43 protein-coding genes are annotated in these 41890 nt (G+C 64.3%); 22 read left to right on the forward strand and 21 right to left on the reverse strand.

Features of this window, described 5'->3' with window-relative positions; translation table 11 throughout:
• Positions 1 to 59: 59 nt before the first annotated feature.
• From ACESY8_RS09150 to ACESY8_RS09160, 3 genes are all read right to left on the reverse strand, one after another.
• Positions 60 to 1019 (reverse strand): ribose-phosphate pyrophosphokinase, encoded by a 960-nt coding sequence (locus tag ACESY8_RS09150; RefSeq protein WP_055180321.1) that lies wholly within the window; start codon positions 1017 to 1019, stop codon positions 60 to 62.
• A gap of 59 nt (positions 1020 to 1078) precedes the next feature.
• Positions 1079 to 2272 carry a UDP-N-acetylglucosamine diphosphorylase gene (locus ACESY8_RS09155; protein ID WP_054339287.1) on the reverse strand — a complete coding sequence of 398 codons (1194 nt, stop codon included), beginning with the start codon at positions 2270 to 2272 and terminating at the stop codon, positions 1079 to 1081.
• A 214-nt stretch (positions 2273 to 2486) separates the two neighbouring features.
• The gene (locus tag ACESY8_RS09160; protein WP_054339288.1) at positions 2487 to 2966 is read right to left on the reverse strand and encodes an HD domain-containing protein; all 480 of its coding nucleotides are present in this window, start codon (positions 2964 to 2966) and stop codon (positions 2487 to 2489) included.
• Between the two features lie 203 nt (positions 2967 to 3169).
• On the opposite strand from ACESY8_RS09160, the gene ACESY8_RS09165 reads away from it, so the two are divergent.
• The 6 genes from ACESY8_RS09165 (at position 3170) to ACESY8_RS09190 (ending at position 9219) form a co-directional block, all read left to right on the forward strand.
• Positions 3170 to 3559, forward strand: coding sequence for a GntR family transcriptional regulator (locus tag ACESY8_RS09165; RefSeq protein WP_007495944.1), 390 nt, complete (start codon positions 3170 to 3172; stop codon positions 3557 to 3559).
• Positions 3552 to 4454, forward strand: a complete 903-nt coding sequence (locus ACESY8_RS09170; RefSeq protein WP_009260494.1) for an ABC transporter ATP-binding protein — start codon at positions 3552 to 3554, stop codon at positions 4452 to 4454. Before ACESY8_RS09165 ends, ACESY8_RS09170 begins: the two co-directional genes overlap by 8 nt.
• Positions 4429 to 6345 (forward strand): hypothetical protein, encoded by a 1917-nt coding sequence (locus ACESY8_RS09175; protein WP_243427685.1) that lies wholly within the window; start codon positions 4429 to 4431, stop codon positions 6343 to 6345. Before ACESY8_RS09170 ends, ACESY8_RS09175 begins: the two co-directional genes overlap by 26 nt.
• Positions 6346 to 6519: 174 nt before the next feature.
• Positions 6520 to 7779 (forward strand): acetyl-CoA C-acetyltransferase, encoded by a 1260-nt coding sequence (locus ACESY8_RS09180; RefSeq protein WP_007495947.1) that lies wholly within the window; start codon positions 6520 to 6522, stop codon positions 7777 to 7779.
• An 88-nt stretch (positions 7780 to 7867) separates the two neighbouring features.
• Positions 7868 to 8560, forward strand: coding sequence for a CoA transferase subunit A (locus ACESY8_RS09185; protein ID WP_007495948.1), 693 nt, complete (start codon positions 7868 to 7870; stop codon positions 8558 to 8560).
• Entirely contained in the window at positions 8560 to 9219 is a 660-nt protein-coding gene (locus ACESY8_RS09190; RefSeq protein WP_007495949.1) for a 3-oxoacid CoA-transferase subunit B, read from the forward strand. The genes ACESY8_RS09185 and ACESY8_RS09190 overlap by 1 nt, the downstream gene beginning before the upstream one ends.
• 73 nt (positions 9220 to 9292) lie before the next feature.
• On the opposite strand, the gene ACESY8_RS09195 is transcribed toward ACESY8_RS09190, so the two are convergent.
• The 4 genes from ACESY8_RS09195 to xdhA all read right to left on the reverse strand — a co-directional run bounded on the left by ACESY8_RS09195 (position 9293) and on the right by xdhA (position 13502).
• Entirely contained in the window at positions 9293 to 9499 is a 207-nt protein-coding gene (locus ACESY8_RS09195; RefSeq protein ID WP_007495950.1) for a helix-turn-helix domain-containing protein, read from the reverse strand.
• A 331-nt stretch (positions 9500 to 9830) separates the two neighbouring features.
• The gene (gene xdhC, locus ACESY8_RS09200; RefSeq protein WP_024723962.1) at positions 9831 to 10322 is read right to left on the reverse strand and encodes a xanthine dehydrogenase subunit XdhC; all 492 of its coding nucleotides are present in this window, start codon (positions 10320 to 10322) and stop codon (positions 9831 to 9833) included.
• Positions 10319 to 11200 (reverse strand): xanthine dehydrogenase subunit XdhB, encoded by an 882-nt coding sequence (gene xdhB / locus ACESY8_RS09205; RefSeq protein WP_054339290.1) that lies wholly within the window; start codon positions 11198 to 11200, stop codon positions 10319 to 10321. The genes xdhC and xdhB overlap by 4 nt, the downstream gene beginning before the upstream one ends.
• A gap of 1 nt (position 11201) precedes the next feature.
• Positions 11202 to 13502, reverse strand: coding sequence for a xanthine dehydrogenase subunit XdhA (gene xdhA, locus ACESY8_RS09210; protein WP_434307830.1), 2301 nt, complete (start codon positions 13500 to 13502; stop codon positions 11202 to 11204).
• 234 nt (positions 13503 to 13736) lie between these two features.
• Here xdhA and ACESY8_RS09215 point away from each other — a divergent pair, with 234 nt between their 5' ends.
• The 9 genes from ACESY8_RS09215 to ACESY8_RS09255 all read left to right on the forward strand — a co-directional run bounded on the left by ACESY8_RS09215 (position 13737) and on the right by ACESY8_RS09255 (position 21223).
• Positions 13737 to 14456, forward strand: coding sequence for a LytR/AlgR family response regulator transcription factor (locus tag ACESY8_RS09215; RefSeq protein WP_007495959.1), 720 nt, complete (start codon positions 13737 to 13739; stop codon positions 14454 to 14456).
• Positions 14453 to 15736 carry a sensor histidine kinase gene (locus ACESY8_RS09220; RefSeq protein WP_434307831.1) on the forward strand — a complete coding sequence of 428 codons (1284 nt, stop codon included), beginning with the start codon at positions 14453 to 14455 and terminating at the stop codon, positions 15734 to 15736. The genes ACESY8_RS09215 and ACESY8_RS09220 overlap by 4 nt, the downstream gene beginning before the upstream one ends.
• Before the next feature lie 83 nt (positions 15737 to 15819).
• Complete coding sequence (locus ACESY8_RS09225; RefSeq protein WP_007495963.1) at positions 15820 to 16305, forward strand: hypothetical protein; 486 nt, start codon at positions 15820 to 15822, stop codon at positions 16303 to 16305.
• A gap of 32 nt (positions 16306 to 16337) precedes the next feature.
• The gene (locus ACESY8_RS09230; protein WP_007495965.1) at positions 16338 to 16832 is read left to right on the forward strand and encodes a G protein-coupled receptor family protein; all 495 of its coding nucleotides are present in this window, start codon (positions 16338 to 16340) and stop codon (positions 16830 to 16832) included.
• 65 nt (positions 16833 to 16897) lie between these two features.
• A complete protein-coding gene (locus tag ACESY8_RS09235) occupies positions 16898 to 17326 on the forward strand; it encodes a DUF4854 domain-containing protein (RefSeq protein WP_024723958.1) in 429 nt (142 codons plus the stop codon).
• A 135-nt stretch (positions 17327 to 17461) separates the two neighbouring features.
• Positions 17462 to 18928, forward strand: coding sequence for a pyridoxal-phosphate dependent enzyme (locus ACESY8_RS09240; protein WP_154250302.1), 1467 nt, complete (start codon positions 17462 to 17464; stop codon positions 18926 to 18928).
• 112 nt (positions 18929 to 19040) lie between these two features.
• Entirely contained in the window at positions 19041 to 20279 is a 1239-nt protein-coding gene (locus ACESY8_RS09245) for a threonine synthase (protein WP_054339292.1), read from the forward strand.
• Positions 20280 to 20307: 28 nt separating this feature from the next.
• Positions 20308 to 20664 carry a hypothetical protein gene (locus ACESY8_RS09250; protein ID WP_054339293.1) on the forward strand — a complete coding sequence of 119 codons (357 nt, stop codon included), beginning with the start codon at positions 20308 to 20310 and terminating at the stop codon, positions 20662 to 20664.
• Positions 20657 to 21223 carry a nucleotidyltransferase family protein gene (locus ACESY8_RS09255; protein ID WP_243427667.1) on the forward strand — a complete coding sequence of 189 codons (567 nt, stop codon included), beginning with the start codon at positions 20657 to 20659 and terminating at the stop codon, positions 21221 to 21223. Before ACESY8_RS09250 ends, ACESY8_RS09255 begins: the two co-directional genes overlap by 8 nt.
• A gap of 64 nt (positions 21224 to 21287) precedes the next feature.
• Here the strand turns inward: ACESY8_RS09255 and ACESY8_RS09260 are convergent, their stop codons facing one another.
• From ACESY8_RS09260 to ACESY8_RS09300, 9 genes are all read right to left on the reverse strand, one after another.
• On the reverse strand, positions 21288 to 22673 hold the full coding sequence (locus ACESY8_RS09260) for a hypothetical protein (protein ID WP_498794714.1): 1386 nt from the start codon (positions 22671 to 22673) through the stop codon (positions 21288 to 21290).
• The gene (locus ACESY8_RS09265; RefSeq protein WP_054339294.1) at positions 22666 to 23160 is read right to left on the reverse strand and encodes a sigma-70 family RNA polymerase sigma factor; all 495 of its coding nucleotides are present in this window, start codon (positions 23158 to 23160) and stop codon (positions 22666 to 22668) included. Before ACESY8_RS09265 ends, ACESY8_RS09260 begins: the two co-directional genes overlap by 8 nt.
• Positions 23161 to 23288: 128 nt before the next feature.
• Complete coding sequence (locus tag ACESY8_RS09270; RefSeq protein WP_498794715.1) at positions 23289 to 24368, reverse strand: hypothetical protein; 1080 nt, start codon at positions 24366 to 24368, stop codon at positions 23289 to 23291.
• Between the two features lie 128 nt (positions 24369 to 24496).
• Positions 24497 to 24988: an RNA polymerase sigma factor gene (locus ACESY8_RS09275; protein ID WP_054339296.1), complete on the reverse strand. Its 492-nt coding sequence runs from the start codon at positions 24986 to 24988 to the stop codon at positions 24497 to 24499.
• 240 nt (positions 24989 to 25228) lie between these two features.
• Positions 25229 to 25504 carry a hypothetical protein gene (locus ACESY8_RS09280; RefSeq protein ID WP_007490457.1) on the reverse strand — a complete coding sequence of 92 codons (276 nt, stop codon included), beginning with the start codon at positions 25502 to 25504 and terminating at the stop codon, positions 25229 to 25231.
• Positions 25501 to 26256, reverse strand: coding sequence for an XdhC family protein (locus ACESY8_RS09285; RefSeq protein WP_204682106.1), 756 nt, complete (start codon positions 26254 to 26256; stop codon positions 25501 to 25503). The genes ACESY8_RS09280 and ACESY8_RS09285 overlap by 4 nt, the downstream gene beginning before the upstream one ends.
• On the reverse strand, positions 26244 to 27047 hold the full coding sequence (gene yqeB / locus ACESY8_RS09290; RefSeq protein WP_204682104.1) for a selenium-dependent molybdenum cofactor biosynthesis protein YqeB: 804 nt from the start codon (positions 27045 to 27047) through the stop codon (positions 26244 to 26246). The genes ACESY8_RS09285 and yqeB overlap by 13 nt, the downstream gene beginning before the upstream one ends.
• Positions 27035 to 27757, reverse strand: a complete 723-nt coding sequence (yqeC, locus tag ACESY8_RS09295; protein ID WP_009260514.1) for a selenium cofactor biosynthesis protein YqeC — start codon at positions 27755 to 27757, stop codon at positions 27035 to 27037. The genes yqeB and yqeC overlap by 13 nt, the downstream gene beginning before the upstream one ends.
• Positions 27758 to 27759: 2 nt before the next feature.
• Positions 27760 to 28329: a manganese efflux pump MntP gene (locus tag ACESY8_RS09300; RefSeq protein WP_044939312.1), complete on the reverse strand. Its 570-nt coding sequence runs from the start codon at positions 28327 to 28329 to the stop codon at positions 27760 to 27762.
• Between the two features lie 106 nt (positions 28330 to 28435).
• Here ACESY8_RS09300 and ACESY8_RS09305 point away from each other — a divergent pair, with 106 nt between their 5' ends.
• Positions 28436 to 28879 (forward strand): nucleoside deaminase, encoded by a 444-nt coding sequence (locus tag ACESY8_RS09305; RefSeq protein WP_009260516.1) that lies wholly within the window; start codon positions 28436 to 28438, stop codon positions 28877 to 28879.
• Between the two features lie 467 nt (positions 28880 to 29346).
• Here ACESY8_RS09305 and ACESY8_RS09310 read toward each other — a convergent pair whose 3' ends face one another.
• The 5 genes from ACESY8_RS09310 to ACESY8_RS09330 form a co-directional block, all read right to left on the reverse strand.
• Positions 29347 to 30330, reverse strand: coding sequence for an ABC transporter permease (locus tag ACESY8_RS09310; protein WP_007493019.1), 984 nt, complete (start codon positions 30328 to 30330; stop codon positions 29347 to 29349).
• A complete protein-coding gene (locus ACESY8_RS09315; RefSeq protein ID WP_434307832.1) occupies positions 30327 to 31433 on the reverse strand; it encodes an ABC transporter permease in 1107 nt (368 codons plus the stop codon). Before ACESY8_RS09315 ends, ACESY8_RS09310 begins: the two co-directional genes overlap by 4 nt.
• Positions 31426 to 33009 carry an ABC transporter ATP-binding protein gene (locus ACESY8_RS09320; RefSeq protein ID WP_054339323.1) on the reverse strand — a complete coding sequence of 528 codons (1584 nt, stop codon included), beginning with the start codon at positions 33007 to 33009 and terminating at the stop codon, positions 31426 to 31428. Before ACESY8_RS09320 ends, ACESY8_RS09315 begins: the two co-directional genes overlap by 8 nt.
• A 158-nt stretch (positions 33010 to 33167) precedes the next feature.
• Positions 33168 to 34412, reverse strand: a complete 1245-nt coding sequence (locus tag ACESY8_RS09325; protein WP_007493026.1) for a BMP family ABC transporter substrate-binding protein — start codon at positions 34410 to 34412, stop codon at positions 33168 to 33170.
• Positions 34413 to 34749: 337 nt separating this feature from the next.
• Positions 34750 to 35322 (reverse strand): xanthine phosphoribosyltransferase, encoded by a 573-nt coding sequence (locus ACESY8_RS09330; protein WP_007493028.1) that lies wholly within the window; start codon positions 35320 to 35322, stop codon positions 34750 to 34752.
• Between the two features lie 221 nt (positions 35323 to 35543).
• Here ACESY8_RS09330 and ACESY8_RS09335 point away from each other — a divergent pair, with 221 nt between their 5' ends.
• The 6 genes from ACESY8_RS09335 to ACESY8_RS09360 all read left to right on the forward strand — a co-directional run bounded on the left by ACESY8_RS09335 (position 35544) and on the right by ACESY8_RS09360 (position 41631).
• The gene (locus ACESY8_RS09335) at positions 35544 to 37205 is read left to right on the forward strand and encodes an S-layer homology domain-containing protein (protein WP_055180282.1); all 1662 of its coding nucleotides are present in this window, start codon (positions 35544 to 35546) and stop codon (positions 37203 to 37205) included.
• Between the two features lie 32 nt (positions 37206 to 37237).
• Positions 37238 to 38092, forward strand: a complete 855-nt coding sequence (locus tag ACESY8_RS09340; RefSeq protein ID WP_007493034.1) for a YitT family protein — start codon at positions 37238 to 37240, stop codon at positions 38090 to 38092.
• A gap of 304 nt (positions 38093 to 38396) precedes the next feature.
• Entirely contained in the window at positions 38397 to 39200 is an 804-nt protein-coding gene (locus tag ACESY8_RS09345) for a ParB/RepB/Spo0J family partition protein (protein ID WP_055180280.1), read from the forward strand.
• A gap of 185 nt (positions 39201 to 39385) precedes the next feature.
• On the forward strand, positions 39386 to 40171 hold the full coding sequence (locus ACESY8_RS09350) for a ParA family protein (protein WP_009260523.1): 786 nt from the start codon (positions 39386 to 39388) through the stop codon (positions 40169 to 40171).
• A 3-nt stretch (positions 40172 to 40174) separates the two neighbouring features.
• Positions 40175 to 41071, forward strand: coding sequence for a ParB/RepB/Spo0J family partition protein (locus ACESY8_RS09355; protein ID WP_021632587.1), 897 nt, complete (start codon positions 40175 to 40177; stop codon positions 41069 to 41071).
• Entirely contained in the window at positions 41068 to 41631 is a 564-nt protein-coding gene (locus ACESY8_RS09360; RefSeq protein ID WP_054339322.1) for a hypothetical protein, read from the forward strand. Before ACESY8_RS09355 ends, ACESY8_RS09360 begins: the two co-directional genes overlap by 4 nt.
• Positions 41632 to 41890 lie beyond the last annotated feature (259 nt).

A 41890-nucleotide genomic window follows, 5' to 3' on the forward strand; every position in this document is an offset into this window, starting at 1 on the left:
CCCCCCCCCCCCCCCCCCCCCCCCCCCCCCCCCGCCATATTTGTACTATCCTGTCCGTCTTATACAAAGAGTTTCGAGACAGACACTTCCTCGTAGATGCGCTCGATGGCCTCGGCAAACATGTGGGCCACGGAGAGATACTTGATCTTGTCGCAGGCGACGCCATCCTTGGGGGGCACGGTATCCAGGAAGTAGACCTCCTTGAGGACACTCTTCTCAATGCGCTCCACGGCGGGGCCGGAGAGCACGCCGTGGCTGGCGCAGGCGATGACGTCCACCGCGCCGCCCAGCTCCACAAGGGCCTGGGCCGCGCCGCAGAGGGAGCCGGCGGTGTCCACCATATCGTCGAAGAGGATGACCTTCTTGCCCCGGACGTCGCCGATGATGTTCATGACCTCGGAGGAGTTGGCCTTCTGGCGGCGCTTGTCCACGATGGCCAGGCCCATGCCCAGCTTCTGGGCGAAGGCGCGGGCGCGGGCCACGCTGCCCACGTCGGGGGAGACGACGATCACCTCGTCCTCCCTGCCGTTAAAGCGGTCGTGGAGATAGTTGGTGAAAATGGGGTTGCCCAGCAGATTGTCCACGGGGATGTCAAAGAAGCCCTGAATCTGGTTGGCGTGGAGATCCATGGTGAGGACCCGGTCGGCGCCGGCGCGGGTGATCAGGTTGGCCACCAGCTTGGCGGAGATGGGGTCGCGGGGCTTGGTCTTGCGGTCCTGGCGGGCGTAGCCGAAGTAGGGCATCACGGCGGTGATGCGGCCGGCGGAGGCCCGCTTGAGGGCATCGATCATGATGAGCAGCTCCATGAGGTTGTCGTTGACCGGGGAGCTGGTGGACTGGACCACGAACACGTCGGAGCCGCGGACGGTCTCATAGATGGAGACAAAGTTCTCCCCATCAGAGAAGGCGCCCACCTCGGCGTTGCCCAGCTCCGTGCCCACCTCCTTGCAGATGGCCTCGGCCAGGGGGCGGTTGGAAGTGCCGGAAAAGATCTTGATGTCCTTACCGTGTGCGATCATTCTTGTAACATCCTCTCACATTTTTTCTCTATCCTGTATCCCGCGGCTGCGGGAAAGAGCTACTTTCTGCGGTTGCGCCGCTTGGCGGCCCACTGCTTCTTGACGGTCTGGCGGGTGCGGGCGATGGCCAGGGAATCGGCGGGCACCTCGTCGGTGATGGTGCTGCCCGCAGCGGTGTACGCCCCCTCCCCCACCCGCACGGGGGCCACCAGGTTGGTATTGCAGCCGATGAACGCATGGTCGCCGATGACCGTGCGGAACTTGCTGGTGCCGTCATAGTTCACCGTGACGGTGCCGCAGCCGAAATTGACGTGGCCGCCCACGTCGGAGTCGCCCACGTACGTCAGGTGGGAGATCTTGGTACCCTCGCCGATGGTGGAGTTTTTCAGCTCCACAAAGTCGCCCACCTTGACGCCGGGCCCCACGTGGCAGTTGGGGCGGATGTACGCGAAGGGGCCGATCTTCACCCCGTCGCCGATGGTGCTCTCATTGAGCTGGGAGGCGTTAATGGTAACGCCGTCCCCCACGGTGCAGTCCCGCACCATGGCGTTGGGACCCACCTCGCAGTCCCGGCCGATGACGGTCTCCCCCCGCAGGATCGCGCCGGGCAGCAGGACGGTGCCCTCCCCCACCTTCACCCGGGGACCCACATAGCAATGGCTGGGGTCCATAATGCGGACCCCGGCCTCCAGCAGGCGGCGCACACCGTGCTGCCGGGCCACCATCTCAGCCTCCATGCGGCCGTTCCAGCCGGAGCGGATGGGATAGGCGCCCTGGAACCAGACGCCGCGGCTGTTGAAGCGGTCGCCCTTCTCCTTCAGGGCCTCCTCCAGGCCAACGCCCTCAGCCAGAGTCTGGGACAGCAGGCCGCCGTCGATGCGGTACACGCCGGTGTCCTTGCTGTCGAGTACGCCGCCGTTCTCCAGGCCGGCCAGCGTCCGGGCATCCCCCCAGTCCAGCAGCACCGGCTTGGTGATCACGATCACCTTGCCCTCCAGGGCGTTGAGAAAAGCCGACAGCTGCTCCACCGCGTCGCCGCTGCCGCCGGTGACAAACTCGGTGCCGGCGGGGAAGCAGGCCGCCGCCCGGGCCTGGTCGTCGGTGTGGCAGACCACGAAAAACCGCTCCACTCCGGCGGCCCTGAGCGACTCCGCCAGCCACAGGGCCGCGGGATCGAAGAGGAGCTCCTCCAGCATCAGGGACGGGCCGTTGCCCTCCCGTGGCAGGAATACGACCGCTCCAGTCGCGTTCATGTTGAAATCACCTCAAAAACATGGATTTCTTGCAATCAGATTATAGCAAAGCAGGACTGAAAATGCATCGGAAATTTCAAAAAAAGCGGGTAATTTTTCGCTCTTGGGAGGCTTGCACAATTTCCCGCCCTTTTTTCCGTTCCTTTCTTTGCAAAACGGCCCCTCGCCGTCCCCATTTAAAAAACAAAAGCAAGCCTGTCAGAGACAGGCTTGCTCACGCGCCGCTCAAAACCGCCCGGCGCAGGCCCAGGTTCCGCCAGATCTGCATGATTTCAGCCGTGGCGCACAGCTTGTCGGCCAGGCAGACCGCGGCCGCCTCGCGGCTGCGGGGCGCCCGGCGGGACAGGGGCCACATGTGGGCCAAAATGCAGTTTTTCTCCCGGGCGGTCAGGCCGCCGCACAGCGCGGCCGCATTCTCCGCGGCGGCCACCGGATGGGCAAAGCACTGCCGGTAGGAGGGTAGGGTGCTGGGGTCGTAGAGATACAGGTCGTGGAGCAGCCCCGCCCGCGCAGCGGTGCGCGCGTCGGCCCCCCACCGGTCCGCCAGATACCAGGCCACATAGGACACAAAGACACTGTGCTCATAGCAGGACACGCCGGGGTGGTGCCGGATGGACTTCATATGCTGCACCTGAAACGAAAACAGCAGCTCCTCCACACAGGCACGGTACTCCATCCAGGCCCTCTGGTTCATGGGTGTCACCCGCTTTCCCTTGATAAGGTGGTTCTATTATACGCCTATCCCGCCCTGTTGTCACTGGAAATTTGGCGGATTCTGCCCCGGGACTGCGGGCTGTTTTAAAAAACGTCAGAAATAATTAAAAACTTTCCCTCCGGCGGCGTGTATACTAAGTGTACTATTTCATGTAATACAGTTTCCGGAAGGGAGACGACGGTATGATCCAACTCAATTACCGGGATGCGCGGCCCATCTACGAGCAGGTCAGGGACGGCCTGCGCCATCTGGTGGTGACCGGGGCGCTCCAGGCGGGGGACAAACTGCCCTCCGTGCGGGCGCTGGCCTCCTCGCTGGCCATCAACCCCAACACCATCCAGCGGGCCTATGAGTCCCTGGAGCAGGAGGGCTATCTCTACACGGTGGCGGGCAAGGGCTCCTTCGCCGCCCCCCAGGCCGACGTGAATGCAGCCAGAAGGGACCGCCTGCTCCGGGAATTTGACGCCTCGGCGGCGGAGCTTCTGTTCCTGGGCATGACCGCGGGGGAGCTGGCCGGGCGGCTGGAGGCGGCGGCCCGGCAGACTGTGAGAGAGGAGCGCAGCTATGATTGAAGCAAAAAATGTGGTTAAGAGCTTTGACGGGTTTCGGGCCCTGGACGGACTGACCATGACGGTGCCCCACGGGTCCATCTACGGGCTTGTGGGCCCCAACGGCGCAGGCAAGTCCACCCTGCTGCGCCACGTCACCGGCGTCTACCGGCAGGACAGCGGCTCAGTGCTCATCGAGGGCAACCCGGTGTACGAAAACCCGGCGGCCAAGTCCCGCATCGCCTCCATCCCCGACGAGCTTTACTATTTCCTCTCCGCCTCCACCCGGGACATGATGCGCTTTTACCGGGGCTTCTATCCCCGGTTCGACGTCAAGCGCTACGAGGCGCTGAAGGACGTGTTTACCACCATTCCGGAAAAACAGCCCATCCGGCGGCTCTCCAAGGGCATGCAGAAGCAGTCCGCCTTCTGGCTGGCCCTGTGCTGCCGGCCGGACATCCTGGTGCTGGACGAGCCGGTGGACGGCCTGGACCCGGTGATGCGGCGGCAGGTGTGGTCCCTGCTGATGGGAGACGTGGCCGACCACGGCACCACAGTGCTGGTATCCTCCCACAACCTGCGGGAGCTGGAGGACGTGTGCGACCATGTGGGCATTCTCTCCAGGGGGAAGGTGCTCATTGAGCGGAGCCTGAGCGCCCTGCAGGAGAACGTGGTCAAGATGCAGGTGGTGTTCCAGGAGAAGGAATTGCCCCAGCTTCCCGGGGACCTCCAGGTGCTCCACGTCTCCCAGGTGGGGCGCATCCACACCCTCATCATCCGGGGCAACGCCACCGAGATCACCAACCGTCTGGCCGCCTTCGCCCCCATTCTGATGGAGGCGCTGCCCCTGACCCTGGAGGAGATCTTTATCTATGAGCTGGGAGGTGAGGACTATGCGGTCCGCGACATCGTACTTTAATTTTACCCTGCTGCGCAAGAATTTCGCCCGCTTCTGGCCCATCTGGTCGCTGTACGGCCTGTTCTGGCTGGCGGTGCTGCCCCTCAATATTCTGTCCAACCGGATACATTGGGACGGGGGAATGGCCCGCAGCCTGCCCCTGAACTACCTGGACGGCGGCCCGAGCGCCGCCGTTACGCTGACCGCTCTGTTCGGCCTGCTGTGCGCCATGGCGGTGTTCTCCTACCTCTATGCCAGCCGCTCGGTGGGCATGCTTCACGCCCTGCCCCTGCGGCGGGAGGGCCTGTTCCTCACCAACTACCTGTCGGGGCTTCTGTTCCTGCTGCTGCCCAATCTGGCGGTGTTCCTGCTGGCCCTGGCGGCGGAGGTCTTTGCCGGCACAGTGGTGTTCAGCAGCCTGTTCACCTGGCTGGTGGTGGTGAGCCTGTTCGGGCTCTTCTTCTACTCCTTTGCCGTGTTCTGCGCCATGTTCACCGGCCACGTGCTGGCCCTGCCCGCCTTCTATGTGGTTCTCAATGGCCTGGCCGCCGGGCTGTGCTGGGTCTTCAGCCGTATGGCCGAGGAATTTCTCTTCGGCTTCACCAGCGCTGCCTGGCTGGAGAAGCTGGGCGTCTGGCTCACCCCGGTGCTGCTGCTCTCCGAGGCCTGTCACGTCCAGTATGATACCATAACGGACGCCGCCGGAAACAGCATGCTGGGCGATCCCTACTTTGCCGGTCTGGGCTATGCCTCCCTGTACGCCCTCATCGGGCTGGTGCTGGCAGGGCTGGCCCTGGCGGCCTACCGCCGCCGGCATTTGGAGAGCGCCGGCGACGTGGTCAGCGTCCGCTGGGTGCGCCCGGTGTTCAAATACGGTGTGGCCTTCTGCACCGCTGTGACACTGAGCACTGTCTTTTACTACGTTTTGGACCCTCTGCTGCCCCGCGGGCCGTGGACGCTCCTGGTTCTCATGGTGGTGTGGGGCGCGGCGGGCTGCTTTGTGGCCGAGATGCTGCTGTGCAAGAGCTTCTGGGTATTCCGGGGCGCGTGGAAGGGCTGCGTGGTCTTTCTGTGCTGCCTGACGGCCGCCATGTGCGCGATGGAGTTCGATATAACCGGCTTTGAGGGCCGGGTGCCCGACGCCGCTGAGGTACAGAGCGCCCACCTGTCCGGCATGGAGTCCGCCCCCTATGACGACCTGGGCTACGCCACCCTCACCCTGGACACCCCGGAGGAGCTGGAAGCCCTTACCGGCCTGCACCAGTCCATTGTAGCGCACAAGGAGGAGCTGGAGGAAGCGGACTGGGAGAGCACCTGGTCAGAGGACGGCAGCGGCCTGAGCATCCAGTCCGACGGCTGGACCTATGTGGACATTTCCTATACCCTCATGGACGGCTCCTATCTGACCCGGAAATACCGGGTTCCCCTCAGCCAGTCCGAGCTGGACACGCCGGGCACCCCCGCCGCCCGGCTGGACGCCCTGCTCAACGCCCCCGGCCTGGCTGGTGAATCTTACTTCCACGCGCAGCAGGAGGGAGACCGGCTGGTGGACGCCTGGCTCACCAACCCCGATACGGACAGTGCGATTGTCCCCGCCTCCGCCCTGACCGGACTGGAGGAGGCTGTCCGCGCCGATCTGGCCGAGGGTACCCTGGGCCGCCGCTATCTGCTGGAGAACCGGGACCGGCTGGAAAACTGCTACTACAACGACCTCTACCTGGAGTTCCGGCCCGCCGGACGCACCGGCGGCGAGGAGGAGGACGGCTACACGGTCTGCATCACCCTCCAGTCCGGGGCCCGGCACACCCTGGCCGTACTCCAGGCCTGCGGTCTGGACGGCACGCTGGTCACCCAGGCCCAGATTCAGAAGGAGGACGCCGTCTACGCCCAATCCACAACGGGGCGCGGCTGAGAAAGGCCGGGCGGTTCGGCAAAACCCGAACCGCCCGGTTTTGCTTTTTTAAAAAACCTGCCCTTACCAATTTACCAGTGGTTGATTTTTTAAAAACGGAGGGGTATAATCAAACCCGAAGGGTATTTTTCGGTATGGGGAGAAAATGAAATTACGATCTGGAGGTTTACTGCAATGAAAGAAGTGTATGTGGTCAACTGCTGCCGGACGGCAGTGGGCTCCTTCGGGGGCAGCCTGAAGGACACCCCCGCAACGGAGCTGGGCGCCGTGGTGGTGAAGGAGGCGCTGAACCGCGCCGGAGTGAAGCCGGAGCAGGTGGACGAGCTGATGTTCGGCTGCGTGCTCACCGCCGCTCTGGGCCAGAACCCCGCCCGCCAGGTGGGCGTGAAGGCGGGCCTGCCCTACTCCGTGCCCGCCTACACCGTGGGCATGGTTTGCGGCTCCGGCATGAAGAGCGTCATCGAGGGCGCCCGCGCCATTCTGTGCGGCGATGCCGACATCATCGTGGCCGGCGGCACCGAGAACATGTCCGCCGCCCCCTACGCCCTCCCCGCCGAGCGCTGGGGCGCCCGCATGGGCGACAAGAAGGTCGTGGACACCATGATCAAGGACGGCCTGTGGGACGCCTACAACAACTACCACATGGGCACCACTGCGGAGAACATCTGCGATGTGTGGGGCATCACCCGCGAGGAGCTGGATGCCTTCGGCGCCGCCTCCCAGCAGAAGACCGAGGCGGCCCAGAAGGCCGGACGGTTTGACGACGAGATCGTGCCCGTCATGGTCAAGAAGAAGAAGGAAATGGTGGAGTTCAAGGTGGACGAGTTCCCCCGCGCCGGCACCACTGTGGAGAGCCTGGGCAAGCTGAAGGGCGCCTTCCCCGTGGGTCCGGAGGGCGTGGAGGACGAGATTGTCCACACCTTTGAGCCCACCCAGGTTCACGCGGATGACGCCCACAAGCATGTGCAGCGGGTGACTGCGGGCCAGGCCAGCGGCATCAACGACGGCGCGGCCGCCATTGTTCTGGCCTCCAAGGAGGCCGTGGAGAAGTACGGCCTCAAGCCCATGGCCAAGCTGGTGAGCTGGGGCCACGGCGGCGTGGATCCCAAGATCATGGGTGTCGGCCCCGTGCCCGCCAGCCGTCAGGCCATGAGCAAGGCGGGCCTTAAGATCGAGGACATTGATCTGGTGGAGGCCAACGAGGCCTTTGCCGCCCAGTCCATCGCCGTGGCCCGCGAGCTGGGCTTCGACATGGAGAAGGTCAACGTCAACGGCGGCGCCATCGCCATCGGCCACCCTGTCGGCTGCTCCGGCGCCCGCATCATCGTCACCCTGCTCCATGAGATGGCCAAACGGCCCGATGCCAAGAAGGGCCTGGCCACCCTGTGCATCGGCGGCGGCATGGGTGTTGCCACCATCTTCGAAAAGTGCTAAACTAAGCGGGAGGAAGGGCGGCGGACCGTCCTTCCTCCCAACTATAACGCGAACACCCCACTCTAATTTGAACTAGGAGGGTAACACTGTGCGCAATAAGATTATTTCTGTTGCGGAGGCTGTGGACATGATCCCCGACGGGGCGACCATCATGTACGGCGGCTTCCTGGGCTGCGGCAGCGCCCATCACATCATCGAAGCTCTGGCTCAGAAGGGCACCAAGGACCTGACCATCATCGGCAACGACTGCGGCATGGCCACCGGCCCCAACGGCGAGGAATTCTACGGCGTGGCCAAGCTGGTGCACAACCATCAGGTCAAGCACGTCATCGCCACCCACGTGGGCATGACCCCCGATGTGGGCACTCAGGGCATGGTGGACAAGACCCTGACCGTGGATCTGATTCCCCAGGGCACTCTGGCGGAGATGATCCGCGCCGGCGGCGCCGGCCTGGGCGGCGTGCTCACCCCCACCGGCGTGGGCACCATCGTGGAGGATTCCCCCTTCTGCCTGGGCAAGCAGACCATTGACGGCAGAGACTATCTGCTCATGAAGCCCATCCGTGCCGATTTCGCCCTCATCAACGGCTATCTTGTGGACAAGTTCGGCAACATCTGGTACAAGGGCACGACCCGCAACTTCAACATCGTCATGGCCACCGCCGCCGACGTGGTGATCGCCGAGGCGGACAATGTGGTGGAGATCGGCGACATCCAGCCTGAGAACGTCGTGACCTCCGGCGCCTTTGTCAACTACATCGTGGATGGAGGGAATGCGTAATGGAAAAGTCTGAGATCAAGGGCTTTATTGCCAAGCGCGTCGCCCAGGAGCTGAAGGACGGCGACGTGGTCAACCTGGGCATCGGCCTGCCCACCCTGGTACCCGCCTACCTGCCTGAGGGGGTGCATGTGATTCTCCAGTCTGAGAACGGCATCATCGGCACCGGAGCCAAGCCCACGCCCGAGGAGGCCGACCCCCGCTATAAGACCGACGCCGGCGGACAGCCCGCCCAGGCCGCTCCCTTCGGCTGCTACATCGACTCCGCCACCTCCTTCGGCTTTATCCGCGGCGGCCATGTAAACGCCACCATTCTGGGCGGCCTGGAGGTAGACGAGGAGGGCTCCTTGTCCAACTGGATTATCCCCGGCAAGAAGATGCCCGGTATGGGCGGCGCCATGGATCTGCTGGTGGGCGCCAAGGAAGTCATCGTCGCCATGGAGCACACCGCCAAGGGCAACCCCAAGATCCTGAAGAAGTGCAGGCTGCCCTACACCGCCGTCCACTGCATCACCAAGATCATCACCGAGATGTGCGTCATCAACGTGACCGACAAGGGCCTGGAGCTGGTGGAGATCAACCCCGAGTTCACTGTGGAACAGGTACAGGCCGCCACCGAGGCCACCCTGATCGTCTCCCCCGACCTGAAGCCCATGTGCTGATTGTCAAAAAGACCTGCGGCATTTGCCGCAGGTCTTTTTTTCGTCCGGGCGGGGCGATGCGGGTACCGCCCCCCTACCGCCTGTGATCCAGCCCCAGCAGATAATCCACACTTACCCCATAATACCGGGCCAGAGCAATCAGCGTCTGGCTGGGAATATCCAAACGCCCGGTCTCATACCGGGAATAGGTGGCCTGACTGACCCTCAATATCTTTGCCATTTCCGCCTGGGACAGATCATGATCCTCCCGCAGTTCCGCCAATCGCGGGTACATAAGCATCACCGGTAATCAGCATATATCATGCAAAAACTGCATATTGCATTTTATGCATTTTTTGCATAAAATAGTCTTAAGTGATAAGGATGTATAAATATGAAATTGTAGACGGACAGGTATGCGGGACTTGCGTCCACTACCGGCAGCACTATATTTACCGGGATGGCAGCTATTTCCCCCTTTGGTACGGGCACTGTCATTGTCCACGGCGCAAGATCCGAACCCCGGACCAGGTATGCACGTATTGGGAGCCAATTCCGCACGGCCCATAGGGGCCGATGCCCTCATCGGCCCACAAAACGGGAGACGCCCGACAGGCGTCTCCCGTTTGTCTTTATTCCCCTTTTCCCACAAACCTGTGGGCCTCGTTTACCGCCCGCTCCACGGCGTTTAGAATGTTTTGATAGCCGGTGCAGCGGCACAGGTGGCCGGAGATGAGCTTGCGCAATTCCTCCCGGGTGTACTGCTTGCCGGAGCCCACGATCTCCACGGCGGACATGATGATGCCGGGGGTGCAGAAGCCGCACTGGACGGCGGCCTCCTCCACAAAGGCCCGCTGGATGGGGGACAGGCCCCCATCTGCGTCCTGGAGGCCCTCCACGGTGAGGATACTCTTACCCTGGGCCCACACGCCCAGGTAGATGCAGGAGTCGATGGCCGTGCCGTCCACCAGGACGGTGCAGGCCCCGCACTCCCCCACCTCACAGCCCTTCTTCACGCTGGTGAGGCCCAGCCGCTCCCGCAGCACGTCGGCCAGGGACTCCCGGGGGTCGATACCCACCTCCACAGGCTTGTTGTTCACGGTACAGCGCAGCACTTCGATCATACGTCGGCCCCTCCCTTCCGGGCCGCCTCCCGCAGGGCGCGGGCGGACAGCTCCTTGACCAGCTGGATGCGGAACTCCTTGGACGCCCGCCAGCTGGTGCGGGGGTTCACGTCGGCCAGGGCGGCCTCGCCGATGGCGGCGATGGCCTCCCCGATGGGCAGGCCCCGCACCGCCGCCTCGGCGGCCGGAGAGCGCATGGGCACCGGCCCGGCCACGCCAAAGGCCAGGGCCGCGTCGTCCACCATTTTTTTGTCGCTGGTGAGCTTCACCAGGCAGCTCACCCCCAGGGTGGCGATGTCCATGGCGTTGCGCTGGGCATATTTGATGTAGTGGCCGGTATAGCCGGCGTAGTTGTCGTAGGGGATCACGATCTTCACCAGCAGCTCATAGGGGGCCAGGGCCACCCTGCCCACCCCCTGGTACCACTGGGAGATGGGCACCTCCCGCTCGCCCTTGGGGCCGCGCACCCGCAGCACCGCGTCCAGGGCCACCAGGGTGGAGGCCGTGTCGGCGGAGGTAATGCCGTTGCACACGTTGCCGCCGATGGTGCCCGCGGCCCGGAGCTGGGGCCCGCCTGCCATGTCGGCCGCCTCCCCCAGCACGGGGATTGTGCGGCGGATCACGTCGGAAAAGGTGACGCCGCGGAAGGTGGTCAGGGGGCCGATCTCCACGTCGCCGTTGTCAGCCAGCGTCACGCCGGAGAGCTCCTCCCCCAGCTCGTGGATGGACACCAGGGAGCAGCCCGCCAGCTTCCCCTCCCGGATCTTGATGAGCACGTCGGTGCCGCCGGCGATCACCACGGCGGCGGGATCGGCCTGGAGGGCGCGGATGGCGTCGTCCACCGACCTGGCCGAATAAATGGATGCAATGTCATACATGTCAGATCAGCCCTCCTCTCGTAAATTCCTCCACCAGCTTCTGGGGCGACAGGGGCAGGGTGTTCACCGCCACGCCGGTGGCCTGGAGCACCGCGTTGCGGATGGCCGGGGCCACGGGGATGGTGGGCGGCTCGCCCAGAGCCTTGTTTCCAAAGGGGCCGGAGGGGTCGTCGGTCTCCACGAACAGGGCGGTGAGCTCCGGGTGGTCCATAGAGGTGGGCATCTTGTAGTCCAGCAGGTTGCCGTTGAGCAGCCGGCCGGTCTTGGGGTCGAACTTCATCTCCTCGGTGAGGGCGTAGCCGATGCCCATGCTCATGCCGCCGTGGACCTGGGCCTCCGCTAGGGCGGGGTTGATGAGCTTCCCCGAGTCGTGGACGTTGACGAGGCGCAGCACCCTCACCTTGCCCACGGGTATGTCCACCTCCACCTCGGCAAAGCAGCAGCCGAAGGCGAAGGTGTTCTCCTTGCAGTGGTTGGTGTCCTCGGCGGTGATGTGGACGCTGTGCTCCAGGGAGTAGAAGGCGTTCATGGCCAGGTCGGCCAGGGAGATGAGGGCCTCCCCCGCCCCGTCCACAACCTGCCGCTCCCGGATGTCCAGTCCCGATGCGTCGGGGAACAGCTCGGCGGCGTAGGCGAGGAGCTTTTCTCGGAACTCCTCCCCCACCTTTTTGATGGCCTTGCCGGTGACGTAGGTCTGCCGGGAGGCGTAGGCCCCAGTATCAAAGGGGGCTGTGTCGGTGTCCTGGAAGGAGACAATATGTACGTCCTCGGTGGGAATGCCGATGGCCTGGGCGGCCATCTGGGAGAACACGGTGTCGCCCCCCTGGCCGATCTCGGTGGCCCCCAGGTGGAGCTGCACCGTGCCGTCCTGGTTGAGCACCAGCCGGGCGGAGGCGGTCTCCAGGGAGATGGGGTACACGCCGGTCTTGTAGGAGAAACAGGCCATGCCCACGCCCCGGCGCACCGGGCCGCTCTGCTCCTTGTACTTCTCCCGCAGCTCCACCCAGCCGATGAAGTCCGCGCCCTTCTCGATGCACTCGGCCAGGCCGGTGGAGTGGCAGGTGATGCCGTTGAAGGGGTCGACGTAGCCCAGGGGCATGAGGTTCGCCAGCCGGAAGGCCTTGGGGTCCCAGCCCCTTTCCCGGGCAATGTCGTCCATCATGCACTCCACGGCGAAATTGCACTGGGGGATGCCGTAGCCCCGCATCGCGCCGGGGGCGGGCCGGTTGGTGTAGACGGTGTAGGCCGTGGAGTGGTGGCCGATCCGGTCCAGATAGAGCTGCCGGAAGCCGGTGACGGCGTTGGCCACGATGGAGTGGCCGTGGGAGGCGTAGCCCCCCTGGTTGGAGACGGCGGTGCAGGAGCGGGCCATCAGGCGCATGTCGCCGTCCACCGCCGCCGCCACGTCGAAGGAGATGGGGTGGCGGGAGCGGGTGTTCTGGAAGGTCTCCTCCCGGGACACGTCCAGCCGGACGCACCGGCCCCCCACCTGGGTGGTGAGCCAGGCGTTGAGGGGCTCGTAGAGCACCTCCTGCTTGTTGCCGAAGCCGCCGCCGATGTAGGGCTTGATCACCCGGATGGAGCCCCAGCCGATGCCCATGGCCTGGCCGATCACCCGGCGGACGATGTGGGGGATCTGGGTGGAGGTGACCACCACGATGCGCCCCCCCTCCATCCAGGCGTAGGAGATGGGGTTCTCGATGTGGCAGTGCTGCACCTGCTGGGTGTCGTAGCGCCCCCGGAACTGGTAATAGGCGGGGCAGGCCAGCACGTCCTCCACGCTGTGGAAGTCCGACTCCGGCATGGGCGTGCGGAGATCCATTTTGGCCAGGACGTTGTCCGGGTGCTCCTCGTGGAGCACCGGCGCGCCCTCCGCCATGGCCTGCTCCGCCTCCAGCACCACGGGGTACTCCTCGTACTCCACCCGGATGAGCTCCAGGGCCCGCCGGGCGGTGATCTCGTCCTCCGCCACCACGGCGGCGATGTCGTCGCCGTAGATGCGCACGCGGCGGTTGAGCAGCTTGCGGTCGGACACGTCCTGGTGGGCCTTCTCCACGCTCCAGGGGTGGCCGGGGGTGGGGTACTGGATGTCCGGCACGTCAAAGCAGGTCAGCACCTTCACCACCCCGGGCAGGGCCTGGGCGGCGGAGATGTCCATGGACTTGACCCAGCCGTTGGCAATGGTGCTGTGGAGAATCTTCGCCTCCAGCACCGGACGGGGGCAGAGATCGTCGGTATATTTGGCGCGGCCGGTCACCTTGTCGGCGGCGTCCACGCGGGGGATGCTCCTCCCGACTTCCATAAAACGCACCTCCTTCTGTTTATGCCTCCAGTATACCGCACCGGGCAGGAAAAGGAAAGCCCGATCTTTCCCCGCGCCGCATTCCACTAAATCAGGCCCCATACCCTTATTTTTTGCGGCACCCAGCCGAATTAAGAGTAGGGTTATTTTCCTGTTTCTCAATAGTTATGTGTTGCTGCCTGGCACAGGAGTCCAAGGCGTTTCCCCGATCAACAAGGAAAAGAGTGATATGGCTTGTATAGGATTGCAGTTTGTGACGACAACCCGGAAATTCTTACCCAGGTCTGTACCACGCTGAGCGGTTCCCCCCTGGGAAAGGAACTGGAGCTGACCCCCTTCCATTCCGGTGCGGCGCTGGCTGCCGCCCTGCGGAGTGGAGCCCGGTTTGCGCTGCTTATCCTGGACATCGAACTGGATACCGTGGACGGCGTTGCCATTGGGCGCCTGCTGCGGGAAGAGCTGCGGGATTCTGTGACACAGCTTTTGTATATCTCCGGCCAGCAGCAGTACGCTATGGCTCTGTTTGATACCCGGCCGCTCAATTTTTTGCTCAAGCCCCTAGACGAGGCAAAGCTGCTGGATTGTATGGTTCAGGCCATCCGCCTGTCCCGTCCCGAAGAGGCCGTGCTTACCGTTTTAGTGGAGCGGACGCCCCGCGCCCTGCCGACCCAGGCCATACGCTATATTGAAAGCTACCATAAGCGGATCACCGTTCATTCCGTCCAGCATGAACTGGTATGCCGTGACAAGCTGGACACTGTGGCCCGCCAGCTCCCGGAGCAGTTTTTTCTGCGTATTCACCAGTCCTTCCTGGTCAACACCCTGTATGTCCGCCGCATCCAATATGATCGGCTCACTCTGGACGACGGAACAGAGCTGCCCATCAGCCAGTCCTACCGGCGGGTGGTGCGGGGACGCCTGCTGAGATGGACTCCCGGGGGGATGGTGCTATGACCGACCTGCAAACCGCCTCCTACCTGCTCATTAACGGGTTTCACTGGTACCTCTACCGCCGCCTGCTGACCCTCTTTTTGGGCCAGCGCAGGGTGGGATGCCCGGCAGAGGCGGAAGGCTACCTGTGTGCCTATGTACTCAACAGCCTGTGCTTTCTGTTGGTCGGCGTCCCCCTGTTGAACCTGGCCTCCTCCCTGCTCCCCCTGCTGCTGCTCTCCCTGCTCTACCGTGCTCCGCATTGGCAAAGGCTGTGGTCTGCGCTGGTCATCTACGCCGCCAGCTTCCTGCTGGATACATTGGTCTTTCTGCTAATGCCTGTCCATACCTCCCCGCTCGGAAACCTGGTATCCGCCCTGCTCCTGTTTATTATGGCCCTGGTGTTGGAAAAGCGTTGTCCCTCTTCCGAAAAAGAGCTTCAGCCGGACGGCCCCTTCTACTGGTTCGCCGTACTTCTGATTCCCTCTACCTCCATTGCCATAGTCATACTTTTGTTTTACTTTGCCCACTGCCCTGCCTGGCTGTCTCTGTTTGTGGATGGGATGCTCATTCTTCTCAACCTCCTGGTATTCCATCTCTACCGGCAGGTGGGACGCAGCTATTACGCGCAGTACCGCGCCCGTATACTGGAGCAGCAGAATCAGGCCTATGCCAACGAGGTAGCCCTTTACCAATGCGGGGAACGGGAGCTCCGCACCCTGCGGCACGATATGCGCAACCACTTGGCCGCCCTACAACTGTTGGCCGGCCAGCAGGACACCGGAGCACTGCAGGGTTACCTGGAACAGTTTTCGAAATGTTTAGAGCCCTCGGCCCTCTGGGCCAGCAGCGGCAATCCCGAACTGGACAGCCTGATCAACTTCAAGTTAGCCGAGGCCCGGCGGGCAGGGGCGCAGGTGCGGGCAGAGCTCCGCCTCCCCGCAGGACTTTCCCTTCCCCTCTTTACCGTCAACACTATCTTGGGTAATCTCCTGGATAACGCGGTGGAGGGACTGGCCCGTTGCCCCCAAAAGGAGCTGTCCCTCGCCCTGTGGGCGGACAGGGGCCTGTGCCGCCTCCGTGTGGAGAACACCTTTGACGGCACGCTTTTGCAGGATCACGAGGGCAACTTTAAAACGAGAAAGGCAGGAACCTCCCTGCATGGTATGGGGCTGGACAGTGTACGCCGGGCCCTGTCCTCTCTGGACGGCTTTTTACAGGTACGGATTGAGGGCCGCCGCTTCATTGCCGAGGCCATCTGGTATCTGCCCGAGCACCCCCAAACGACGGATATTACCTCTTAAACGACGGAATCGGCAAACTGGGTAGACGGTACCCTATGTCTACGCTATAATAGCACCACTGTTTGCAGAAAGGTGTTATTACCATGAAAACCTACCATATCACTTTACAAGGCCAGGACTACACCATCTGTTTACGATCCTACTCCGTGGAAATCAACGGAACGCGCTACAAAATCCGCTCTCTTCCGGCGCGGAAGCTGCTGTTTCTGACCATGGAGGTGGATCTCCCAATTTCCGGCGCCCATGTGATGCTGGTGTCCGGCCTGTGGTCCATGGAGCTGGTGGTGGACGGCGTGATGCTGCGCACCGGCAAGCCCTACACCCCCATCGGCAAAATCCCGGTGTGGGCTTATGTGGTGTCTGCCCTTAACCTGGCGCAGATTATGAACGGCGCTGTTGGCGGAGTGCTGGCCGTGCTCGGCATTTTCCTGACCCTTCGGCTGTCCACCTCCGAGAATCTGGCCCCCGCGCTCCGGGTCCTGTTGAGTATTGCCTATCTGGTGGTCTCCTGGGCCGCAGTCTTTGCCCTTGCCTTTCTTCTGGTGAGCAGTGGAACAATTTACTATTAATACAAAGCAGAAACAGAAAGGAGTTTGTTTTGATGCACGAGCATCCTAATTCTCTTTTAAAAGTAGGCTGCCTTCTGTTTATTGTGGGCGGCCTTGCCTCCGCCCTTGTCACGCTGGCCGGACTCCTTCTCTCAGTGGGGAGCATGATGGATTCCGAACTGTATCCCTATGTCGATCAAATGGCCCGGGCACAGAGCGACGGCCTGATCGGCGGCGACGAGATAATGGCTGTTTTCTCCGGATTTGTTTTTGTAATGGGCGCGATTGCCGTAATCATGCTGATCATTGATCTGACGGTTGGTATTCTGGGGCTCTCCCGGAGCCGGCGGCCAGAAAAATACCGCTTTTTCCTGGGTTGGGGAATCCCACTGCTGGTCATCGGCGGTATTGGCACCCTGCTGACCGGGGTGGTTACCCCCAACGGTGTTGCTTCCCTGGTCTGCGGCGTTGCAGCCCCCATTCTGTTTATCGTTGGGGGCATTCAGCAGAACAAAGCCTATAACGAAGCACACACACCCACGCCCTGACGGGATCTATGTATACCATACATATCCATAAAATCCGTACCAAATAACTGAGAGGAGCTTATAACATGAACACCGCAAAGAAACGCATTCTTTCCCTGACCCTGACCATCTGCCTGGCCCTGTCCATGATGCTCACCCTGTCCGCCTGCGGCAAAAAGAACCTGGAGGAGTATTTCAACACCGACACCATGCAGAAGCTTGTCACCTCTTCCGTTGAGCAGTACGAATCCCAGGGGATGGAGCTCAAAATGTACGCCGAGGGCGATGAGCTGCACTACGACCTCACCCTGACCACCATCGAGACCACCGATGACGACCGCTCCGTGTATGCCGAGGCTCTGGAGGCAGGACTGGCCGAAACCGCCCAGACCTTCGTGGACGCCGCCAAGGACGTGCAGAAGTCCGTTTCCAATGAGACCGTCCTGGTGGTCGTCACCTATTTTGACGCCGCCGGCGTGGAGCTGGCCTCCCAGTCCTTCTCCTCCGCGGACTGATCCCTGGTATAGCTCGGGGGGCGCTGCACAGATGCAGCCCCCCTCTTCTCTTATGCCCGGCGCGAATTGCGCTTGATTTCTGCCCGCCTTGTGCTATCATGGGAGTATGGCAATTCGGAGTAAGGAGGCTTTTGCATGATCGACCTGACCATCCACCGCCAAGCACTGGACCGCAACATCCAAAAGGCCCGGGAGAGCGGCGTCGTCATCCCCACCTTCGAGAACATGAAGCACCCGGAGACGGTACCGGAGCCCATCCGGGCCCGCCTGAGGGGCGTGGGCCTGTGGGATGTGGACCCCCTGAATCTCTTCCGCATCACCTGGAAGAACGAGCCCATGGAATCCGGTGGACTGTACCGCGCCGTACCCAACTACATCGAGCTGCCCCCAGCCCTCACCGGCGTGCCCGCCCGCATCATCGCCCTGGTGGGCAAGTGGTTCCCCACCGGCTGCCACAAGGTGGGGGCCTCCTTCGGCTGTCTGGCTCCCCGGCTGGTCACCGGACAGTTCGACGCCGGGTATCACCGGGCGGTGTGGCCCTCCACCGGCAACTACTGCCGGGGCGGCGCGTTCAACTCCAAGCTGCTGGGGGTCCGGTCGGTGGCCATCCTCCCGGCGGGCATGAGCCGGGAGCGGTTCGAGTGGCTCTCCCAGATCGCCGGAGAGGTGATCGCCACCCCCGGCTGCGAGTCCAACGTCAAGGAGATCTTCGACAAGACCCACGAGCTGCGGCAGGAGCCCGACTGCATGATCTTCAACCAGTTTGAGGAGATGGGCAACCACCTGTGGCACTATCAGGTCACCGGCTCCGCCATCGCCGAGGTCTTTGAGGCGGTCAAGCGCCCCGGCGACCGGCTCTCCGGGGCCTGCTTCACCTCAGGCAGCGCGGGCACCATCGGCTGCGGCGACTACCTCAAGGAGGTCTACCCCGGCCTGAAGCTGGCGGTGGGCGAGGCCCTTCAGTGCCCCACCATTCTGGAAAACGGCTTTGGCGACCACCGCATCGAGGGCATCGGCGACAAACACATCCCCTGGATCCACAATGTGAAGAACACCGACATGGTCATCGACATCGATGACGAGGACTCCCAGCGGCTGTTGCGGCTGTTTAACGACCCGGCGGGCCATGACTACCTGCGGGAGGCCGGGGTGCCGGAGGAGACTCTGTCGCAGCTCTCCCTGCTGGGTATCTCCGGCATCGCCAACGTGCTGTGCTGCGTGAAGCTGTCCAAGTACTACGAGCTGACGGAGCACGACGTGGTAGCCACCGTCCTTACCGACTCGGCGGACATGTACCGCTCCCGTATCCAGGAGCTGGCCGACCAGTATGGCCCCTATGACGGGCGGGCCGCCGCGGTGGACCACGCCCTCCATCTGCTGGGCCTGCGCACCGACGCCATGGCGGAGCTGAACTACTACGACCGCAAGCGGGTGCACAATCTGAAATACTACACTTGGGTGGAGCAGCAGGGCCGCGACATGCACGAGCTCAACGACCTTTGGTACGGCAGTACCTGGGACGACGTGCACCGGCAGGCCGCCGCCCTGGATGAGCTGATCACCGCCTTCAACGAGGAGACCGGGGTGCTCAAGCGCCTGTAAACCGGGGCAGGCGGGGCGATGAGGGCATCGCCCCCTACAGCCGTTACCCTCATAATGTGTAGGGGCTGATGCCCTCATCGCCCCGCCGTCCCACATCCGAAAGGGGGATTTTATGAAATATGTCCTGGGCGCCAAGTGCGTCAAATGCGGGCGGGAGTATCCCGCCGCGCCCGGTCTGACTACCTGTGCCTGTGGGGGCATCCTGGACATCGTATACGACTACGCCGCCATCCGGCGGCACTTCTCCCCCAAATCTCTGGCGGACTGCCGCGACTACAGCATGTGGCGGTACCGGCCCCTTCTGCCGGTGGAGGAGGCGTCCGCCCCCCCGCCCCTGCGGGTGGGCTGGTCCCCTCTCTATAAGGCCGACCGGCTGGCCCGGGCCCTGGGGCTGGATACCCTCTACCTCAAGGACGACGGCCAGAATCCCACATCCTCCCTCAAGGACCGGGCCTCCGCCCTGGCGGTGGTCAAGGCCCGGGAGACGGGGGCGGATACCATTGCCTGCTCCTCCACCGGCAACGCCGCCTCCTCCCTGGCGGGCAACGCGGCGGCGGCCGGGCTGTCCACCTACATCTTTGTGCCCAGCCGCGCCCCCAGGGGCAAGGTGGCCCAGCTGCGGATCTTCGGCGCCACGGTCATCAGCGTGGAGGGCTCCTATGAGGACACCTTTGAGCTGTCCAGGGCCGCCATCGACCGCTGGGGCTGGTACAACCGCAACGCCGCCATCAACCCCTACCTCTCCGAGGGCAAAAAGACCGTCACCCTGGAGATTCTGGAGCAGCTCGGCTGGTGCGTACCCGACTACATCGCCCTGTCGGTAGGGGACGGCTGCACCATCGCCGGGGCGTGGAAGGGGCTCAAGGACCTGTACGCGGCCGGGTTCATTGACCGGCTGCCCCGGCTCATCTCCGTGCAGGCGGAGGGCTGCTGCCCCCTGAACCGGGCCATCGAGACGGGAAAGCCTTGGGAACCCATGGCGGAGAACACCCTGGCCGACTCCATCGCCGTGGGGGTGCCCCGCAACCCGGACAAGGCCCTCCGGGCCATCCGGGAGTCGGACGGCGTGGCCGTCAACGTGTCCGACGGGGAGATCCTGGAGGCCATGCGCCTGCTGGGCCGCACCCAGGGGGTGTTCGGCGAGCCCGCGGGGGCGGCCGGCACCGCCGGGGTGAAGAAGGCCGTGGAGCTGGGCCTCATTCCCGCCGGGAGCACGGTGGTGAGCATCGTCACCGGCAACGGCCTGAAGGACGTGCAGAGCGGTATTCAGGCCGCCGGGGAGCCCATGCGGGTCTCTCCTGACATGGATGCCCTGCTTGCCGCCTTCGCCGCCCAGGACATCCGGCCCTGAAAACCAACAGAGAAAGGAAACCACACTCATGAACGACCGCTCCGCCAAAATAGGCGTCTGGGCCTATCTGCTCTTTACGCTTGCCAGCTTTGCGCTGGCTCTCTATCTTTTGCTGGCTGAGGGGGGATACCGCTACAACGTCTCCCTGGTCGCCCTGCCCGTCTGGATGGGCTATACCGCCTTTAACACCATTAAGAGCGTGTCCGATCTCATCGGCGCTCAGAACCGAACCGTCAACTTCACCCGTATGCTGGCCCGCTGGGAGGATACCTTTGAGAACCGCGGCAAAGCCCTGGCCCTGTTCACCTTTATGACCCTGGTGGTGGGCCTGATCAAGCTGGCTGTCCCCATCCTCCTGCTCCAGTTGGGGCAGGCCTTTGCCTGAGCGGCTGGGCGCTGTCCTCATGGCCTCCGGCTTTGGACGGCGCTTTGGCTCCAACAAACTGCTGGCAGAGGTGGACGGCGTCCCGCTCTACCACCGGGCCATGGCGGCTCTGGCCCCTGCCGAATTTGACCGGGCAGCGGTGTGTTCCCCCTATCCGCAAATTCTGGCTGCTGGTGAACGATTCGGATTTCTTCCGCTCTATAACGGCGGTGCGGCGGAGGGGATCTCCGCCTCCATTCGCTTGGGCCTGGCCCGGATGTCGGACCTGGACGGGGTGCTCTTTGCCGTCTGCGACCAGCCCTGGTTGACTACAAAAAGTATCATCCGCCTCAAAAATTCCTTTTTGGAATCGCCAGACGCCATTTGGGCTCTCTCCTGGCAAGGAGGGAGAGGCAATCCAGTGGTGTTTCCCGCCGACCTGTTTGGAGAGCTGGCCGCGCTTACCGGGGACACCGGCGGCGGCGCGGTCATCCGCCGCCACCCGGAGCGGCTCCGGCTGGTGGAGGCGTTTTCCCCAAACGAGCTTTTGGATGTGGATAACCCGGAGGCACTCCCCTAAAAACAAACGGATATCCCACCGGCAAATGAGCCGGTGGGATATCCGTTTTGACATATTTCCGCTGCTACGACACCGGAATGTGCTCCCCCAGAAGGAGCAAATGGTCGATCTCCGCCACCTCCACCGGGCGCTCCAGCTCCCAGGTGTTGTAGGCGTCCCATACCTCCGCGCCGGCGCCCTCTCCCACGTTGGCGTAGCGGCCCGCGCCGCTGGCGGCGGGCACCTCGGTTCCATCCTTTAGAACCACCGTGAGCTCCGCCGTGCTGAAGCCGCCGGTGTCGTCGCTGTCCATAGTAACGGTAAGGGGGGAGACGGTGACGTGATCCACCCGCCGCCCCGCCAGGGTGCCCGTCCACTCCAGCACCGTCGAGGGGTAGTGCTCCAGCGGGAAGTCGATGCTCCACGGCCCGGCGATGTCCACACCGGGGCGCTCATAGCCGCCGTAGAAGTACACCTCCCCCAGCTCGGCCTCCTCCCCCGCTTTGATCAGGGGGAAGAGCGCGTCCAGGCCCCCTTCCACCTGGGTGATCACCGTGGCGCGCCAGTATTTCTCCTCCGCCGTCCGGCGCTCGTCCCTGGGGTAGACGCGGGCGAGGAAATAGCCCATGTCCAAATCCTCGTGGCCGATGCCAGGGGCGTAGGCCCCCCGGACGTGGAACCGCCCGTCGCTGGCAAAGCCCATGGAGGAGATAGTCACGTCGCCGGTGCCCTCCAGTGGCATGGGTGTCTGGCCGGGGGCCAGCACCACCCGCTCGCCGGGCAGAATGGAGGCGGGATAGCCGCTCTCCTCCACCCCCATCACCACCCGGTCCCCCTCCCCCAGGGGCAGGCTGTCCAGAAGGGCCGCCGTCACCCCGGCGCAGGAGGCGCCGGCGTCCAACTCGCCCTGCCGGGTGGTCAGGCGCTCCACCGCTAGATGGAGCGACTCCGGGACGGCGTTGCCGGTCGTGCCGAGGCCCACCGCGCCCTCCGTCTGGGGCCGGTAATAGGACAGGCCGGCCGCAAACAGGGCGGTGCGGCTCTCCGGATCGTACTCCACCAGTCGGCCGGCCAGATCGCTGTCCGCCCCGCAGCGCAGGGTGAGCTGGCTGTCCAGCCGGTCCCCCTCTACGTCGCGGACCGTGAAGTAGACCTCTCCCCGCACGTCGTCGGCCAGGGCGCTGAGCACCTGTATCTCAATCCCTCCGCTGGTGCACACCGCCCCCTCCACGGTCTGGGCCAGCCCGGCAAAGGGGCCCTGGCGGGCCTGAATATACTGCCACAGGGACGGCCCCGCCGCCACGGCGGTGACGCACAGGGCGGCGCAGACCAGCGCAACCGCTGCACCACGGCGGAGCGCAGAACCGCCCCGTTTCGCCGTAAAGGCCTTTTCCCTGACAGCATTTTTTCGGTTCTCGTCGAATACCAGACCGGCCACCGGCCGCTCCAGCGCCTTGCGCAGCTCAGTCATAATACCACTCCTCCAGCATGGGCCGCAGCTTCCGCTTGGCCCGGGTCAGCCGGGCGGACACGGTGCCCGGCGCAATCCCAAGGGTGTCTGCAATCTCCTCCAGGGTAAACTCCTCATAGTAGCGCAGCAGCACGACCTCCCGGTACTTCCGGGGCAGGGAGAGCACGGCCCGCAGGGGGGTATCGTCCCACGGCGCGTCCTCCGCCGACGGCTCGGCCAGGGCGGACAGCTCCATCCGGCGGGTGTGCCACGGGGAGCGGAGCAGATCCCGGCACACGTTGAGGGCAATCGCTGTAATCCAGGTGCGCTCTGCCGCCTCCCCCCGGAAGGTGCCGTACCTCCGCCACGCCCTGAGCAGGGTCTCCTGGGCCGCGTCCTCCGCCAGGGCGGCGTCCCCCAGCTGGAGGGCGCACAGCCGCAGAAGCCCTGTGCCGTACTCCTCCATCAACCGCTCCAGATCGGCGGCGCTGCCCGCCTGATGTGCCATCTCGCTCTCCTCCTCTGTCCCATTCTATTCCATTGGACGCGCCAGCGGGGGATTTTCATGCAAAAGGGACGGATTTCTTTCAAAGAAATCCGTCCCTGAGTGATTTGTTCCCGGCCGTGTCCTCCTCTTTATTCCAGGGGGAAGGTCTCTCCCAGAAGGGTGACCGAGGCCAGCTCGTCCAGCGCCGCGGGCGTCTCGAAGCTCCACAGCCCGAGGTTCAACCCGTCCTCCGCGCCCGCGCTCATCATGCCCATGGGCACTCCGGTCCGGACGCCGTTCTTATCGGTGGCCCACACCACGAACCAACTCTTGTCCCCGCCCCGGTAGTAGACGGCAATATTCATGCCCGACACCTCGATGCGCTCCACATAGAAGCCGTCCTCCAGGGTGCGGCCCACCAGGATCACCCTCTGCTCCGCCGGCTCCAGCTCCACAGGGAGGCTCCACTCCCCCTCGATGGCCGCCTCGGGGCCGCGGTAGGCCCCGTAGACCCGGATGGAGGCCATGTCCGCCACGTCGTCCGGCGCAACGCCGCCGATGACGTAGTCCATGCCGCCGTCCACCGCTGTACGCTCCAGCGTGGAGCCCATCTGCTCCCCCGCCGCGTCATAGGGCACTGCCAGCAGCCAGCCCGCGTCAAAGCCCTCGGCCATGGCCAGGCGGATGTGGAAGCGCCCCTGGCCGTCAAAGCCCATGGAGCTGATGGTGAAATCCGCGGTGTCGGGGCTGGTCTGGGGGGTCTGACCGGGGGAGAGCACCACGGCCCCCTCCCCCGTGGTGTCGGTGTCCAGCGCGCGGGCCTCGGCCGGAGGCTGGAAGCGGGCGTCCTGGATATAGCGCTCGCCGGGGTCGACGCCGGTGAGCTCCAGCGTCACGGCCTGGCTGGTGTCCAGGCCCTTCGCGCTGGCCTCCAGCAGCAGGGTGCGGCTCCCGGCGTCGTAAGAGACCACCTGGCTGCCGCCGCTTCCGGTAAGGCCCTCGCCGTCCACCTCTAACCGTCCAGAAACGTGGGTGTGACCGTTGAGCCGGTCGCCCGTCTCGTCGGTGAGGGTGTAGTACACTCGGGCGGTATAGCCGTCGCTGACCGCCTTCACCAGCTCCAGCCGGAGGCCCTGGCCGGACGTCTCCCCCTCCACCTCTGAGGCAAAGGGGGCGTAGGGCCCCAGCCGGGCCTCCAGCGCGTCCCACAGGGTGGGGCCCGCCGCCACGGCGGTGACGCAGAGGGCAGCGCACAGAGCCAGGGCCGCGGGGCCGCCGGGTCGGCGCTCCCTTCTCCAGCAGTCGGTTGAGCCGCTCCACCGCCGCCGGACTGGGCCTCAGCCCGTCCATCTCCCGCCTATAGTCGTTCTGAAACATCGCCGTCCTCCTTCAAATACCGCCGCAGCAGCGCCCTGGCCCGGAACAGCCGGGACTTGACCGCCCCCTCGCTTTTGCCCAGGACGGCGGCGATCTCCGCCACACTCAGCTCCTCATAGTAGTACAGATGCACCGCCGTCCGGTACTTAGCGGGCAGGGCCAGTACCGCCTCCACCACGCCGCCCTCCCCGGGCGGCTCCGGCGCGGGCAGCCCATCGTCCAGCGGCCCCTCCCTCCGCCGCCACGGGGCGCGGAGCACATCGGCGGCGCAGCACGCGCCCACCCGCAGCAGCCAGGCCTTGGCGTGCTCCTCGTCCCGGAACTCCGGCCTGGCCCGGAGCAGGCGGACAAAGACCTCCTGCATCACGTCCTCCGCGTCCGCCCGGGAGCCGGTGCGGGCGTAGGCCAGCCGGTAGAGCATCCCGGCGTACCGCTCCGCCAGAGCCGCCGGTTCCCGCCAGCGTTCCTCCATGGGCCTCCCTCCTTTCTGCCTTTAACACGGCGCGGACGGCCGTTTGGTTTCGCATCCGCGCAAAAAAAGACGGATTTCCCCCATGGGAAATCCGTCTGCCCATATGCAGGCCTCTCCTTACCGTTTTTCCTCCGCCGGGGCGGGCGGCCACAAGGGCCGCCCCTACATTGCTGCTGCCCGCTCCACCGGCGCGGCGCACATACTGCCAGTACGGAAAAAGCGTGGGTCTGTCCCCGCCCGTCACACCCCCGCGGGCTCCCCGGCGGCGGCGCGGAACACCGCCTCCACGTCGGCCCGCTCGGCGTGGCCCTCGTGAACCTTCACGCCGTCCACATAGTAGCAGGGGACATAGTAGTAGTCAAAGGTATCGGCATAGGCGGGCTCGGCCGCCTCGTCCACCATTCGGAGGGGGATGTCCCGCCACGCGGGATGCTCCTCCAGCAGCTCCTCCTGGAGCCGGAGGGCCAGCTTGCAGTGGGGACAGTTGTTCAGAAGAAACAGGGTGATCTCTTTCATTTGCGCACCTCAAATTCCACGTCGATGTCGCCCCCGCACACCATGCCCAGCTCGGCCGCGCCGGGGGTCAGATCATAGTGTCTCCGCACCGGGCCGCCCCCATGCGCCCACAGGGCCTTTGCCTCCTGGACGGCCAGGTGCTCCACCGCGCCGCCGCCGATGGTGCCCAGCACCGAGCCGTCGGGCCGCACCAGCATCCAGGTGCCCACGTTTCTCGGGGCGGAACCCCGCTTGGCGGTGATGGTGCACAGCACGCCCGGCTCCCCCGCCGCCGGGGGCGCGGCCGCCGGCCCCCGGCGGGCCCGCTCCTGCACCAGCTCGGCGGCGATGGACACGGCGATCTCCGCCGGGGTCTGGGCCCCGATGGACAGGCCGATGGGGCTGTGCACCCCGTCCAGGATTTCCCGGGCAATGCCCGCCGCCTCCAGGGCGGCCTTCACCGCCGCCACCTTGGTTCTGCTGCCGATCATGCCCGCATAGGCGTACTTCCCCCGGAGCACGTGCTCCAGGCAGTCCCGGTCGTGGGCGTGGCCCCGGGTGAGAATCACGTAGTAGTCGCTCTCCCGGCTGCCCAGGGCGTCCAGCGCCTCCAAAAAGGGGGCGCACACCACCTGGCCGGCCATGGAAAACCGCTCCCGGCTGGCAAACTCCGGCCGGTCGTCGATGACCACCAGCTCAAACTCCAGCCGCCGGGCGATGTGGGCCACCTCCAGGGACACGTGGCCGCCGCCGCAGAGGATCAGACGCTCCATAGACCCGCCCTCCTTCCAAAGTATAAAAGCCCCTCCAGCACGCCGCCGCCGATGGCACGGGCCTTGTCGGAGACGGTGAAGCAGTGCTCCGCCCGGCACCGGGGGTCGATGTCCCCCGCCTTCATGCCCGCCGTGACGGCCAGCCCGGCGGGGAGCATCCCCCGCACCACGCCGGTGAGCTGGGCGCAGGCCGTCCGGCCCGCCACCCGGGCCACCGGCTGGCCCTCCTCCACCCGCTGGCCGATGGCGGCCAGCGGCTCGAACGCCCCGTCCGCCGGGGCGCGGATGATGCGCTGGGTGGTGTAGCCCCCCACGTCGCCGGGGACGCCGGTGTTGGGGGCGGCGCTCCCCTGGGTGAGCAGGCGGCCCAGATTGTGCCCCCGCATGGTCTCCACCACGCCGTGGCAATCCACCCCGGCGGTGAAGCCGGGTCCCAGGGCCAGCACCACCGGCGCGTCGGTGATGGCCGTGCCCAGGTTGCGCTTGGCCAGGATGGCGTCCACCACCCCGTCAAAGGACAGCTCCCTCAAAATGGCCGCCTCCGGATCGCAGAGCACGGGAACCTCCCCCCGCTCCAGCGCCCGGCGGGCCGCCCCGGCGTCCTCCGCCCGGCGGGCGGAGATCCCCTCCACCTGGGCCGCGCCGTCGTACATGCACTGGGAGAAGGCCACCGTCCGCCGCACCGCCGTGGGCTGGGCCACCTCCGTCATGACCACCTTTATGCCCGCCCGGTACAGCCGCACCGCCGTGCCGGTGGCCAGATCTCCCGCTCCCTTGATCAGAACCAGCATAATCCGCCCCGCTCCTCCTCCCGATAGTAGGTAATGGCGCTGTGAATGCCCCGCTCCGCCAGCCGTCCGGCCACCGCCTGGGCGTGGGCCGCCCGCTCGGGGGTGTCCGCCTTGTTGAGCACACAGCGGAAGGCCATGGCCTCCCCCATACCCTTCCGCCCCCCCTGGGGGCTGGCCAGCAGAAGGGCTACGTCCTCGGGGGTGAGCACGTGCTCCGCCCCCGCGCCCAGCAGGGCGCACACCCGCTCAGGCCGGTGGCAGACCGCCCCCACGGCCTGTCCCACCGCGTCCATGCCCGCCACGGCGGCCACGGCGTCGGCGCAGGGGGGGATCACGGGCTCGTACTCCGCCGGGGCCTTGAGGGGCAGGCGCTTGGCCCCGTCGGCCTCCACCAGTACCACATCGGCTGCCCGGCGCAGCTCCTCCGGAGTTCCCGCGCCGGAGAGCTTGTCCCCCCGGAAGACCGTCCCCACGGTGACCACCCCGTGCTCTTCCAGGGCGGCCCGCAGGCGCTCCGGCGTCGGCTCCTCCACCAGGGGCAGGCCGGGGTGGCGCAGAATGTGGGTGGTGGTGGTGACCACCACCGTCCGCCCGCTGTCCGCCGCCTGCCGGGCCAGGGCATACAGGGTGGAGGTCTTGCCCCCCGCCCCCACCAGGGCCACCATCCGGTGGCGGGCCATGTCCAGGCCCAACTGCTCCCAGATGCCCATGCTCAGCCCCCCGACAGGTGCTCGATGAGGATCTTCACACCAATGGCAATGAGCACCAGCCCCCCCGTCAGCTCGGCCCGCCGCTGGAACAGGCAGCCCAGGCGGCGGCCCACCAGGCCGCCGGTCACCGACAGGGCAAAGGCCACCACGCCGATGACCGCCGCAGAGGCCAGAATATGGACGCTCATAAAGGCCATGGACACCCCAACGGCCAGGGCGTCGATGCTGGTGGCAATGGCCAGCACGCACAGCCGCCGGGCGGACAGGTCGGGGGGCGCCTCGTCCTCCTCCCCGCAGCCCCGGCGCAGGGACTCCCACGCCATCTTGCCGCCGATGACGGCCAGCAGGCCGAAGGCTACCCAGTGGTCCACCGCCTCGATGTACTGGCTGACGCTGCTGCCCAGCAGCCAGCCCAGAAGGGGCATAAGAAATTGAAACGTGCCGAACCACAAACCCATCTTAACGGCCTGCCGGGGACCGAAGCCGGGGATGGAGATGCCGCTGGACACGGACACCGCGAAGGCGTCCAGCGCCAGGCTCACGGCAATCAGGAAAATCTCAACCAAACCAATCACCTGTCTGCAAAATATTGTTAGGAGAGTGAAATTTATTATAGCATACCTTCCATGGATATGCTATAACAATTAGAGATATGAAGGCACAACATGGGAGGGCTTTATGGAACACGAGGAGTACATGCGCCAGGCGCTGGAGCTGGCCAGGCTGGCCATGGCGGAGGGAGAGGTGCCGGTGGGCTGCGTCATTGTGAGGGACGGCGCGGTGGTAGGGCGGGGCCGCAACCGGCGGGAGACCGCCCAGACCGCACTGGGCCACGCGGAGCTCGAGGCCATTGCCCAGGCCTGCCGCACCCTGGGGGGGTGGCGGCTGGCCGGATGCGCCCTCTACGTCACCCTGGAGCCCTGCCCCATGTGCGCCGGGGCCATCGTCAACGCCCGCATCCCTGCCGTATACTACGGGGCGAAGGATGACAAGGCGGGCTGCTGCGGGTCGGTGCTCAACCTCTTTGAGGAGCGCTTCAACCACCACCCCCGCATCTACGGCCGGGTGCTGGAGGCGGAGTGCGCCGCTCTGCTCCAGGAATTTTTTCAATCTTTGCGCTGATTTAACGCTTTTTTAACAAGGCGTGCTCGATTTTGTAACAACCCCCTGGTAGTATAACACTTGCAAGAGACAGAGCTTCTTTTCATTCTATCCTCCAATCATGTGACGGGCAGCGGGTGAGCACCGCTCCCCGCCTCATTTTACCGGCGCTTTACATAAAAAGCGAATTATTTAAAGGTTCTGTAACACATTCCGATTTATTCGTTAACATCTTTCGGGTATTATAATACTCGCAAGAGACAGTTTCTTTTCATTTCATTGTATCCTCTTTCCTTCGATAAGGCCGGACGTCAGGAGCAGACGTCCGGCCCTTGTCGTTATTTGCGCATAAAGCAGCGGCCCCCTGCGGCCGGGGGAACTGAATTCCCCGGCCGGCGCGCCTCCGGCGCGTCCCGCCTCCGGCGCGTCCCGCCTGCGGCGGGTCCCTCCGCGCCAAGCAGCCGGGAAAGCGGGTAAACATCCGTGGCTTACCGCTCCTCCCGGAAATACGCCAGGCCCAAACTGGCCGGCGGCTGCTTGTCGCGGTTGTTGCGCATGGAGGTAAAGACCAGCACGATCACGGTGACCACATAGGGCAGGATCTTGTAGATCTGGTCGGGAATGAGGTCGATGGGCATGCGCAGGTAGAGAATGAGCAGGCCGCCGAAGAGGATGGAACCCCAGATGGCCCGGTAGGGGCTCCACAGGCAGAAGATCACCAGGGCGACGGCCAGCCAGCCCACGCCGGAGAGGCCCTCGTGGTTCCAAACGCCGCCCACCACGGTCATGATATACACCATGCCGCCGATGGCCGAGATGCCGCCGCCGATGACGGTGGCCAGATACTTGCAGCGGGTGACGCTGATGCCGGCGGCATCGGCGGTGGCGGGGGACTCGCCCACCGCGCGCAGGTAGAGGCCGGAGCGGCTGCGGTGGAGGTACAGGCCCATGGCCACTGCCATGGCGATGCCCAGATAGGTGAAGATGCTGTGGCTGAAGAGCAGCCTGCCCACCACCGGCAGCTCCTGGAGGAAGACCGGGAAGGGCGAGCCGTTGAAGGCCCCCTTCAGGGTGTTGCTGACGGCCACGTAGGTGCCCTCCCGCACCCGCATAAATTCACCGATGTACTGGCCCACGCCGGTGCCGAAGATGGTGAGGGCCAGGCCGGTGACGTTCTGGTTGGCCCGGAGGGTGATGGTGAGGAAGCTGAAGAGCAGGGCAGCCAGCGCGCCGGCCAGGAAGGAGGCGGCGATGGCGATGACCACCGCCAGGGGGGCGGACACCGCCGCGCCCGCCAGCTTCTCATAGTAGAACGCCGCGCCCAGGCCCAGGGCGCCGCCCATGAACATCATGCCCTCGACGCCCAGGTTCAGGTTGCCCGACTTCTCGGTGAGGATTTCGCCGCTGGTGCCGTAGAGCAGGGGCGTGCCGTAGAGGACGGCGGCCGTGATCAGGTTGAGCAGAAAGGTCATTTCGCCGCCTCCTTCCTCTTGTGGCGCTCCTCCGCGCCGCGGAAGACCAGCTTATAGTTGATGAAGAACTCGCACCCCAGCATGAAGAAGAGGAGCACGCCGGTGATGACGTCGGAGAGGGACGTGGGGATACCCATCTGGGTGTTGAGGGTGTCCGCGCCCTTCTGGAGGATGGCCAGCAGGGCGGATATGCCCACCATGGCGAAGGGGTTGAGCTGGGCCAGCCAGGCCACGGTGATGGCGGTGAAGCCCGCCCCGGCGGCCACGCCGGAGTACAGAGTGTTGTTGGCGCCGGAGACCAGCAGGAAGCCCACCACGCCTGCGATGGCGCCGGAGAGGAACATGGTGCGCATGATGACCCAGCCCACGTTCATGCCCGCGTACCGGGCGGTGTTCTCGCTCTCGCCGATGACGGCGATCTCATAGCCGTGCTTGGTGTATTTCATGTAGAGGAACATGAACACCGTCAGGGCCAGCACCACGACCCAGCCGCAGTACACGCCGGCCACCCGGGGCAGGCAGGCGTTGGAGGCGAACTGCTCAATCTGCTGGCTGCCCCGGGGGATCTTCTCCCATGGGCCGCCCTGGAGCCACTTTACCACGCCGATGATGATGTAGTTCATCATCAGGGTGAACAGAGTCTCGTTGGTCCCCCAGCGGGCCTTGAAGAAGGCGGGCACCAGCGCCCACAGGCCGCCGCCGATGGCGCCGGCGGCGCACATGAGGAGCAGCAGGGGCACCTGGGGGATGGAGCCGGCCCAGAAGAGGGCGAAATAGGTGGCGCACATGGCGCCGGCGGTGATCTGTCCCTCGGCGCCGATGTTCCAGAAGCGCATCTTGAAGCAGGGGGCAATGGCCAGGGCGGTCCCCAGCAGGGGGATGAAGTTCTTCACGGTCTGCCGGATGCCGGAGGTCTTGCCCAGGGCGCCCTCCACGATGATGGCGTAGCCCTGGATGGGGTTGTTGCCCGAGAGCAGGATCACCAGGCCGCCCACCACCAGGGCCAGCAGGATGGCCGCGATGCGGATGCCCCACTGGCCCGCGCCGGCCATGCCGTCCCGCTTGGCCAGGCGGATCAGGGGTGTTTTGCCGCTGCTATGCACGCTCGCCCGCCTCCTTTCCGCCGCCCACGTGGGTCATGTAGAGGCCCACCTCTTCCTTTGTGGTATTCCGGCCGTCCACGATGCCGGAGACCTTGCCGCCGCAGAGCACCAGGATCCGGTCGCACAGCTCCAGCAGCACGTCCAGATCCTCCCCCACCAGGAGCACGGCCACGCCCTTCATCTTCTGCTGGTTGAGCAAGCCGTAGATGGTGTAGGACGAGTTGATGTCCAGGCCCCGGACGGGGTAGGCGGTCATAAGCACGGTGGGGGTGGAGTCGATCTCCCGGCCCACCAGCACCTTCTGCACGTTGCCGCCGGAGAGCCGGCGCACCGGAGTGCCGACGCCGGGGGTGACGATCTCCAGCTCGTCAATCAGCCGCTGGGCCAGCGCCCGGGGGGCCTTGCGGTCCACGAAGGGGCCCTTGTGCTCCCGGTAGGTCTTGAGCATCATGTTGTCCACCATGTCCATGCCCGCCACCAGGCCCATGCCCAGGCGGTCCTCCGGCACGAAGGCCAGGGACACGCCCACACGGCGGATCTGCATGGGGGTCTTGCCCACCAGCTCCTCGCCGTCCCGGTCCACGGGGACGTGGTAGCCGGCGATGTCGCTGTTGGGGTGGGGCGGGTAATAGAGCACGCTGCCCGCCTCCGCGGCCTGGAGGCCGGCGATGGCCTCCAGCAGCTCCTTCTGGCCGGAGCCGGCGATGCCCGCAATGCCCAGGATTTCGCCGCCGAAGGCCTGGAAGGACACGTCATCCAGGGTCTTGATCCCCTCGTGATCCCGGCAGGTCAGGCCCTTGACCTCCAGGCGGAGATCCCGGTACTTGGCCTCCGGCCGGTCGATGTTCAGGCTCACCGCCCGGCCCACCATCATCTCGGTGAGCTTCTGGGGGTCGGTGTCGGCTGTGTGGACGGTGCCGATGTACTTGCCCTTGCGGAGGACGGCCACCCGGTCGGAGAGGGCCATGACCTCGTGGAGCTTGTGGGTGATGATCACGATGGCCTTGCCGTCGGCGCGCATGTTGCGCAGGACGGCGAAGAGCTTTTCCGTCTCCTGGGGGGTAAGGACGGCGGTGGGCTCATCCAGAATCAGGATGTCCGCCCCCCGGTAGAGCACCTTGAGGATCTCCACCGTCTGCTTCTCCGACACCGACATGTCGTAGACCTTTTTGCCGGGATCGATGTCAAAGCCGTACTTTTCGCTGATCTCCTTCACCCGGCGGGCGGCGGCCCGGAGATCGAAGGCCCCCTTCCCCTCCAGGCCCAGGACAATGTTCTCCGCCGCGGTGAACACGTCCACCAGCTTGAAGTGCTGGTGGATCATGCCGATACCCAGGGCGTAGGCGTCCTTGGGGGAGCGGATGGTGACCTCCCTCCCGCCCACGCAGATGTGTCCCTCGTCTGGGAAGTAGATGCCGGAGATCATGTTCATCAGGGTGGTCTTTCCGCTGCCGTTCTCCCCCAGCAGGGAGAGAATCTCGCCGCGCCGGACCTCCAGATCAATTCCGTCGTTGGCCACGACGCGGCCAAACCGCTTGGTGATCCCCTTGAGCTGGATCGCGCTGACCTGTTCCAAACCCAGCCTCCTTTCCCGGCCCCCGCGGGGCCGAAGCGTTCTCTTCTCTCGCACTCGCTGTTCCTCGCGGCAAAGGCCCCCGGCGCGGTCGCGGGGGAGAAATCCGGGGCCGGCCCGCCTGGGCCGCCCCCGCCTTTGCTTCCGGTTTGATCTTTTGTTTACTCCTCGGTGATGCCGTCGATGACGTAGCAGAACTGAGGCGCGGACAGGCCGCCCTCCTGGCTCAGGTCGGATTCGGGGAAGAACTCGCCCTCCCCGATGCTCCACACCTCGCCGTCAGGATTCTGGGCCGGGTGGCCGGACAGGGGGCCGGCGAACACGTGCAGGCCGCCCGCCAGATCGGCCTCCGCCTTTTCCAGCGCCTCCTCAGTGCCGGGGGCGGCAATGGCGGTGTTCAGCTCGGTCAGCTTGACGGAGCCATCGGCGTAGCCGGCAGTCCAGTCCTGGTCAAAGCTCTCACCGTTGGCCACGGCGGAGATGGCATAGACGAAATAGGGCGTCCAGTCCACGCGGCAGGAGATGAGGCTGGCCTCGGGGGCCACGCCGGTCATGTCGTTGTTGTAGCCGCAGTGGAACACGCCGGCGTCCTGGGCGGAGGTGGCGGGGGTGGTGTTGTCGGAGTGCTGGGAGATGAGCACGCAGCCCTCATCGGCCAGGGCGGAGGCGGCGGCGGCCTCCTGGGGCGCGTCGGACCAGGAGTTGACGTACTTGACCTTCATGGTGACAGAGGGACACACGCTCTTGGCGCCCTGGTAGAAGGCGGTGTAGCCGGAAACCACCTCAGCAAAGGGGAAAGCGGCCACGTAGCCAATGACAGCCTCCTCGGCGGTGATGGTGCCCTCGTCGATCATCTGCTGCAGCTTCATGCCGCCGGCCACGCCGGCCAGGTAGCGGCCCTCGTAGATGTTGGCGAAGGCGTTGTGGGTGTTGTCCAGATCGTCCACGGCAGAGGCCTGGTTGGTACAGGAGATGAACTCGATTTCGGGGTAGTCGGGGGCCACCTTCAGCATAAAGGGCTCGAAGCCGTAGGAGTTGTTGATGATAATATCACATCCATCCTCGGCCAGCTCGATGTTGGCGTCCTCGCAGCCGGAGTCCTCCAGGATATTTTTCTTGTAGCTCCACTCCACGGTAATGCCCTGCTCGGCCAACTGGGCGGTGGCCTCCTCCACGGCCTTCATAAAGTTATAGGTATAACCCTGGTCGTTCTCGTCGCCGATGCAGACCATGCCCACCTTGACGGTTTTACCCTCGGCGGAGGGCTCACCAGTGCCGTCAGTCACCGGGGTGGTCTCCCCGCCGGCCGGGGTGTTGGCGGAGCCCTCGTCCCCGCTGTTGCCGCAGGCGGCCAGTCCAACAGACATAGCGCCCGCCAGGAGCAGTGCAAGCAGTCTCTTTTTCATCGTTTAAGTTCCTCCTTAATTGCGTCTCTCAATCAATCGGGTCCTCTATTCAAAACGGCTGCCTGAACACGGGGGCACTCCCCCCTGCTCACCGACGGGCGCCATACGCGCCGAACGCCAAAATCATCCGCTCATCACGGAGGGACGTCCTCCGCCTGCGGCAGCCGGTCTTGCTGTGTAAGACAGGAGCCCGGAGGCTCCCCGACGAACCGTAAGACCTCGGTTCATCCGGCGGAGGCGCCCGCCTCCGCTTTTCTCTTCGCTTTCTTTCCTCCGCCCTCCCGGCGGGCGGCCACAAGGGCCGCCCCTACGGGATGCGGCGGCTGGAGCTGTGGGCTCAGCAGAACTCCACGCCGCCCTCCACGCTCATGGCTTTGATGCGGGCCAGGGACTCCACCCGGACTCCCATGCCGCGGATCAAATCGCCGCCGGGCTGGAAGGCCTTCTCCACACAGATGCCCGCACCCACCAGGGTGGCGCCGGCATCCTGCACCAGGTTGATGAGGCCCTGCAGGGCCGAGCCGTTGGCTAAAAAGTCGTCGATGAGCAGTACCCGGTCCTCGGGGTGCAGAAACTCCTTGGACACGATGATGTCGTACACCTTGCCGTGGGTAAAGGACTCCACCTTGGAGGTGTAGACATCGCCGGCGATGTTGCGGGTCTTGTTCTTCTTGGCAAAGATCACCGGACAATCAAAAAACTGCGCGGTTACACATGCGATCCCGATCCCCGATGCCTCGATGGTCAAAATCTTGGTAACCCCGCAGTCCCCAAACAAGCGCAGGAACTCCTTGCCCATTTCCTGGAACAGCTTCACGTCCATCTGATGATTCAGAAAGCTGTCCACCTTCAGCACGCCGCCTTCACGGATTTTTCCGTGGGTCCGAATGCGCTCCTCCAGCAGTTTCATTATGTCCCTCTCCTTACTCCACAAGAAAAAGTTATTTCTATTGTATCGAATTTGACAGACAACTGCAACTGCCTATATTCTATCAAAAAAGATCGCTTTCGTCACGTGTTTTTAGAAATTTTGTACGGAGGTTCTCCCCGCCTTCCGGTTTTTTCATTGTGCTTTTGCGCCGGGTTTGGTACAATGCTGTTGATCGCTTTTGAGCAAGGAGGTTTATTGTTATGAAACACCGTTTCTGTGCGGCAGCCCTGGCCGCCGTTTTGCTTTTGAGCGCCGCACCCCTCTCCCCCGCAGCCAGCGCCGCATTTTCCGACGCGGAGGGCACCTGGGCCGCAGAGGTCATCGAAAAGGCGGAGGGCTATGGCCTGATGAACGGCTACCCCGACGGCACCTTCGGCGTGGGGAAGGAGCTCACACGGGGCGAGTTTGTGGCCGTGCTCTGCCGCATGTTCGGCTGGGATGCCGCCTCCCCGGGCGCGCCCTCGTTTTCCGACTGCCCCGCCTCTCACTGGGCCTACTCCTATGTGGAGACCGCCCTGGCCCACGGCGTGATGGATGCCGGCGGCGCCTTCCGTCCGGAGGACTATATCAGCCGGGAGGAGATGGCGGTCATGCTGGTGCGGGCCCTGGGCTACGGCACGCTGGCCCAGTCCCTGTCCGGGCTGGAGCTGCCCTTTGACGACATCACGGACAACCGGGGGTACATCGCCATCGCCTACGACATCGGCATGATCACCGGCGTGGCCGGGGCGGGCGGCCAGCTCAAGTTCCTGCCCCGCGACTCCGCCACCCGGGAGGAGGCCGCCGCCATGCTGGTGCGGGTGTACGAGCGGTACACCTCCAAGCTGGACTGGCTCCACGGCTTTTACGCCTTCTCCTCCTATTCCCAGATTGATCTCACCGCCTCCATGGACGCGGTGAGCGTAGGCTGGGCCCGGATGGAGTACGACCCCGCCGCCGGGCCCGTCCTCAACTCCTCCCGCACCAACGGCAACGACTGGGTGCGCCCCGACGACCCCACCCCCGCCACCGATTACTGGGATGCCCGCAGCCTCCCCTACAACTTAAATGTATATGCCTCAGCGGGCGATTCCATCCCCCTCCCCGACGGCACCACCACCTCCACGGTGGCGGCGGTGACCGGAACGCCCGAGGTCCGGGCCCAGGCCGTGGCCGCCCTGGCGGCCGCCAGCGCGGACTACGCGGGCCTGACCATCGACTTTGAGGGCCTGAAGGGGGATACCATAAAACTGAATTATGTAACCTTTCTAAAAGAGCTGGATGCCGTCCTGCCCCAGGGGAAAACCCTCTATGTCTGCGTCCAGCCCGACACCTGGTACACCGGCTTTGACTACCGGGGCATTGGCGAGGCCGCCGACAAGGTGATCCTCATGGCCCACGACTACCAGTGGACCTCCGTCCCCGACTCCTATGTAGGCACTACCAACACCGACTCCCCCGTCACCCCCTTCGCCAGCGTGTACGAGGCTCTGCGTGATCTTACCGACCCGGCCACCGGCGTGGCCGACCGGAGCAAGCTGGCCCTGCAGATCTCCTTTGGCTCGGCGGGCTTCCACGTGGACGGAGAGGACCGCCTGCTGGAGACCACTATCTACCACCCCGCTCCCTCCACCCTGGCCCTGCGCCTGGCCCAGCCCGACACTCAGGTGGTCTACTCGGAGGAATTCCGCAATCCCTGCGCCCTCTACACCACCGAGGACGGCAGCCGTTACAAGGTCTGGTACGAGAACGAGCAAAGCGTGCTGGACAAGGTGGCGCTGGCCCGGATGTTCGGCATCACAGGAGTCTCCCTGTGGCGCATCGGCAACATTCCGGCGGACGGTACCTACGACGTGTGGAGCGCCCTGCTGACCCAGCGCTGACCCGCTTACCATCTACTTAGGAAGTGAAACGGATGACCAACCGCAAGGAACTGCTGCGCGAATTCCTGCTGATGAACCTGGGCACCCTGCTGGTGTCGGTGGGGGTCTACTTTTTCAAATTTCCCAACCATTTTTCCATGGGCGGCGTGTCCGGCCTGGCGGTGCTGCTGGGAAAGCTGCTGCCCCAGCTCTCCCCCTCTACCTTCAACACCATCATCAATGTGCTCTTTTTGGTGCTGGGCTTTGTAATGCTCAACAGGGGCTTCGGCGCCCGGACGGTCTACTGTTCCATTCTCTCCGCCGGGCTCATTCAGCTCTTTGAGTGGGCGTTTCCCATGGACCGTCCTCTCACCGACCAACTCATGCTGGAGCTGTTCTTCGCGGTGATCCTCCCCGCCCTGGGCTCCGCCATCCTTTTCAACATAGACGCCTCCTCCGGCGGCACCGATATCGCCGCCATGATTCTCAAAAAATACACCGGCCTGGACGTAGGGCGTGCCCTGCTCCTCTCCGACGTGGTCATCGCGGCGGCCGCCCTCTTTGTCTTTGACATCACGGCGGGACTGTGCTCCCTGCTGGGCCTGGCCCTCAAGTCGGTGCTGGTGGATAGCGCCATCGAGTCCTTCAACCGGCGCAAGGCCTTTTTCGTCATCTCCTACGACCCAGAGCATGTGTGCGACTATATTACCCATACCCTGGGCCGGGGCGCCACCGTATGGCAGGCCCAGGGCGCTTATACCCACGCAGAGCACCACGTGGTGCTCACCGTCCTCACCAGGGGGCAGGCCGTGCTTCTGCGCCGCTACCTGAAAAAGATTGATCCCCATGCTTTTCTGATTGTAGCCAACTCCAGTGAAATCTTTGGAAAGGGCTTCTTACAGCCCTGATTCTCCGCCCGCCCGGACCTAAATGCCGGGCGGGCTTTTTTGCTGTGCAGGAGCAGAGCAAAATTAGCCCTGTGCCGCTTAACAGCGCCACGGCCATGGGATGACAGCGCGTGGGTCGGTACGGCCCACATACGCAACCACTTCATGCGCCTGAGCCTTTGCGTCGTTTCGCGGTACGCCCTGTGCGCACGAAGCTTTCTGTCATTTTGGAAAATATTTCCCAATCGACGGCATTCGGCTTTTTTTGCGCCAAAATATGGTAATATATGGTTAGTCAATATTCTACCGCAAAGGAGGCTTTCCGATGTCCTTACTGCGTCGAAAAGGACTGTTTGAGAGCACCAAAGTGCTGTTTCTCCCCATTGCCGCCATTTCCCCCAATCCGGACCAGCCCCGCACCTGCTTTTCCCGGGAGGGCCTGGAGGAGCTGGCCGCCAGCATTCAGGAGCTCGGCGTACTCCAGCCTCTGTCCGTCCGCCGGTCCAAGAACGGCGGCTACGAGCTGATTTCCGGGGAGCGCCGCCTGCGGGCCTCCCGCATGGCCGGTCTCACCGAGGTGCCCTGCATTCTGGTCAGCGTGGACAGCCAGGGCTCTTCTTTGCTGGCCCTGGTGGAGAACCTTCAGCGGCGGGATCTCAACTTTGTGGAGGAGGCCACCGCTCTGGCCAAGCTGATCGAGACCTACCATCTGTCTCAGGAGGAGGCGGCCCGCCGCATCGGCAAGTCCCAGTCGGCGGTGGCCAACAAGCTGCGCCTGCTCCGCCTCCCGCCTGATGTCCTCACCCTGCTGCGGGAGCGCGGCTGCACCGAGCGCCACGCCCGGGCGCTGCTCCGCCTGGAGGAGCCGGAGCTCCAGCGCACGGCCGCCCGGCATGTGGTAGAGCAGGGGCTTACTGTGGCCCGGACGGAGGAGTATGTGGAAACCCTGCTTCATCCGGCAGACAAGCCCGCCCGAAAAAAACCAACCTTTGTAATTAAGGATGTGCGGCTGTTTCTCAACACCGTGACCCGGGGACTGTCCATGATGAAGAGCGCGGGCGTACAGGCCAACTGCAAGCGCCAGGAGACGGAGGACTCCATCTTGCTGACCATCACTATTCCCAAGTAGAGGCGCGCCGTACGCGGAGGCCATGGCGGTTTTTCTGAAAGGATGGGGCTGTTTCACGTGAAACAGCTCCATCCTCTTTTTTTCCTGTTTCACGTGAAACAGTGCGAATTTCAGTTGAATTACGTCTACCGCCGCTATATAATAGAACCTGACCCTTTGCAACGACCCAAAAAGGCAGGTGTGCTATGGCAAAGACCATTGCAATTGTGAATCAAAAGGGCGGCGTGGGAAAGACTACCACCTGTGTCAACCTGGCGGCGGCTCTGAAAAACCAGGGCTGCCGGGTGCTGGTGTGCGATTTTGACCCCCAGGCCAACACCACTTCCGGCTTCGGCGTAGACAAGACCACCTCGCCCAACATCTATGACGTGCTTCTCAACGGGACGGAGACCGCCAAGGCCATCTCCTCCACCTCCTACGGCGATGTGCTCCCCTCCAACAAGGCGCTGGCGGGGGCCACCATTGAGATGATCGCCCTGGAGCAGCGGGAGTACCGACTGAAAAACGCCTTGGAGCAGGTGGCGGAACACTATGACTACATCTTCATTGACTGTCCCCCCTCTCTGGAACTGCTGACCCTGAACGCCCTGTGCGCAGCGGATACCGTGCTGGTACCGGTGCAATGTGAGTACTACGCCCTGGAGGGGCTCAGCGACCTTCTCTCCACCATTCGCATTGTCAAGCGATCCCTCAACCCCAAAATTGCCCTGGAGGGGGTGGTACTCACCATGTACGACGGCCGTACCAATCTCTCCATGCAGGTGGCGGAGGAGGTCAAACGCCACTTCCCCGGCCAGGTGTACGCCACGGTGATCCCCCGTAACGTCCGCCTGTCCGAGGCTCCCAGCTTTGGCAAGCCGGTGTCCGCCTATGACGCCCTCTCCCGGGGCGCGGAGGCCTACGATGCCCTGGCCCAGGAGCTGCTGGAGCACAATCAATACGCCGTCACCCGTGTGGAAAGGAAGGATTGACCTATGGCATTGGAACGCGGCCTGGGCAAGGGCCTGGGCGCACTGCTGGGGGACGCTGCCCTCCAGTCCCAGGAGGGGGGCTCCCTCTCCCTCCCCATCTCCCAGGTGGAACCGGGGCTCAAGCAGCCCCGGAAGCGGTTTGACGAGGAAAGCCTTCAGGATTTGGCCGACTCCATCCGCATCCACGGGATCATTCAACCCCTCACCGTCCGCCGGCTCTCGTCGGGCTATTACCAGATCATCGCCGGGGAGCGCCGCTGGCGGGCCGCCAAGCTGGCGGGCCTGAGCGAAATCCCCGCCGTCATCATCGAGGCCGACGACCGCAAGGTGATGGAGCTCGGCCTCATTGAGAACCTCCAACGGGAGGATCTAAACCCAATTGAAGAGGCCAACGGCTACAAGGTGCTCATGAGCGAATACGGTCTCACCCAGGAGGAGGTGGCCCAGCGGGTGGGCAAGTCCCGCCCCGCCGTTGCCAACGCCCTGCGGCTGCTGACCCTTCCCGACCCGGTACACCTGCTGCTGGAGGAGGGCAAGCTCTCCGCCGGCCACGCCAGGGCCATCCTGGCCGTGCCCAGCGGGGAGCTACAGAAAAAGCTGGCGCAGAAGGTCATTGCGGAGGAGCTCTCCGTCCGACAGACCGAAGCTCTGGCCAAGCGGTTGGCTGCGGAACCCAGAGAAGCTGCGGAGCCCAAGTCCGCCGCCGGCCCTGACCTGTCCATTTATCTGCGGGAGGCGGAAAAGACCCTGGCTACCCGCTTTGGCCGCAAGGTTCACATCATCAACGGCCGGAAAAAGGGAAAAATCGAGCTGGAATACTACAATCCAGAGGACTTAAACACTCTGCTAGAGCTGCTGGAACAACTTCCCTCCGCCGGGAAAGGAGGGGTTTCCCTTTGAGCACCGATTCCGACAAGCAGGAGCGCAGCCGCCTCCAGCACGAGGCGGAGCATGAGCGGCCGCACAAGCGCAGCTCGGTGCTGCTCTACCTGGTCATCCTCTTTGCAGCGGCTTTTCTCCTGCTGCTGATGTCCTACTTTATGCAGCAGCGGGCCAACCAGGAGGCCATGGACAAGCTGGAGCAGACCTCCGACTCGGCCACCCAGTCCCTGGAAAACATTCTCCAGGAAAACGAAACCCTCAAGGTGGAAAACGAGGCCCTGAGCCAGCAGGTGGCCCAGCTCCAGGAGGCGCTGGAGGACGCAGAAAGCGCCTCCGACGACGAAGCCGCCCTGGTGCAGTTGGAGGCGCTCTGCTATTTGAACCAAATTCGCGCCCTATACAACGACGGGCGCTACTCCGATGCCCGGGATGCGGCGGCCGCCGCCGAGGCCGCTCTGGCTGGAGCGGGCGGCATGGAGGGGGTACTGGGTACGGTGGCCGATGGTCTCACCGACCAGCAGCGACAGGACTACAACCCCCTGGAGGCCTATCAGTCCCTTGTGGAGTGGCTGGGCTGATTGTTTCACGTGAAACGGCGTCGGGGCAAAGTCCGCTCCATTTCATCCGGCGCACAGCGCCGGATAGCCATTCCGCTCCCTTGCCCCTCCGCTTCCCCACGCGCCCCGCTCCGCTGGGCTCCCGTGGGGGCCCCATCTACACAAAGTCCGCTCCATTCCATCCGGTGCACAGCGCCGGATAGCCATTTCGCTCCCTTGCCCCTCCGCTTCCCCACGCGACCCGCTCCGCGCTTTTCTCTCCCCTGTAGGGGGGGGGGGG

The organism is Clostridium sp. ATCC BAA-442 (genome assembly GCF_964239415.1).
In the GTDB taxonomy this organism is placed as follows: domain Bacteria; phylum Bacillota; class Clostridia; order Oscillospirales; family Oscillospiraceae; genus Flavonifractor; species Flavonifractor plautii.

Coding starts and splice junctions, on each gene's coding strand:
- ACESY8_RS09150 (WP_055180321.1), bottom strand. CDS start 1,019: ATGATCGCACACGGTAAGGACATCAAGATCTTTTCCGGCACTTCCAAC.
- ACESY8_RS09155 (WP_054339287.1), bottom strand. CDS start 2,272: ATGAACGCGACTGGAGCGGTCGTATTCCTGCCACGGGAGGGCAACGGC.
- ACESY8_RS09160 (WP_054339288.1), bottom strand. CDS start 2,966: ATGAACCAGAGGGCCTGGATGGAGTACCGTGCCTGTGTGGAGGAGCTG.
- ACESY8_RS09165 (WP_007495944.1), top strand. CDS start 3,170: ATGATCCAACTCAATTACCGGGATGCGCGGCCCATCTACGAGCAGGTC.
- ACESY8_RS09170 (WP_009260494.1), top strand. CDS start 3,552: ATGATTGAAGCAAAAAATGTGGTTAAGAGCTTTGACGGGTTTCGGGCC.
- ACESY8_RS09175 (WP_243427685.1), top strand. CDS start 4,429: ATGCGGTCCGCGACATCGTACTTTAATTTTACCCTGCTGCGCAAGAAT.
- ACESY8_RS09180 (WP_007495947.1), top strand. CDS start 6,520: ATGAAAGAAGTGTATGTGGTCAACTGCTGCCGGACGGCAGTGGGCTCC.
- ACESY8_RS09190 (WP_007495949.1), top strand. CDS start 8,560: ATGGAAAAGTCTGAGATCAAGGGCTTTATTGCCAAGCGCGTCGCCCAG.
- ACESY8_RS09195 (WP_007495950.1), bottom strand. CDS start 9,499: ATGCTTATGTACCCGCGATTGGCGGAACTGCGGGAGGATCATGATCTG.
- xdhC (WP_024723962.1), bottom strand. CDS start 10,322: ATGATCGAAGTGCTGCGCTGTACCGTGAACAACAAGCCTGTGGAGGTG.
- xdhB (WP_054339290.1), bottom strand. CDS start 11,200: ATGTATGACATTGCATCCATTTATTCGGCCAGGTCGGTGGACGACGCC.
- xdhA (WP_434307830.1), bottom strand. CDS start 13,502: ATGGAAGTCGGGAGGAGCATCCCCCGCGTGGACGCCGCCGACAAGGTG.
- ACESY8_RS09220 (WP_434307831.1), top strand. CDS start 14,453: ATGACCGACCTGCAAACCGCCTCCTACCTGCTCATTAACGGGTTTCAC.
- ACESY8_RS09225 (WP_007495963.1), top strand. CDS start 15,820: ATGAAAACCTACCATATCACTTTACAAGGCCAGGACTACACCATCTGT.
- ACESY8_RS09230 (WP_007495965.1), top strand. CDS start 16,338: ATGCACGAGCATCCTAATTCTCTTTTAAAAGTAGGCTGCCTTCTGTTT.
- ACESY8_RS09235 (WP_024723958.1), top strand. CDS start 16,898: ATGAACACCGCAAAGAAACGCATTCTTTCCCTGACCCTGACCATCTGC.
- ACESY8_RS09240 (WP_154250302.1), top strand. CDS start 17,462: ATGATCGACCTGACCATCCACCGCCAAGCACTGGACCGCAACATCCAA.
- ACESY8_RS09245 (WP_054339292.1), top strand. CDS start 19,041: ATGAAATATGTCCTGGGCGCCAAGTGCGTCAAATGCGGGCGGGAGTAT.
- ACESY8_RS09250 (WP_054339293.1), top strand. CDS start 20,308: ATGAACGACCGCTCCGCCAAAATAGGCGTCTGGGCCTATCTGCTCTTT.
- ACESY8_RS09260 (WP_498794714.1), bottom strand. CDS start 22,673: ATGACTGAGCTGCGCAAGGCGCTGGAGCGGCCGGTGGCCGGTCTGGTA.
- ACESY8_RS09265 (WP_054339294.1), bottom strand. CDS start 23,160: ATGGCACATCAGGCGGGCAGCGCCGCCGATCTGGAGCGGTTGATGGAG.
- ACESY8_RS09275 (WP_054339296.1), bottom strand. CDS start 24,988: ATGGAGGAACGCTGGCGGGAACCGGCGGCTCTGGCGGAGCGGTACGCC.
- ACESY8_RS09280 (WP_007490457.1), bottom strand. CDS start 25,504: ATGAAAGAGATCACCCTGTTTCTTCTGAACAACTGTCCCCACTGCAAG.
- ACESY8_RS09285 (WP_204682106.1), bottom strand. CDS start 26,256: ATGGAGCGTCTGATCCTCTGCGGCGGCGGCCACGTGTCCCTGGAGGTG.
- yqeB (WP_204682104.1), bottom strand. CDS start 27,047: ATGCTGGTTCTGATCAAGGGAGCGGGAGATCTGGCCACCGGCACGGCG.
- yqeC (WP_009260514.1), bottom strand. CDS start 27,757: ATGGGCATCTGGGAGCAGTTGGGCCTGGACATGGCCCGCCACCGGATG.
- ACESY8_RS09305 (WP_009260516.1), top strand. CDS start 28,436: ATGGAACACGAGGAGTACATGCGCCAGGCGCTGGAGCTGGCCAGGCTG.
- ACESY8_RS09310 (WP_007493019.1), bottom strand. CDS start 30,330: ATGACCTTTCTGCTCAACCTGATCACGGCCGCCGTCCTCTACGGCACG.
- ACESY8_RS09325 (WP_007493026.1), bottom strand. CDS start 34,412: ATGAAAAAGAGACTGCTTGCACTGCTCCTGGCGGGCGCTATGTCTGTT.
- ACESY8_RS09330 (WP_007493028.1), bottom strand. CDS start 35,322: ATGAAACTGCTGGAGGAGCGCATTCGGACCCACGGAAAAATCCGTGAA.
- ACESY8_RS09335 (WP_055180282.1), top strand. CDS start 35,544: ATGAAACACCGTTTCTGTGCGGCAGCCCTGGCCGCCGTTTTGCTTTTG.
- ACESY8_RS09340 (WP_007493034.1), top strand. CDS start 37,238: ATGACCAACCGCAAGGAACTGCTGCGCGAATTCCTGCTGATGAACCTG.
- ACESY8_RS09345 (WP_055180280.1), top strand. CDS start 38,397: ATGTCCTTACTGCGTCGAAAAGGACTGTTTGAGAGCACCAAAGTGCTG.
- ACESY8_RS09350 (WP_009260523.1), top strand. CDS start 39,386: ATGGCAAAGACCATTGCAATTGTGAATCAAAAGGGCGGCGTGGGAAAG.
- ACESY8_RS09355 (WP_021632587.1), top strand. CDS start 40,175: ATGGCATTGGAACGCGGCCTGGGCAAGGGCCTGGGCGCACTGCTGGGG.